Source organism: Levilactobacillus zymae, assembly GCF_032190635.1.
Classification (GTDB): domain Bacteria; phylum Bacillota; class Bacilli; order Lactobacillales; family Lactobacillaceae; genus Levilactobacillus; species Levilactobacillus zymae_A.
This window is the reverse complement of sequence record NZ_JAVLAS010000001.1, coordinates 576,715-634,385: the sequence shown is the minus strand read 5'-3', so window position 1 is coordinate 634,385 and position 57,671 is coordinate 576,715. Positions and strand designations below refer to the sequence as shown.

The following is a 57,671-nucleotide window of genomic DNA, read 5'->3' as shown; positions in this document are numbered from 1 at the left end:
GTCTGGTTACATTCGTAGAACGTAAGACCCGACTTCTATGGGCCATCAAAGCCCCTAATAGAACGGCTAAGGCTCTAAACACCGCCTTTGGCAAGTTTATGGGGGCCTTCGGTCCCCAAGTAAAATCCATTACTGTTGATCATGGTAAAGAGTTTGCCAATTATCAGGCCTTAGAACAGGATTATCAGATCAAAGTTTATTTTTGCCATCCATATTCACCATGGGAGCGAGGTTCCAATGAATATTTTAATAGACGGTTACGCTGGTTCTTCCCGAAAAAGACCAATTTTAGCCAAGTAACGACTGATGAGATCCTAGCAGCACTTGAACTAATTAATCAACGACCATTAAAAATACATCATCAACAGACTGCCATTGAAAGATTCCGGGCTTGTTCGGATTAAACTTGTAATTTGCCAGCTTAAAATATGAATTTCTTATTTTCGAAACCGGTTAACATGCTAAAATACGGTTAAACCCACTCATAGCGCTGGATTCATTCTTTAAGTGGGCCACTTATTTTCTCACCTTAACGGATAAAATTTCTAACTTACTGGTATTTGTTAAGCTCTCCGGGGTAAGCTTTACCTATTAAGGGGGGCGCCCGGTCCCCGTCACTATTCTCGTCACTAAAGGAGTTTTTTCCCTATGAAAAATACCATTTTATTAGTCGAAGATGAAGAAGGCCTCGCCAGTTACGTGGCCAAAGAATTAACGTTCGAAGATTTTCAGGTCTTAACCGCCGCTGACGGGGAAGCCGCCTGGGAAACCTATCAGCAGCACAAAGATGACCTTCTATTGGTGCTGCTCGACTGGATGTTGCCGAAGATGGACGGCATGGAGGTCCTGCGGCGCATCCGTAAACACGACGAACTGCCCGTCATCATGATGACCGCCCGCGATTATCTGGGCGACAAGGTCACCGGCCTGGACAACGGGGCCGACGACTACATCACCAAACCGTTTGAAATCGAAGAACTCCTGGCCCGCATTCGGGTCATCCAACGGCGTACCGCCCACCAAAGCGGCCTGGACCAGACCTACCACGTGGCCGACCTGACCCTGGTCACCAAGACCCGCCAGGTCACCCGGGGCACCGAGACCTTACAACTGACCCAACGGGAATACGACTTACTCCTCTTCTTGATGCGTCATCCCGGCCAAGTCTTCACCCGCGACGAACTGCTCGACAACGTCTGGGGGGTCGACTTCCTGGGACAACAAAACGTGGTCGATGTCTACATCGGCTACCTGCGTAACAAAATCGACGTGGCCGACCTGCCGCCGTTGTTCCACACAATTCGCGGTGTCGGCTACAGTTTAAAGGAAGCTGATGCCTGATGAAAAAAGTTGCTCAACCACCGCGTTCCTACGCGGATATCATCCGCCGGTCGTTTACCAGTCTCCTGTTGACCATCGGGCTAATCATCGTGTTGACCGTCTCCGTGACCCTGACGATCGACCAGCTGGTGCGGGCCCAGGAACAGGCCGCGCGGCTCAGTGCCAACCTGCAAGTCACCCAGGTCAGTAATTTTCAAGATTGGTTGACCGTCAACCGGGGCAGTGGGCTGAACTCCCACAACACCTTCATTTTAATCAAGAACACCAACGGCTCCACCACCTCGCTGCTCCCCAACGGGAAAAACCCGACGCTCACCGGCAGCTGGCAGGTCCCGTTCACCCACCTGATCTACATCAAGAAGATGGGCCTCTACTTCTCGGAAACCCTGACCGCGGGCAATAAAACCTACCTGCTCTACATCGGGATGCACGTTCTGTTGGGCAACCTGCACGTGTTGATTGCTGTGCTGATCATCGCCATCGGCCTGAGTCTCCTGATTGGCCTGCTCTTTGTTCGGCGGCTAGCCAACCGCATCAGTCAGCCGACCATCGAGCTGGCCCACGCGGCCCAACAGGCGGCGGCCAACCCCGAGGTCACTCAACCCAAGCTCCCGCAACCCACCGAACCCGTGGAAATCAACCAACTAGCCCAAGACTTCAACCAATTATTGGCCGCCCAAAACGACCGGCTGCGTCACGAGCGCCAGTTTATTTCCGACGCCTCGCACGAACTACGTACGCCCATCGCCACGATTCGGGGCAACATCAAGTTAATTGAACGCCACAGCGCCAAGCACCCCGAGGTCATCCCCGAGTCGTTGGGCTTCATCGACCAGGAGTCCCTGCGGATGCAACACCTGATTGAAAACCTGCTCCACCTCTCGCGCGCCGATCGGGCCACCGTCGACCTTCAAGCCCTCGACGTGGCGACCCTGGCGCAGGGCGTGGTCAACCACTACCAGCCATTAGTCTCGCAACCACTGACCTTTGACGGGCCGGACCACCCGGCCATGGCGCTGGGCGACACCGACATGTTGCACCAGATTCTGACCGCCCTATTAGACAACGCCCACAAGTATTCGCCGGACGACCAAGGCATCACGGTCACCGTAGCCCAGGCCGAAAACACCGTGACTCTGGCCGTGGCCGACCACGGGCGGGGTGTCAGTGACGCCGACCGCCAGCACATCTTCGAGCGGTTCTACCGGGTCGACGCCTCGCGCTCCAACCAGGTAGAAGGTAGCGGTCTTGGCCTCTCAATCGTCGCCCAACTGGTTCAGCTCAACCAGGGTCAGATTGCCGTGACAGCGAACCAGCCCCAAGGAACCGTCTTCACCGTTACATTACAGGCCGCCCCACAATCCTAAGAAATTCTCAGACAATCCTTAACGAAAAGCGATAACTTTCAGCCGATGTTTCCGCTATACTGAATTCATCAACTGAAAGGAAGCGTCTTAATATGCTGATTGATAACAACCCGCAAATCCACACCATTACCCCCGCCCAGATTACCAAGGTCTTCTACCCTTACGTGATTGCGAAGACGGAAGCTGGGCGTTACGTCAACATTAACCTGAGCGATAAGGAACGCCGGGACCCCCTGTTTTGGGAGTCCATTGCCAACATCGCCAAGACCAAGTTATGGGTCCCGGTGGGCGAACGGTTCCACCAACTCCTCTCGTATGACTGGATGCTGGTCTAAACTTTAAATTAAACCACTAACGCCGCTCGGCATCACCGGGCGGCGTTTTTTTCTGGCTATGATTAGCGTTTTCCTGGCTTAAAATAATTCAGCGTTTCCGAACCCGCGGTTACTTTACCCACTAACTAAATTTCAAAATGGACATTAACTTAATTGATCTTCTGTAGACTATCTAAGTCGATAACTTGATCACTAATTCCTTCGAAATAGTGATCGTGAGATACGATAACAACCGTCTTACCATCAGCCTTTAAGTTTAACAGGAGTTGAGCGATGATTTCGCGATTTTGTGGGTCTAAGGACCCCGTCGGTTCATCTGCCAAAATTAATTTAGACGGTTTTAACAGGATTCTCGCCACGGCAATTCGCTGTTGCTCACCACCAGACAACGTGTAAACTTTTGTATTCAGCCGACAGTCTAAGTGAACTGCCTGCAATGCGTTTAGTTTTAATTGCTTTTTTTCTTGACGATTAGCTTTTACGTAAGCCAATCCGACCTCAAGATTTTGACCAACCGTCTCGTCGTCAATCAAGCCAAAGTTCTGAAAAAGATAGCTGACTACTGAACGATGCAACGCTAAAGCCCCTTTAGAATTCTTAACCGGTATCGGCTGACCAAAGACTTTGATTGTCCCACTATCAAACGGTTCAAGCGCCCCTATCATGTTTAGTAACGTTGATTTTCCGGCACCACTCTTTCCGAAAATAGTGGTTAGCGTTTGGGCGCGAATAACGAGATTCAAGTTGGTAAAAACTTTCTGCTGACCATACTGCTTTACTACCGAATCCACCGTTACCGCAATTTCATTAGTTGTCATTCAGCAACTCCTTTGTCTTTTCTCGTTCTAGTCGATGAGCCATACTAAGCCATATCAAGAATTCTGCTAAAGTTACCAGCCCATTCAGTACCCAGTAATCACCGTTGAAGCCATGATTAACTATCGTTATTCCCGCCATAATAGCCATTTGTAAAAGTATCATTAGAACCAGTGGTCGATAAGTTTTCAACAAGCTATAACCATTAATTCGTTTGATAATTAGTTTTTCCTGATTTGTCCGAAAATAAATCAAAGTAATATATCCCGTTAAAAAGAAGGTCACCAACAAGCTAAGTGTTAGCTCTAATGCACTCTGTTTCAAGCTCCCAACATCAATTCTCAAATCTTCCATCGGGATATCTTTGGTATAAATTAATTGCGGATAATTATCACTGTAGTTATAACGCAACAAACTAGGTCTGTACGAGCGATATGTCTTTGCCAGTCCCCCCTTAACAGGGACGCGCAAATCGTCCTGCAATCCTTCACCATTCATAATGTTGCGGTCCACCGCCGATGTACTATCAGGAGTAGTGACCAATAGTGGCCAATCCGTAATTTTCGATGGGGTCATTAGGTCCGTAATCTTCTGGGTGTTTGAAAAATACACGACTTTTACGGGTGGCCGGTAGCCAAGGTTTTCCCGTTCACCATCTTGAATGCCCCGAATTAACTGGCGAACCTCTCCTTGCTTATTGGTTGGGACTAGTAGCCAAATTTTATTAGTTTTATTGGGTACACTAATTTTTTGTCGCGCTGTATCTAGGATTGGATAACGTTTTAAATAATTCGGGTTAACGATCAAGTATTTGTAATAATTCGCAATGTCCTGATGAATGTAACTATCATCCATCAGTAAGCTCCCCCGCCGATTCACAACGGGGTACATGGTTTCGTCAAGCTGATTAATAAAATCTTGAGTAATCCCATTGGTGCTGTTATTTCCATTCGCATAGGGGTAGAAAACACCGTAGTAATCGCCCGGTCGTTTTGTTCGATGCTGACTCGCTAACACGTCATACGACCCCGTTGCAACCTGTAGAACCGGAATAAAGCCAACAAACATATAAATAATAAAGAAAGCTTTAACTAGATATAAGCCTAAGAAAGTAAGGTGATTGTAATTCATGCGTTTCATTTGATGACTGCTTGACGAATACTTTAACAAGAGAATCGTCAACCAAGCCATTCCAAAGTCTGTGACCATCAACGCCAGCACCCCAATGAGGTCTTGGGGCACGACTGGCCACCCTAAGCCATGAATGATTAGCAAATCCATCACCACTAATGCCAGTGAGAACAACACAACTTTCCCATAAATATGATTAAATATTTTCTGCGTGGTATACCCATTCAATCGATAAATAGCAATACGCTGATTACTTCCGAGAATGAGAATAACCGTAAAAAGTAATAGAAAAATAACCGTTGTGGACTGATATGTAGACAAATCTGGCTCATCAAAGTTCACAGATGTTGTTCCGTACTCTTTCCCTGGATGAAAGTCACGCGCTTGATAATGCTTTCCCGTTGCCTGACTAAGATATTTGGCACCTAATGTCAGAAACTCTTCATACTTTCCCGGCTGACGACTGTTTAAATAGTAATCTCCCTCACGGTGCTGACCACGTAGGCTATCTTGAATTGGCATTACCCTCGATGTAAACCCTAAAGGCTTAATAGTTGCTATTAGCCCGCCTTTAGCCGGATTATAACCATCTATTTTCGAAAATCGTTTAATTTCTTTGGTGGAAGAGACCTGCAAATAAACTTTAGTTGTGGACTGATCATAACGGATTTGCTGATGCACCTGATTCCATCCATAATCAACTTGTCGCTTCAAATAGGTGGTCTGGGTGTGCTGAGCCGCTCGGTTTAAACTCGTTATAATTTGCTGATAACTCTTTTTAGACGTTGGTACCTTGGGAATGGAAAAGAGCCGATATTGCGATGATGGCAACGTTGTTAACGCCTCTGCCTGACGAATTTCCGCCACACTTTCCGTCTGCCGGATCCAAATAAACCCGCCAATCGCCAACAACACAGAAATCACCAGAAAAAGAAACTTGCGACTCAACTAACCACTCCATTTGCTTAAATATCGTAAAGCATAGCACTAACATCATGGTATCACTGCGAATTTTATGGTTCAATGTCGATATAGTATTGATAAGAAATATTTTAAAACCAAAATTTATAAGCTTTAAGCTGATTTAAATAAATAAGTACCGCCATTTCCTTTAGAAACGGTGGCACTTAACCTTCTTAATATTTAGTCATCACTATCCGGAATATCCTCGTTATTTTCCATCTCGTGAACCTGACCGTACTTGGCTGGATAATTCATAATGATTAACGTGGCCACTTCGTGATTCGGCAGAAACTCTACCGTGTAGCCAATCTTAACCGGCGTGAAGTAGTTGGCCGACGTGATGCCGTCGATGCCATAGGCGCCTTCATCGGGACCATTATGGTACTCCAAGTTCATGTACGACGACCACCCCTGATTCGTTTCCCGCGTATACATGACCTGATAGTGGTTCGGGCCGTACCCAAAGTGGACGATGCCGTGTTGGCGCAACAGCTTTTGCAGTAAAACGTTATCCGGGCGGTCACCCGGATCGTCATCTTCAGCCATCCAGGCCAAGACGGCATTGGGGTTCGCAAAGGGCGCGGGCAGCAGGACGTTTTTCATCAGGTATTGGGCGAAGGCCGTGTACTGCGGATCAAGCGTGGCCCCGTGACCCAACTCGGCGACCGCCTGTTGGGCGGGCGAATCGGTCAACGGCGTCTGGTGGGCAAAGTCGGCCAACGTGAGCCCCTGGGTGGCGCTAGACGGAGACGATTGTGCGGCACCGGTGGGACCTCCAGGAACCAGGTACCCCCGCCAAATCCAACCGGCCGTGGTCTCGTTTTGGTTGTGGACGTGATAGTAGATATCCTCGGTCTTGGTGTCACGGTTGTAGAGCTTTTCGTGGGCGTCCGTAATCCAGGTCACCCCGGTCGTCGCCTGGTTTAACCCGTACCGCACGCCTAGATGCTCGGAGTACCGCGCCCCGGTCGCTCGGTTGTGATAGACGTGCGCGCCCATTCGGGTCCGCCAAATCAAACGGACACTCGCGGACCGGGCCGCCGAATAATTCCGGCTGCTGGCCATGGCCGGAGCAGTCGCTCCCGCCCACAGGCCAACGCCCGCTAAACTCGCTAATCCTAATTGCATGATTTTATTCATACTAAGACTCCTTTCACTGAGCAGTGTAGTCAGTCTGCACCATCAAGGTCGCCTGAGGGACCTAGACTTACCAGGTTTGAACGGTTGGTCAATCATGCCGCTTATTGACTTAATGGGTGATGGATTTCTTGCCAATGTTATGGTCGCCACGCAAAAACGGGTCTTCAGCCCAAAAAATGGCAGAAAACCCGTTTTAAAATACTCAATTTTAGTGAACGCTTTCGGTCCATTACTGACCAAATTGGCACGAAAACCTTAGTATTCGTCCGGTGCCTTGTCCGCGGCGTTGAACGGCGATGGGTTCAACTTAAACTCATCATCAACCGGAATCGTCGAGTCGTTCAACTCGCCGTTGGACTTGTGCAGCGTGACCGTGCCGTAAGCCGGGACCGTCACGTTTTGCCAGTTGGCGCCGTCCCCGTTAACCGTGACCGCCGCCGTCAAGGGTTGGTCGGTCGGGTTGTACAGGTGCGCCGTGATGTCGCCGGTCGGGCTCAAGAAGGCTACGGAGCCCAAGCTACCGGTATAGCCGTCTCTGGTGTAGTTGGTCGAGCCAATCACCTTAGCGCCCACCGGGACGTCTTGACCGAAGTTGCGCAACATGAAGTATTCCAGGTTCCGTTGCACCTTCCCGGTGGTGTGGTCGATAGTCACGACTCCCTCACGGCCGGTCGAATCGGCGGCGTTTGGCAAGCCCCGTTCGTCCAAGGCCAGGTTCCACAGGGTAATCATGTTCAAGCCGTTGTGAACCAGCCAGTTACCGATGACCCCAAACATGATGTTGGCGGCCTTCTTGACGGAATCGGTCATCATGCAGCGCCGTTCGGTCATTACAACCTGCCAGCTAGGAAAGGCGCGACTGGCCTTATAGAAGTTGTCGTACGGCCCGGAATAGGTGTGTACGGCAATCCCATCGAAGGCGGCGGCTTGGGCCGGCGTCACTTCGTCGGTGATGGGCTTAGTGATGGCGTGGAGACTGTCATCTAACAAGTAGAGCTTGGTGTCCGGGTACGACCGGTTCAAAGCCGGCCGCAGGTAATCGTAGCCAAACTTAGCCAGTTCGGGGACCGTCCAGATCATGGCTGGCCAATGAGCGGCGTTAGACGGTTCGTTTTGGATCGTTAAGCCGTAAATCGGAATGCCCAACTGCTGGTAAGCGTCGATGTAGCGAACGAAGTATTGCGCGTAGATGTATTCGAACCGGTTTTCCTGGGTGTAGCCGTTACCGGTAAATTCACCGAAGCGTAACCGCCCGCCGTGGGTCAGGTGCTGGGTGTCCTTCATCCAGGCCGGGGCGGACCACGGTGAAGCGATGACCTTCACGGCCGGGTTGATTTTCAAGATGGCCTGCAGGACGGGGACGATGTGTTTCAGGTCTTTGGTAGCGTCCTTAGCCCCCGGTTGACCCTCCCCGATCGAGAACTTTTCCAAGGTCGCATCGTGTTCACCGGCTGGTACGTCGTCGTAGGTGTAGAAGTCTTGACTCTGGAAGTCACAGGACCCTAACGGCACCCGCACGCTGGAGAAGCCCCCCTGTTCGGGATCGAAGAGTTCGTGAAGCAGCTTGTCGCGTTGGGCCGCATCCAGCACGTCCCAAATCAGGTAGGCCGCCGAATCGGTGATGGCTGCCCCAACACCTAACCAGTCTTGATGCTGGTCGGTCGGATCGATGATGATCTTCTTCGCGTCCGCCGCGGCGTCCTGATAAGCCGGGGTGGCCAAGTGGTCCCGCCGTTGTGTCAGGTCCCCCGCCGTTGCTGTCCAAAATTCACGTTTAAATGATGACATCTTTATCGTCCTCCTCCGGTCCCACGTAACCAGAACCGACTCTTGTTGAGCGCCAGTGTGCGCTTTACACCCTCCATCGTAATGGCCCTTTCCGGACCCGTCTATCGTCTTGGCAACCCTAAATTTTTCCAAATGACCACTCGCCATTGTTCCGTGTGTCGAAACCTGCTAGGCTAAAATAAAGGAGGCGGTTGCATGGCTCAACAACCCCTATTTCCAACCATCGAGTCCGATATTTACCTCTACGGAGGCCACCTACAACGCAACCAAACACCTAGCTGGCACTACCCACGCGAAAAACACCAATTGTTTGAGCTCATCACCGTCTTTCAGGGCCAAGTGACCCAGTTCATGGGGACCCATAAACGACTCCTCCGCCCCGGAACGGCGATCATCATTACGCCGGAGACCTGGCACGAAAGTTTTAACTTTTGTGGCGCACAACTCCAGTTTTTCTGTGTGCACTTTAATATCGATGACCTGGCCCTCAAGGCTCAAATTATTCAAAAAGTCGGTAACACCGTGCTGTCTCCAGATACGGCTATCGCCCAAGCGGCTCAACGCTTTGCTCAAACTACGGTGGCCCTGGAAACGGTCCACCTCACGGCCACCGAGCAAAAACTACAAACGGAGATAGCGTTTTTGGACTTTATGCTCGTCTTAGCTCGCCATCAAGCGGTCTTGCCCAGTCAGTCCGATTACCCGGAGCATACCGTCGTTTTGGCTCAAAAGATGGCAAATTTACTGACCGCAGCAACTGGCGAACAACCCCCAACCTTCCTGCAGGTCTGCGCCCGACTCAACATCAGTTCCACCTACGGCCACCGCGTCTTCAAGCGGATCTATGGCATTACACCGCGTCACTATACCCAGACGCACCGCTTCAGCCAGGCTAAAACCCTACTCGCCATCGGGGCTAACTCGATTAACGACGTCGCTCGCCAAACTCACTTTAGTAGCCAGGCCAACTTCAGTAAGCAATTCAAACGATGGTCCGGCATGACGCCCAGTACCTTTCGCCGGACCATCCACCGCAATCAGTCCACGGCGGACTATTTACGACCCCATAGCAAAAGCGGCAACCGCTAACGATTGCCGCTTCTTCAAATCATTAGAGACAAGTCAAATTCGGTCCTCTACCGCTCGATGGGCTTACCCTGGATCTCCGCCTTACGAATCAAGTCACGGCGGGTCTGGTAAGGTAAGATTCTGGTCTTGTGGGCCACGCACCCATCAACGGTGCCACCCATGCCGGCCAAGAAGAAACTCATGGCATTCCAGATGGCTTGGGGCCAATCCGGATTAAAGTTCATCGCCAACAACACCAGTAAGGCGAAGAAGGCAAGGTCGATGAGTGCCAGTGCACCCTGGCGGTTTACCCGGTTAAAGTACGGATAGTTCCGCGTGAACAATCCGTCCACAACCAAGAGGGCCACGATGGTCCCCACAGCCATTCGTAAGGAATGACCCTGGTTAAAGTAGTAGGCCGTGCTAAACAAAATCATGAACGTTAGATAAAGCCAAAAGGCATGAAACGCATAACGCCAGTCAAATTTCATCGTGATCACCTCGCTTTATTCGGGAAAGACTCCCGCTAAATTAAGTGTAAGTTTATCACGTGAAATCCCTTCCTGAACACCACCGACTCTCCTATGGTTAAGACACCGGCAGTACTAACCTATTAGGCTGTAACGGGTTTCTTTGCGACTAGTATCCCAATGAAAACCATTACCAAATTTAACCTCAATGGCCAGATTATTTTTTCCTAAAGGTTCCCGTTTGGCCCAGCGACCAGACCATGGTGAGCCAAGCCACCGCACTGGTGACCACTAATACTGCCAACGCCGTTTGGGAACCACTCGCCGTTTTGAGGGCGGTCGTCGATCCGGCTACGGCTTGGCTGGCCGCGATGATGGCGGAAACCAGCGCCGTACCCACAGCACCGGAGAATTGTTGCAACGAATTCATCAATGCGTTCCCATCGGCCTTTAAATCGCCGGTGAGGTGTTGCAGGCCACTGGTCATCAGGTTCCCGAAGCCCAAGCCGATCCCCACCATGTAAATCACGTACAGACTGAGGATCAGCCAAGCGCTGAGGTGCTGAGCCAATAAAGTCATCCCCAGTAACGATAAGACGGCTAAAGCGAGCCCCAATAGAATAGGACGCTTAGCCCCGAAATGGTCCAAAATCTGACCACCGATGGGGGCAAAACAGGCGCCCACTGCGGAACCGGGTAAGACCATCAGCCCCGCGATAAAGGCGGTCTTCTGATCGACCAATTGAAGGTAGTTCGGCAGAATAAACGATAGCCCCAGCGACGCAATCTGAAGTAAGAAAAAGGCCAGCAAATGTCCACTAAAGGCCTTATTTTGTAAGGCTTGGAGGTGAATCAACGGCGTATCCAGATGCAAGGACCGGTGGCTGAAATAGGCCAGACCCACGAGCCCTAACACCAATGACCCCGTCACGGGCAAGCTCAACCAAGCGTGGCTGCTGACGGCACTAAATCCGTAAATCAGGCCGCCAAAGGTCACCATGATGCTCAACATACTCGGCCAATCAAAGGGCTCCGGTCGGGTTGGCGTGACCTGACGAATGGTCTTAACGCCCACGAAAAACGATGCGACCAGGAAGGGCACCAAGATCCAGAAGATATAGCGCCAATTCAGTGCGGTCACTAGGATACCGCCATAGGTCGGGCCGATTGCCGGACCAATTGCGGTCACCAGCGTCCCAATCCCAGTCATCAGCCCCAGGCGACTTAGCGGAACCTGCTCTAAGATGATGTTGAACATTAACGGCAGCGCAATCCCGGTACCGAACCCTTGAATGGCCCGACCGGTAAGCAGAAGGGGAAAATTCGGCGCTAATCCGTCAATGACGATACCGGCGATGAACAAGAGATTGGCCGTGATAAACAGCCGTTTCAGCGGGAAACGACGTTTGAGATAAGACGAAATGGGCACGATGCAAGCCACAATCAAAAGATAGAGTGTGGTCATCCACTGAACTGTGCCGGTGGTGATGTGAAATTGTTGCATCAGCGTGGGGAAGGTGATGTTCATCGCCGTTTCCACGATAACGCCGCTCAAGGACATGAGCCCGGTCGCGAGCACCGCGCCAATGACCCGCGGTTCGATGCGATCAGATTTTGTTCGACGAGTTGCCATGAAAGACGTCCTTTCTAAATTACCAATGTTTAATATTTTGCAGAGCCTGCCGAAATCCAGCCGCCGCCTCGCTTGAAAGACCGGCGACCATCTTGGCGTCCTGCTGCTGTAAGTGAGTCGTAATCACGGGGACCAGTTCGCGGCCCTTCGTGGTGAGTTCGAGTTGCCGCTTACGACTATCGCTGGCCGCGACCACCCGCGTAACCAGTTCACGGTCAACCATCCGCCGAACCAATAAGGACGCCGTCGACCGTTGAATCTCAAATTCACGTTCGACGTCGACCTGGTAAGTTGTGGTCGCCCCCCGCCGCGCTAGGTAATCAATCACCGACATCTGCATGCCGGTCAACCCGTACGGGCGAGCGAAGTTGTTCAGTTCCAGATTCATCTGATTGGTGGCGTCACGTAACAATCCGCCTAACCGTGGTGTCATGGTTTCATCTCCTTTTTGTTAGTCAGCTAACAATTATAACGCAATTTTCTGAAAATACAACGAGAATTATTGCCGCAGCCCATAAAAAAATTGCTGGTGAATTCACCAACAATTTTAAAGAAATTAAGGTATAGACCTGTATTTTTACCAGAAGTGCCGGTGGCGCAGGTACTGGGCAATTCCCACCATGAACCCCACGGTAATCGCGATGGTGAAGATCCACGAGATGGGGCTGTTGGCGATGGGCAGCTTCACGTTCATGCCGTAAAACCCGGTCACAATCGTGGGGATGGTTAGCACCAACGACCAAATCGTTAAGAACTTCATGGTGTCGTTTAGGTTATTGTTCAAAACATTGTTGAACGTACTGGAGATGCGATCCACAACGTCGGCCTCGGTAGCCGTCATTTCGGAGGTCTGCCGAGCTTCGATCACGGCATCCATCAGCAGTTCGCGGTTCTTATCCGAAAGCTGTTTGCCAAACGGCGTGTTGTCGAGATTAATCACCATCATGGTGTTGTTGCGTGTAGCGCTGACGAAGTAGGCCAGGCTTTGTTGCAGGTTGGATAGCGCGATTAAATCCTTGTTGTCGGGCGATTGATTCAATTGCCGGTCCAACCGATTCTGTTCCGCATTGATCCGGCGAATCGGATCGATGAACTGGTCAAAGAGGATAAAGAAGCTAATCAGCACGAACTGGTTGGTATCCATAATGGTCTCCCGTTGCAGCTTCTGCTCAAGGAGTTCATTGACCCACTGCGTTCGCTTGGTTGTAATGGTGAAGACCCGGTTCCCCTTTAGTAACAACGTAATCGGTCGGGTGATCGACCGCTGGGCCACTTCGTCAATCACCACGGGGACGTGGAGGACGAACAGCTGGGTGTTGAGGTACTCGTCGCGGTCATAGTGGGAGCGCTCATTTTCATCGGTGACGTAGGTCAAAATCTCGTCGGTCAACCCGTAAGCCTGCTGGAGCTGTTGCCGATCGGCATCCTGTTCCACCAACGTTTCGACCCAGACCAGGCTTTGGTCGTCCGTTCCCAATTTGCGTTCGACAATCATATGCGCGTCCTCCATCTTTGCTAAATATAAGTTTAGTGTACCACGCGTCCTGTAAAAAAGTGATGCCGGTCGCTAAACCCGCACCACTTTCCGTCAAACTTAATGAGTCTCGTGTGCCAATTGTCCCACGTAAGCCGTTTCCTGGGCCATGACGCGGTGACGTTCCTTCTCGTTGTACCACGGCGAAATCGTGAAGGCCAAGATGTCGTTAACCAGATAGATGGAACTATTGATGAACATCGCCAGCGTGGCCGACCCCTGCCGGAAGGAAATAAACCACAGAACCATCTGGGCCAACCCCGAGGCTAACCACCAGATATACTGGTTGTTGAACCGCAAGAAGCAAATCACCCCAGCGGTCAGGCTAATGGCAAAACTGATGGCATCGATCCAGGGCCGCGGGTCGTCGGTAAAGGTCCCGATTCCCCAACCGGAGACCAAGTAAATGACCACCGTCGACGTCAGGGCAATTACCCAGCTACGCCCGGTAAAGCGCCGAATCTTGGCGGCCATGTTGACGTTCCAGTTGGCACTGATCAACACGGGAATGTCCAACGTGGCCACGTAGGCCAGTTGTTCGAAGATGCTGAGATAGTTTTTCGCTGCGTAGCCGGTAATGATAAAGCAAATTGCTGACAGCACCCCCAGGACCCCGTTGACGGACTTAGCCGCGTTAATGGCCAAGACGCACAGGACACCCAAGGTGGTGCCGATAAAGGTCAGGATGGTGAGCGGCGTGATGGCTTGGCCGACCAGCGTCATGACCTGACAACCCAGGCTAAAGAAAAATAAGTAATAGTTCTGTTGGGGCCAACCCTTTAATTGGTGGGCCAAAAACTGAAAATAATGTTGCATGCGAAAAACGCTCCCTCATCGTTTAATTCGCCACATGTGGTGTTTTATCCGGATTGTTTTTTAAAATAAGCACAATATATTGTGTGTTGCTTTTTGGGCAACGATTACGATTATAGCATGAAAATCGTCGCTGACCAGACCGTTGGTTAAATTGTTTCATGCCTGATTGGGGATAAGAAAGCGATATCATCTGCCAGGTCACCGCTGTGAAACAGCCTGACGTTAATTTGGCTTTCCTCACACAATTGATAATGTGGGGTAATCTGCTGCTAAAAAAATAGCCTTCCATAAGGAAGACTAGTGATGGATATATAACATTTTACTTATCGAAAGCTATTCTTGTTTAGCGTCAGCCGTTCCCCTAGCCGTCACCGCAGCTAGCATTTGGGTCAATTCACCCATGGTCAACGGACTGCCACTATCATCCAACGCAACGGAACTCATCAGCTTGGTGGACGATTGCAACACCTTATAACAATCAATTTCCAATTGTTCGCCACTGGCCGTTAACGATAACGGGCGAACCCGCCGGTCGGTTGATTCATAACTTTGTACCACGTACCCGCGCCGAATCAATTGAGAGATCCCTCGCGAAACGGCCGCCCGGGAAATCCCCCGACTGTCCGCCACCGTGGCGGACGTCAGCTTACCCGGTTGCGCCAGAATTTGGTGTAGTATTGCGAATTGGTCCACCGAAATCCCCGTTATTCGTTGGAACCGCGTCGCCGACTTTTCTAGCTCACGCTTTAAAGCCATGTAAGCTTCAAAAAAACTTTCTGCATGTACAGTCTTACTCTCTGCCATTGTATCAGATCCTTATCTCCGCTTATCGGTCAGGGGTCCAAAGATGAACATGGCCGACTAATGATTAAATAATTCACAACCCCATAAAATTATCTATACAATTGATAATAAAGAACATTTAGGTAAAAAGCAAGGGCTATACTCTTAAATTCCGTATAAAAGTGATATCGTAAACCTTTTCAAGGCCACGAGATTTTAGTCAGATGTTAAGCTCGTCTTGCTTATCCCAGCTGGCGAAGGTGATACAGTCGGGCTTCCCAAGGTTGAATTTGTTGGGCATCCGAATCTGAATCAACTAACAAGTTGGTTAAAATAAGTTCACTGGTGGTCAAATCAAATTCCTGAGTCGTCGCAATTTGACTACTCATGTTGACCATGACCAACCAATTGTCACCATTGTATGTTCGCCGGTAAACATACAATTGATCATCGTACGTATCAATGAGTTCGTAACGCCCCGTTTGCAAGGCCGGTACGGACTTTTTCACTCGAATCAACTGTTGATAAAAGGTTAGCACCGAGAGCGGATCGTGGCTTTCGCGCGCCACGTTCCGGTGCGTGACGTCCGGGCCCATATCGATCCACGGCTTTACGGTGGAGAAGCCACCGTACGCTTTGCCGGTCCATGGCAGCGGCGTCCGGGCATTATCCCGACTCTTGGCTGCTAATTGTTGCAGCACCGTGGCTGCCGGCACTCCCGCAGCACGTTGCCGTTGGTAGTAATTGCAGCTATCCAGGTCGCGGTACTGGTCAATCTTGGTGAATTCGGCATTAGTCAGTCCGAGCTCTTGCCCCTGATAGATAAACGGCGTCCCCTTCATCAACTACCACATCCCCAAGGCCTGAGCCGAACGGCGGGGATAGTCGACCGCGTCCCCGTAATAGGACACGGCTCGCGGCAAGTCGTGATTTTCAATAAATAAGGCACTCCAACCGTGTCCCTCTAAGGCAACCTGCCACTTGGTCAGGTTGGCGCGTAATGCGGCGACCGGCAGCTTCGGTTCGGCCATCTCCCAAAAGTGAACGTGGTCAAATTCCAACAACAGATCGAAAAAACCGGTCTGGGGGTCCAACCATTGTTTAGCCGTTGTCATATCGACCCCACCGGCCTCCCCAATCGTGAGCAGCTGATTAGCGGTCAGTACCGGTCGGAGCGCCGCCAGATACGGGGTCACGCCCGCCAAGTCCTGGTAGTACCCCGTGCGTGGGTTCGCCACGTCGGCAAAATCGGCGCGCTTCTTGAGGTGGGTGACCCCGTCCAGCCGAAACCCGTCCACTTGGCGATCCGCCCACCACTGAATGATGGTTGCCATCTCGTGTTGCACCCGCGGATTTTCCCAATTCAAGTCCGGTTGGGCCGGAGCAAACGAGTGCAGGTAGGCCTCGTGCGTCGCCGGATTGGCCTGCCAAGCCGACTCACCGAACACGGACTGCCAATTGTTCGGCGGCGTCTGTCCGTCGCTGGGTTGCCAAATATAGTAATCGTGGTACGGATTAGTCCGGCTTTGTCGCGCTGCTTGAAACCACGGGTGTTGATCCGAGGTATGGTTCAACGCCAGATCGATGACCACCTTGATTCCGGCGGCGTGCAGGGCCGCCACTAAGGCATCAAAGTCAGCTAAGGTTCCGAACTGCGGGTCAATCCCACAGTAGTTGGTCACATCGTAGCCACTGTCCACGTGCCCGAACGGATAAAAGGATGCTAACCAGACGAAATCAACCCCCAAGGCCTGCAGATAGGCGATCTTAGCTTGAATTCCCGAGAGGTCCCCCATCCCGTCTTGATCACTATCCAAAAAGCTTTGTGGGTAAATCTGATATCCTACGGCTTGGCGCCACCATTGCTGCGCATCGGTCATGGCCATCTTCCTTTCGTGGACTGCTAGATTTGCAACCGGTTGTTTTTACAATATCGAATCGTTTGCATTCGCTTTCAATTGTAACTTTTATCGCCGCGTTTGTCCGCTGGATTATCGAATTTTATGGTCGCGCTTCGCTTGTTGATGATACGCCACCCCCCACCCCGTCGTCTAGGGGTTTTGCTTGATTTTATGAAATCTCGTTGTAATTAATATTATACTAATAGAATATTTCGTTATAACTTATCCAGCAAAAACGCCCGGTCCGCCGCAAAAGCCGGGAAACCGAGCGCTCATTCTAATCTCTGACGGAAAGTCACTAGCCAACCAGTTCTCGTCAGCCAGCGCTATACCCTTTCAACATAAATCGAGATGGGTTAATCAATTTTACGTTTGGGATTCAACAAATTCATCGGGTCAAACAAGGTCTTGATCTGGTGTTGCAGGTAGTCCACGTTGTCCCCCAATTCGGGATTGTTCCACTGGTTCTTCATCATCCCCACGGCGTGTTCGCCGGAGATGGTCCCGCCCAGTTCCAGGGTCTTCCGGAAAATGCGTCGCAGGGCCTCCAGCACGGCCGTCGGGACTTCGGGTTGGTCTTGCGGCCACACGAAACTGGGGTGCACGTTGCCGTCGCCCGCGTGCCCGGCGGTGTAGATTTTGAGACCGAGGTCTTGGCCCACTTGCTGGATGTAGTCCATCATCGGTGCCAACTGGGACAGTGGCATGGCCATGTCTTCCATCAAGTGATTCTGACCCGCAAAGACGGCCGGTAACATGTCGCGGCGCAGTTGTTCCAACTGCGCCTGTTCAGCGGCGTCGGCGGTCACCTGGACGTGTTGGCCGTGGTACTTGGCCAAGAGGTCTTCGAGAACCTGGACGTTGTCGTCGCTACTGCCGTCTAACCGGAAAATCAACATGGCCCCGCTATTGTCGGCGTAGTGGGTCTTCTCGTAGCGGTCCAACGCAATCACGGTGTTGCCGTCCAAGGCTTCCAACATGGTCGGGTAGACCCCGGACATCCGAATGGCGGTGACACCCTGAGCCAACGCGGCCATGTCCTCAAAGAAGGCCAGGCCCATGATCGACTTTCCCAGCGGAATCGGCATTAATTTGACCGTAATTTCGTAAACGATGCCCAGCGTGCCCTCGGAGCCCACGAATAACTGGGTCAAATCGTACCCAAAGGCCTGTTTCAGGGTCCGGCCCCCTAACGTGACGGTCCGCCCGTCCGCCAAAACGGCCTTCAACCCCAACACGTTATCCTTGGTGGCCCCGTAACGGACGGTGCTCATCCCACCGGCGTTGGTTGCGACGTTGCCCCCGATGGAGGAAAACAGCTTGGACCCAGGATCCGGCGCGTAGAACAGTCCCTGCTTCCGGGCTTCCTGGTCGAGGTCGCCGTTCACGACGCCGGGTTGCACCACGGCCACGGAATCTTCCTTACTGATTTCTAAGATCTGATTCAGCCGCCGGGTCGATAGGATAATGGCCCCGTCGATGCCGTCGGACCCCACCACGGTACTGGTCGCGGTCGTTTAGGGCACCACCGGAATGTGGTATTTCCGGGCCACGGCCAAAACGCCCTGGATGTCCGCCACACTTTGGACCTCGACGAACGCTCGGGCCAGGCCGCTTTCCCCACCGGACGCGTTGGGGTTAAAGGATTGTTTCTTCAAAATCGCCGGATCCGTGGTCACGGTCCCGTCCTGGACCCGCGCAGTTAAATCAGCAAGGATGTCATCATCCGAATACGCACTAAAAACTGTCATCAGCTTTACCTTCTTCGTTAGGATAGATTCAAACTTGCGATTATTATAGAACTAAATTTTAACCAAACCTAGCATTTTTATCTTTGGGTCAGACCAATTGAAAGCTTGCGGTTACAGGCTTTCTACCCATGAACCAGACCAAGACCAGCTGGGCAACTCAAAAGTGACCCTGATTCCAACTTCGGGAATCAGGGTCACTTTGACGTTAGCTTAGGCTAACTGCGTAAACTGTTTATTTTCCAAGCGGTATTGATGGTCACACTGCGCGGCCACGTCCGGTTCGTGGGTCACGATGATCACGCACTTTTGTTGGTCGTGGGCAATCTTCTGGAACTGGGCAATCACCGCATTGGTGTTGTCCTCGTCCAGGTTCCCGGTGGGTTCATCGGCCACCACCAACTTGGCATCGCACGCCATGGTGCGGGCAATCGCTACCCGTTGTTGCTGACCCCCGGAGAGGTGCTGGACGTTCCGGGTAATCAGGTCTTCGCCGATGCCCAAATCCCGCAGAATCTGACCGGCGTAGGCCTTGTCCCCCGCGTGTTCGGCATTCGTAATCGCCATGGCCGTCAGCAAGTTGTCTAACGGCGACATGTAGGTGAACAGGTTGTAGGCCTGAAAGACGATGGCCACATCATGGCGCCGATAATTGGTCAAACCAATCTTTTTTAGGGACCGGTCGCCCAAAAAGATTTCGCCGTCCTTGGGGCGGTCGAGACCGGCAATCAGTGACAGGAAGGTGGTCTTCCCGGTCCCACTGTGTCCGAGAATCGCGTAGGACTGGCCCACTTCAAATTCCAGGTTGACGTCTTTAAATAGGGGTTGGCTGGTATCTTGGTACCAGTAACTTAAATCCTTGGTTTTTAACATGGTCCGCCTCCTTAAGAAATCAGCACTTTACGGGGTTCGAGTCGCAGAATCCCGCCCGACGCAATCATGATCGACAGGAAGGTAATCGCTAGCCCAAAGCCGCCTAGTTCCGCCAGGTCCACCGCACTCACGGTGATGGCTAACTTGGTATCGGCCTTCGTCGTGCTATTGGATGACGATCCGGGACCACCCGTATGGCCGCTCTGGCCACCGGGCTGCCCGCCGCCTTGGTTACCGCCGCCCGGTTGACCGGACGTGGTACTCGTAGTTTTGGTGGTCGTGGCCGTCTGGGAGACCAGCTGGCTCCCCAGCTGGTTACCGACAAACTTGCCACCGGCCCCGGCAATCGCTAGGGCGACGACCAGCACCATGATCATCTCGGTGAAGAACTGCGCGACAATCTTCCAGCGCGCTTCACCCAGTGACAGCAGCACCCCGATTTCAAACCGGCGTTCGCGGATCATCAGGATGACGATCAACGCCAAGATAATGGTCCCGGCGATGGCGACCAGCCAAACGATCTTGTTGGCAAAGCTTTCGACACTGCTCATCGACGCCTTGACCGTCTGGTAACTGGCATCGTCGGTACTCAACGTGTACTTGCTGGTACTGATCAGTTGGTTACCGGCCTTATTCACGCTGCTGACCTTGCTAGGCGTCGTCACGTTAAAGGTCACGGAATCCGCCGTGCCCGCGTACTTGCTACCCTTGATGCTATTGGCCAGAGTGTAGGATGTGTAAACCGTGTTCGACGGGTCGGTACTCATCGGACCGGCCGTGCTGGAAGCACTCGAGCTGGCCTTGTAGATCCCGACAATCTTGACCTTGACCGTGGTCTTGCTCCCGGTCGTCTGCTTAAAGGTCATGGTGTCGCCAACGCTTAAGTTGTTCTGACTCGCCAGCTCCTTTTCGATCACCACGTGGTTGGTATTCTTGTCACTTGCGGTGATGCCGCGCCCTTTCACGATCTTACTTTGCTTATCGCTAAAGTCGCTGGTCAGACTCGTTGCCGTGACCCCATCGATCTGGGTGTCACCGGAACTGCTACTGCCGGACTTCATGCCACCGGGGCCGCCACCGCTACTCCCCATTCCGGTACTGGTCGACACCGTATCGTAGGACTTGGCGTTCGCCGAGGTGGTACTGGTGACGTTATAGCTGCCGACGTTGCTTAACTTGGCAATCTTGGTCGCGTCACTTAACTTCACCGGCGTCAGCGTCAGCTTAGGGCGGCTGCTGGTCGAACTCGACGAGCTGCTGCTTTTACGCATCTGCTTGAACGCCGCTTGCCGGTTCGCCGACAGGGTCACGGTGGCCCCCACATCGGCCTTCGCCTGATTGGTCGCCTTAATCGCCGCGCTTCGGATCAATAACCCGGCTAAGACGAACATTAGGATCGCCGCCGATACCAGAATCAACAGTATCGACCGGCCCTTCTTGGCCCAGACATTTAGCCAGGCCCGTTTACAAAAATTCACTTGGGTCGCCTCCATTCACTTTTTGACAGGGGTCGTCAAAAGCCATGTTACGGTTATAGCAAATGGGGCTTATCGTTAACTAAAAATGATTGTGGCCGTTAATAAACCGTTAAGCCTTGGGTGCCGGATGGTGCCAGTGCAGCCAGCCTGACCAGAGCGCACAGATCAGACTCAACCCTAAAAAGAACGCCGCCACGGAACCCGATAGCTGCTGCTTCTGCGCGGTCGTCACCACCCGAAAGAACGGTTGGTCGTTAAACCACCACAGGACCAGTGCGTCCAACAACCAGACGACCGTTAACCAATGGAGTGCTTGTCGCATGATGTGCCTCCTATTTCTTCGTTGTTCGCTTCAACCGACGCCGCAAATAGACCGAATACCCCAGCGCCCCGCAGCCCAAAACCAGGCAAAGCGTCGCCGTCGACCCGTCGATAAAAACTCCCCGCGGCCCCACGGAAAACGCCACGAACGCCGGCTTGACCAATACGCCTAAGATCCCGGAGGCCAATAACAACAGGCCACCTAACCACCGCCAAATCGTCACCATCTGTGCCATCATCATTTCCTCCCACAACTTTTTCTTCAGGATAGCATGGCGGACCGATTAACCGTGCAATTGTGAGACTAAGTGGTTCTTCGGCTCAATCGACTAGCCCTTAAACTAGGGTCTGTCTTAAAACTCAATCACCGATTTAAATGATCATCCATTACCCTTTACTGAAAAGAACCCAGTTTATTTATTGTTATAACTCGTATAAGCTGGAGGGCCAGTCAGAAATGGGCTCAGGGGGGAAATGGGCTAGTGTTGGCCGGTGTCCTTTGCCGGCTCGAAACTCAGACACAGGTCGGTCTTCAAGACCTGGGCTATGGGCTTGAAGCCGTGCCCACCCCGTTCCAGCCCGTTTCTGACTGGCCCGGAGGCGCTGAATACTCCAAATTAGTCTTTTAAGACAGACCCTAAACAAGTGTGCGCCAAAGGGTGGTTAGCTGGTGAACATTAACGTAAAAATGGTCATTATTCCTGAACTCGGAATAATGACCATTTTGGGGTTAAGCGAAACCAGCTGCCCTTTGGCGCACGTTTCAGCACCGCAATTGGCCAAACAGATTAAGGCTTAATCAAGAAAATTGCTCCTAATGATGTTAAAACCTAAACTCTCGAACCAGTTTACTTTTTAGGTGCCGGGGTCGGGGGTTCCGGCGCCTCCGCCGTTGGTGCGGTGGTCAACGCCTCGTCGTCCGGCAGTACGTCCGGGTACAACGCGGAGTATTCCTGGTACCAGTGGAAGGTGGTGATGACGAAGACCTTTAGCACGGCGAACCCGGGAACCCCTAAGATCACACCGGTCAGGCCAAACATCTTACCAGCTGCCAGCAAAACGAAAACGATGGTAATCGGGTGCATTTCGAGACTGTTACCCATAATTAGCGGTGACAGGACCTGTGTCTCCAAGACCCATTCGACCAGATAGACGATGACCACGCCCAGTAACATGGACGGGCTGGTAATCGCCCCGATGATCAGGGCGGGCAGCAGCGCGATGGCCGACCCGAAGTACGGAATCAGGTTCAACGGTCCGGCGATGACCCCCAGTAACAGCGCGTATTTCAGGCCGATAATCGAATAACCGGTGGTGAAGATGATCAGCACGCATAACGCCACGGTCAGTTGGCCCCGGATGTAGGAACTCACCTTGACGTTCATCTGGTCGAGCATCACGATGAAACGTTCGCGGTAGGCCGTGGGCACTACTCGGCTGATGAACCGGGGGAACCGGCTGCCGTCCTTTAACATGAAGAACAGAACCAGCGGCGCGGTGATCAGCGTGATCACCCAGTCGCTGACCGTGGTCACTACGTTGCCAATCGAACTCAGCGTCCCGGTCAACAGATTCCAACCCCGCTTCGAGAAGTAGGTTGTCACCCGCTGATTGATTTCGTTCAGGTTATCGTTGGTCAACCAGTGGTGTTGCTGATTAGCCCTATTGAGTTGATGCATGATATCGTTGGCGAATTGCGGTAGCGATCCAATCATGCTGGCGGTCTGACGGGTTAGAAACGGGATGAGACTCAGGAAGATTAAGACTAAAACCGCAATCGTCAGGACCATGGCGATCGCAATCGCCACTCCCTCTTTGATATGTAACCGCCGTTCCATTAAGTGGACGAACGGATCCAGCACGTAGAACAGGATGCCCGCCACGATAATTGCGGGGGCGGCGATGCCGATAAACCGCCAAACCGGGTTCAATAAACTCCCGTTTTGGACCACTTCGTGCACCACCAATAGGAAGAGAAAGAGGTTTAACAACAAAATTGTAATGTGATTATTCAAAAAACGTTGGTAGAACCAGGAAAAGCCTGATTCGGGTTGGCGCCACTTATTCAAAGGTCATTCCCCCTGCTAAAATTCAATACCCTTAGTGTACGGCCTGAACCTCGACCTTGACTAGTCTTAAACCTCCAAAACCCGAAAAAAGCCGCTTACCGCGACTGGAATACGCGGCAAGCAGCCTTCTGCTGATTCGGTTTGGTTACAAAAACTCATCCGAGCGGGTTCAGCCGATGAGCCGATCCTCACCAGCACACCCCCGTTCTAGTCTGCACTCTTCTGCGCAAGCTTGACCGTATCGGCCGCCGTGGTCCCGTTGACCGCGTAGAGTTGCTTGCCGGACTGCCACTTAACCGTGTTGGCCTGGGCGCTTTCCGTGCCACTGTACACCGTCACCGATCCCGACTTGGCGGTGTCTGGCAAACTAGCTTGTTTCAACTGTGAATTAACCTGCTTGGCAAATTGCGTGGGGGTCCCACTGGCATCGGCGTTATCCGTGACCGCCGTAACCGACCATTTGCCGGTATTCCAGTGAACGTAGGTATGTCCCATGGTTCCCTGGACCACCGCCGTCGTCTGCTTAGTTAACTTCACGTTAGCGCCGGCCGTCTGGCCCACGTAATCCACTTCAGCTGCGGCCGTATCGGTCGTACCCAACGTTTTTTTCTGGAAAGTTGCACTCTGCTTCCCCTGCTGATCCGTGTAGGTGACCTTGTAATTACTCTTCGTGCCGCTGGTACTGGTGGCCGTCAGCTTGGTACTATCCGCCGTTGCCGTCTTGGGTGCCGCCGTTTGGCTAACCGTACTAACGTCGTTGGCCGCGTGCATGGTCAGGTAGGTGCCTGACCCTAACGTTGCCAGAACGGCCAGACTGGTCGCCGCAGTCAGCATAACCTTCTTAGTCCGTAAGTTCATGTTGAATTCCCCCTTATTCCTGTACGTAGCTCTGGAGCGCCGTGACGTAATGCCCGTTGCTCAAGACGAAGTAACGCGAGCCCGTCGAGCGTTTCTTGACCGCCGTGACCGTCAGGGTCTTGCCCTTGGCGACCTTGGTGGCGCGCTGAGACTTCTTGAACCCGCTGCCGGTGTATTCGTACAACGCCTTCTTGGTGGTCAGTTGCTTGCTGGCATTGAGCGATTCGTAATAGGCATGATCGGAATACTGGGTGTTGCCCGAGATGTACCCCAGGTTGGTCTTGATGCGGTACGACTTTCCGCTCGGGGCCTTAACTACCTTCCCCGTCACCTTATCGCCGGAAACGTAATAACTCCCGGTCTTCTTGGTCAGCGACGAATCCGAATAGATGTAGAGCTTATGCTTTAAGTTAAACGACCCGTGTTGACCATACCAGTAACCGGTCCCGTCCTGCGAGAGGACCCACTTTCCTAATTCACTGATGTACAGGGCCTGCTTCGACTTGGATTGGGTCAAACTCTTGACCTTGCTGATCTTATAGAACTTCTGGCGCGCGGACGTTGGAATCGCCGTACCGTCAACATATTTGGTTGCATTATTATGTAAGTAAATATGTTGGCCTTTTTTATAACTGCTGTACGCGTAGGTCGTGGTGTGGCTCAGTGCCGTGGTGACCCCGTCCGTCCACCAGGAAATCGGGTGAACCGACGTGATGGCCTTACTATTATCCGTGTATTCGCTCAACGCGGAGAGGTAATTGTGGTCGGTGTACTGCCACAGGGCGAGCGAAATCGTGGGTTGCGACGAATAGTTGGCGATCCACTGGGCGTCAAAGTTCTGACGCGCGGTGTTGGCGTAGCTGGTTGCAAACGATTGGTACGAATAGAAGACCAATTTCTTGTTGGTCAGCGCACTCATTTCATCGTACCAGGCCTTGACCGCGGCGTTGGTGGTGCCCGACGTCACGTCATTTTCCTCAAAGTCCAGCACGTAGAACTTAGCGCTTTTGTTCGACCGATTATAGAAGTCCTTAGCTTCTTGCTTGGCGCTGGCGGCGCTGGTGAACCGTGCGTAGTCGTACTCGCCAAACGGGATGCCGTACTTCACGTACAGGGCCGTGTTATTGGTGGCATAGAGGTCCTGATACGAGGACCCGTACTGCCGCCGGTTGATGACAAAGGAAACCTGACTCTTCAAATTAGACACTTGACTGGCGGACAACTTGCCCTGCCATTCCGAAATATCCGGAATCGCTAAGGTACTGGCGTGTGCGACCGTCTGACTGCCCCACGCCAACCCGGTGATGGCACCGAATAAGGCCACCGCTTGGGTCAATCGCCGCATAAAGTGATGCTGTAAAATCATGTTGGCACTTCCCTACTAAGTATTGGTTACCTACTCCTAAGCTGCCGAACCCGGTGACTCCCCAGCTCGACTGATGCCTCCTGCCCCTGACGCTTCACCTCCTAACAACTCTTCTTCACTGTACCGAAATTAAGTGTGCAAGTGGTAACAAGGTAGTTGCAGTTCAGTTACCAAACGTTACAGTTTGATTGACCACCGGCCAGGGTCTTAACCGCCGAGTTGCCGGACAATTCGGCGGTTCAATCAGTCGTCATATCACCCAAAAAATCGCCATGGCGCCCGCCATGACGATTCATTAATTAATCACAAGTAAAAAACTTTCTAGCGACTCAGAGATGCCAGCGTCATCACCACTGAGACCCGATAGCCCTTGGCACTTATTGCGCACTCTTCTGGGCTAACTTAACCGCAGCGGCCGCCGACTGGCCACTCACCGTATAAAGCTGGTGACCACTCTGCCACTTGACCGTATCGGCTTGGGCACCGCTACCAGTCGTTTGGCTGTAAACCGTAACCGCCCCGGTCGTGGCGTCCGTCGGTAAATGCTGCTGTTGTAACTGATTATTGACCTGGTTGGCGAACTGGGTCGGCGTCCCGGATTGATCGGCATTACTGGTAACCGCCGTAACCGACCATTTGCCGGTGTTCCAGTGGACGTAGGTGTGGCCCATGGTGCCCTGCACCACGGCCTGGGTCCCGTGCGTTAATTTCACACCGGGTCCCGCCGTACTCCGGCTGAAGTAATCGACTTGATCAGCCGCCGTGGTCGCACTACCCAACGTCTTTTTCTGGAAGGTGGCCGCGGTCTGCCCCGCGGAGTCCCGATACTTGACCGTGTAGTTCTGTTGGGTCCCGCTAGTCTTAGCGGCCGTTAACTTAGTGCTGCTGGCCGTCGCCGCAGCGGGGGCCGCCGTTTGGCTCACCGCACTGACCCCGTTGGCTGCGTGCATGGTCAACAACGTGCCCGACCCCAAGGTGGCCAGAACCGCTAGGCCCGCCGCAGCCGTAACTAAAATTTTTTTAGAATGCGTTAACATGGTTGAACTCCTCTCGTCTAAACGAACACTAGGCTAGCGTGGAATCTTTCACGTTAGCCGTCAGGTAACCCAGCTTGGTCTTGATCCGGTAAGCCCGACCGTTCGGCGCCTTAACGAGCTTGCCCTTGACCGTATCACCGGCCACGTAGTAACTGCCCGTCCGGCGGGTTAGACTAGCACTGGTGTACAGGTTGAGCCGTCGCGTTAACTTAAACGCGCGGTGACTACCAGACCAATACCCGGTCACGTCGCTGGCTTTGACCCACTGGTTCAACCCCTTAAGGTAGACCGCCGTGCCATTCGCCTTAACTCGACTAATCGAATACAGCTTTTGCGTCTTTCGCTTGCTCAACGCCGCGCCGTTAAGGGTGACCGCGTCCCGGTGCAAGTAAGCCCGTTGACCCGCCTGGAAGCTCGTCGTGGAACTAGGCGCCGATACCGTTGGCGTGGTCGTTGACGGCGTAGCGCTAGTCGCGTTAGTTGCCGGCATTGCTGGGGCGTGCGTTAACGCCGCCGCAACGCTATCGTCCGCCCACCACGTAACGGGGTGTACCGCTGTGATGACCTTGCTGTTATCCGTGTATTCGTTCAACGCGGGTAGGTAATTGTGGTCGGTATATTGCCACAAGGCCATCGGAATCGTCGGCTGATACGAATAGTTAGCGATCCACTGGGCATCGAAGTTTTGCCGGGCGCTATTGGCGTAGGTTGTCGCAAAGCTCTGATAGGAATAGAAAATTAAGTGTTTAGACGTCAACGACCGCATCTCGTTGAGCCACGCCGCAACGGCAGCATTCGTACTCCCGGACGTGACGTCGTTTTCTTCAAAGTCCAACACGTAAAACTGAGCGTTTTTGTTGGACCGATTATAAAAAGTCTGGGCTTCGCGCTTGGCGCTGCTAGCGCTGGTAAACCGCGCGTAGTCGTATTCCCCGAACGGAATGCCGTACTTGACGTATAAATTAGTATTGTTGGTGGCGTCCACGTCTTGATAGCCTGCACCGTATTGCCGCCGGTTAATCACGAAGGATGCCTGATTCTTCAGGTTGGCGACTTGCCCGGACGACAACTTTCCCTGCCATTCGGAAATATCGGGTATCGCTAAGGAACTCGCGTGGGCGACGACCTGACCGCCACCGGCCAATCCCGCGGCTGCACCGACCAAAGCTACCAATTGAACGGCCCGTTTCTGCCAAGTCTGATGCCGAATTTTTCTCATCAAAAGGCCTCCTCGACTCCTCTTCATTCTCATTCATGAGTGCGTGCTGCCGAGCAAATGTCAGCGCACGCGCAGACGACACATTTCACCGTCTACTGTAGGCCCTCTAGTGTGTCTTTGGTAACAAAATGATTGCAGTTACGTTACGCTTAACCCCTGGTATGACACCGTTTAATGGCTTATTCGATTCCCCGATTCACCACGTCGTCGCTCCCCGTCCTAAGTTGCGGCATTTCCGGTAGTTACGGTAGTTTATCTCCGCAACCATCCCCCATTTGGGCGATTGCATTGGTGTCCTAAAGGCGGTCGGGCGCAATTAAGAGCCCACTCAACCACCCTTCGCGCTAAATGGTGTCAGTTATAAAGGTTAATTTCGCTAAGATACAGTAAAATTCAAGCCTAATCTCACCCCCTTTAGCGCTAATCAGCTTATGCTTTAGGCATATTCTTAGCTAGCGGGGAAACTAGCTAAGGTGTGTCGCTATTTTAGGGGAGGAATACCATGTCTGACAAAAAGTTACCACGGCTCACCTTAGTGGTGCCGTGCTTTAATGAAGAAGCCGTGTTACCCAGCAGCGCCCAAACCCTGGACGCCATTTTGACACAACTGATGACGGAACAACAGGTGACCACCGACAGTAAGATTCTGTTTGTTGACGACGGTAGTCATGACAAAACCTGGGACCTGATTCAACACCTACAAACAACTAACGGCCACTTTACCGGCCTTCAATTCAGCCGCAACTTCGGTCAGGAAGCCGCCTTGATGGCTGGTCTGCAGACCGCCGCACCCTATTCGGATCTGACCATCACAATTGACGCCGACCTACAAGATAATCCGTTCTTGATTCCGAACATGGTCCAACAAGCGGCCGACGGATTCGACATCGTCTACGGTGTCCGTAACGACCGGTCGAGTGATACCTGGTTCAAGCGCACCACTGCCGAACGTTTCTACTGGTTAATGAATAAGTTGGGCGTTCACCTGATTCCCAATCACGCCGATTTTCGCTTACTGAGTCGGCGCGCATTGGAGGCTCTACTGGAGTATCATGAAAATGATCCCTTCTTACGGGGAATCGTTCCGCAACTAGGGTTTGCAACTACCAAGCTGTACTACAAACGCCGACCGCGTCTTGCCGGCCAATCCAAATACTCGTTGAAAAAGATGTTGAAGCTCGCGCTTGACGGTATTTTTTCGTTTTCCATTGCCCCCATCCGAGCTGTTTTATGGGCTGGCGCCGCGATTTGCGTGGGGGCCGTGGCCATGTTCGCTTGGATCGTGATCCAACACCTCCGTGGCGCCGTCGTCACCGGCTGGTCATCCATCATGACCTCCCTGTGGTTCTTGGGTGGTTGTCAACTGATTGCGATTAGTATCATTGGGGAATACGTGGGTCGGACCTTCACCCAGACCAAGCGGCGTCCCCGGTTCATCATTCAAACCGACACCTATTCTCACGCCTTTGCGGCCGCGACGGCAACGTCCGCCAAGTCCTTACACCATACCCTGTCGGATTAAGGAGATTTGTCATGGAACGACGGCAACATTTAGCAAATGGACTCGGCTTACTGATCACCCTGATGCTGGGGGCCGTCTGGCTGCTCGCGTTACTGGCCCCCGTCGGCTACCGGAACGATCAGAACTGGTGGCCACCGTTACTGGTGGCCCTGCTGAGTCTACTCACCCTAGGCGTTGGGGGCTGGGTCTGGCGCCGGTGGCAGCGTCGCCGACGGGCCCCCTTCTTATGGGTCCTACTCATCGGCGTTCAACTCATCGTGGCGTTCAATTGGGTGGCCACGCCCCACGCCGATCTGTACTTCGTGCACCAACAGGCCCTTAATCTCCTGCACCATCAGACCACTTGGAACCCCTACTTCCAGACTTATCCCAATAACGTCAGCTTCACGCTTCTATTAGCTGGTCTCCTCCAAATCGGTCGGTGGCTCGGGGCCGACTCGGGAATCTGGCTTAACCTAGCCCAATTTGCCTGGTTGGACCTCGGTCTGGCCGTCATGGCCCACCATCTCCGCCAATCCAAGCCCGTGGCTGCCAACACCTTTTTGGGCCTCGCCATCACCTGCGTCCCGTTCTACGCTTACGGGCTTAATACCTACGGCGATATTCTGGTTCTGCCAGCCGGTCTGCTAGTCCTGGTCTTGGCGGCCCACTTACGCCGGGCCACCACACCAGTCCGTTGGTGGGGGACCGGGGTTTTGTTAGGCCTAGTCTTAACTCCGACCTACCTGTTCAAAGCCAATTTCATCGTCTTATTCATCGCGGTCGTCCTCAGCCTATGGCTCCTCCCGGTGGCCCGTACCCGAGCGGGGTGGGCCAAGCTGGGACTGACCGGGCTACTGGGACTCTGTCTGGTGGGCGGCATCGCTAGCAACCACGCCATTCAACGCGCGGCCGGCTTTACGGCCAATCCAGAAAAAACACTGCCCGCTATCAGCTGGATTGCCATGAGCTACAATCCCGAATTTCACGGCGACTACAACCGCTGGGACGCCGGTCCGGTGATTCAAGCCCCGACCGCCGCTGCTAAAAAGCAGCTCGCCACCACTCACCTGAAGACGTATCTGCACCAACTGGGGCCGGGGGGTGTCCTGGCACATCTGGGAAAAAAGGCCCAACTCTTTTTAGCGACCGGCACCTTTGACGCCTTTCAGGTGAATTCCAGCTTCACGAAAATGCCTACCTGGTATCGTCAACACCGCGCCACCAGCGAGTGGCTCCTGGCTAACTGGGCTCAAATCAGCTACTGTGCGTTACTGCTGATCAACTTCTTGTGGGGGTGGCGGCAATGGCGCCGCCGGGACTTCCACCCCGGTTTCTTATTAGGTGGGCTCTTCGCTCTGGGGCTGATGGCCTTCCATATCGTCTTTTGGGAAACCGAGGAACGCTACGCCCTGCCCCTCTTACCGTTACTATTGGCGGGCGCGGCCGTCAGCTTCCGGGTTCCCCAGCGCTTGACAGTCAGCCGTCCTGCCGTGGTGCAACGCCGCTTAACGGGGACCGTATTGGTCCTGCTGGTCGCCGCCCTAAGCACCGGTGCCTGGTCGTTGACGCGACCATTAGACAAGACCGTCCAGGCCGTGAGTCAAAATGAAGGCCGTTATTATCAAGATAGTCGGCTGGCCCTGCATCCTAATCAACACATCACCCAACCCTTCACCGCCCCGGTGGCCTTTAGTCACCTGATCGTTGATCCCAACGGGACGCGTATCGGGCAAGCTACCCTGCGGCGCCAGGGGCAGATTGTCTGGCAGTCGGCGCAGTTCGCTAATCTCAAGAGTTTATCGTTTCCGCGTCAACCCGCCGGTACCTATCACCTGACTATCACCAACCGTGCGACCCATCAGGTCTTACACGTGGTCGTCGCCCCGGCCAACTTTCCGCTAGTCGCCCACCCCGTAACCGGCGATCCGGGACACTACCTACGCTTCATGGTCACGCGGCCGTTAAGGGCACCCGGCCTCTCCTGGCGCCAATATGGCATCTTTGCCGGAAGCGTCACCCTGATCACCCTGGGAGTTATCGCCGACTACCGCCGTTTCTGGTGGGCCTAGCGCCGCTCATTACCGGTTTAACGTCCGCCCAGAACCACCCGTGTCTACCAAAAAATTTGCCTTCGAGCCACTCGAAGGGCTTAGAATGGACTTAATCCAGTCAAATAAAGGAGTCGAACCTAAATTGAAAGAACTTAACCAACAATCATTTACGGGGGAACGGGCCCTCTTTCAAGCCCACGACCTCCACATCACGAATAGCACGTTTCACGACGGTGAATCCCCATTAAAGCACGGTCACGACCTGGCCATCGACCACACCATTTTCAAGTGGAAATATCCCTTGTGGTACGCCAACCACGTCACGGTCGATCACACGACCTGGCAACCCGACGCCCACGCTGGTATCTGGTACAGTCAGAACCTGACCTTACAGAACACAGCGGTCCGGGCCACTAAGACCTTCCGCCACGCCCAGCACCTGAAGATCCAAAACGTCGACTTTGCGGACGCCGGGGAAACCCTCTGGTGGTGCGACGATGTCCAACTCGACCACGTCACAGCCAACGGCGATTACTTTGGGATGAACACCAACAACGTGGTCGCCCATGACCTCAAGGTGACCGGGAACTACGTCTTCGATGGCGGGAAGAACATCGAGGTGCACAACTCAACGTTCATCACCCACGACGCCTTTTGGAACTGCGAAAACGTCACCATCTACGATTCGACCATCATTGGTGAATACTTATCCTGGAACACCAAAAACATCACCTTCGTCAACTGTTGGTTGGAAAGTGATCAGGGGCTGTGCTACGTCGACGGCTTAACCTTACGGGATTGCTCACTGATCAACACCGACCTGTCCTTCGAATACTGCAAGGATATCGACGCCACCATCACGACCAAGATTGATAGCGTCAAGAACCCCGTCAACGGGAAGATTACGGCGCCAAGCATCGGCCAAGTCATCTTTGACGATCCGGCCATCGATCCCGCGCAAACCACGATTACCACGCAGGAGGCCGCCCATGACTAAGTTTGACTTTTCCGAAATGATCGACCGGCGGCACACCAACTCCGTGAAGTGGGACGTCCAGGACCACGAGCTGCCGATGTGGGTTGCCGACATGGACTTCCGCACGGCCCCCGGCATTGTCAAGGCGATTCAGGACAAGGCCGCCACGGGCATCTTCGGCTATGAAGAAGTCCCCGCCGCCTACTTCGAGGCCGTCCAACACTGGTACGCCACGGAACACAACTGGGCGCCCAACACCGCCTGGATGCGGTTCGTCACCGGTGTCGTGCCGGCCATCTCGTCGGCGGTTCGGCGCGTCAGCAACGTTGGGGACAATGTCCTGGTGCAAGCCCCCGTCTACAATATTTTCTATAATTCCATCGTCAATAATGGCCGCCACATCCTCTCCAGCGATCTGGTCGACCGCGACGGTGTCTACACCATCGATTGGGCCGACCTCACCGCCAAAATGGCCGACCCCCTCACCACCATGATGATCCTGTGTAATCCGCACAATCCGGTGGGCAAGGTCTGGACCACTACCGAACTGGCGAAGATCGGCGAACTCGCCGCGGCCAACCACGTCACGGTGCTGTCCGATGAAATCCACGGTGACATCACCGACGCCGACCACCCGTATACGCCATTTGCCTCGGTCAACGATGTCAACGCGCAAAACAGTATCACTTGTGTATCGACCAGTAAGACCTTTAACGTGGCCGCCCTGCACGCCGCCACGGTTATTATTCCTAACGAGGCCTTACGTCACTTGGTCGACCGGGGACTCAACACCGACGAATTGGCCGAGCCCAATTCGTTCGCGGTTCCCGGCGTCATCGCAGCCTACACGACTGGTGCTGCTTGGGTCCACGCCATGAACGCGCAGATTACCGCCAATAAGCAGGCGCTGACCCAGTACACCCAAAAGCACATCCCTGAACTCCGCGTGATTGAGGGCCATGCCACCTACCTGGTTTGGATTGATTGCCGGGCCGTCACTCACGATACTACCGCCCTGTGCCGGGTGATTCGCGCCAAGACCGGCCTATTCATCACGGCCGGTGCGGTCTACGGTGGCGATAGTCACGACTTCGTCCGCATTAACGTGGCTTGCCCTGCCAAACGGCTCCAGGACGGCCTGCACCGGCTGGCCCAGGGAGTCACCGATTTTCAAGCCCACGCCTAAGTATCTGTGGGTTTAATAGTCCAACTTTAAAACCCCCGGTCGATTTCCCGGGGGTTTTTGAGTACAGCTCGTCCGCCCGCTAACTAGATTGACCCACACCAACCACGCGGACCACTCATCAAGTCCGGACGGTTAATTTTCGTTGTAAAATAAATTTAATTATTGCGAGCGCATTCAACTAGCCATAAATCATTGATTTTTCAGCGCTATGGGCGTATTTTAGTAAAGATGTCTAATAGAATAAATGGTTTCAGGATGGGTCGTCACCCTCGGGGTGAGGCTCATTTTCAATCTAATCACAAGGAGTTGACGCACTTTGGATGAAGCTGAAAGGGAGCGCAGCCCATGGCAAAAAAACTTACACGTGCTGTGGTTCTGTACCTTTGTCGCCGGCATGGCGTTCAGCGAAATCATGCCCTTTTTATCGTTATATATTAGTAGCTTAGGCGATTACACCAAAGCCCAGGTGACCATGTACAGTGGCTTGGTCTATGCGGCAGACTTCTTCGTCTCCGCCATTGCGTCCCCACTTTGGGGGATCTTAGCCGACCGGAAGGGCCGGAAGATCATGCTCCTGCGCTCGTCGCTGGGGATGGGAATCTCGCTCGCCTTGATGGGCTTCGCCACCAGTGTCTGGCAGATGGTCGCGCTACGGGCCCTCCAAGGGGTTTTTGCCGGTTACATCTCCAATGCCCAGGCCCTGGTTGCCTCCCAGACGCCCCGCAAACACAGTGGCGCCGCGTTAAGTACCTTAATGACCGGACCCACCAGCGGGATGTTGCTAGGACCGGTCGTCGGGGGGGTCTTGGCGCAGGTCTTCACCATTCGGCTGACCTTCTTTATCACCGGCTTCTTACTCTTAATTACCTTCTTCATGAGTTGGGGCATGGTGCAAGAAAAGTTCAAGCCAGTGGCCCCCAAGCCCAAGGGCCAACGAAGTCTCAATCCGTTGGCGGCCTTTCCGAAACCCAAGTTGATTCTGGTACTGCTTTCCTCGACGTTGATCGTGCAGTTTGGGAACATTTCGATTTCGCCCATTATCAGTTTGTACGTCAAGGAATTGATGCATAACGTCGGCCCAATTACCGTGGTCGCCGGGATCATCGCGGCGCTACCCGGAATTTCCAACATCATCGCCTCGCCACGACTAGGCCGTTACGGTGACCAACACGGTTCTGGACGGGTGTTACTGTTCGGCTACATCTTCGCCACGCTGATGTACCTGCCCCAAGGGTTCGTCACCAGCGTCTGGATGCTAGGCCTGTTACGGTTCATGATTGGAATCTCCGACGGGGCACTCTACCCCGAGATTCAACCCCTCCTGACCAAGAACACCCCGGTTGAGCTGACCTCCACGGTTTTTAGTTGGAACCAGTCCTTCCAGGCCGTTGGTAACATGTTGGGGTCCCTGATTGGTGGCTGGATCGCCGGGGTCTTCAACTACAACGCCGTCTTCATCTCTACGGCCGCGCTGATGCTCATCAACCTGGCATTGGTCTGGTGGCTAGTCCCCGAGATCCGGCAACGGAAGACCCAGGCCGCTTAGCCCACCAGCTTTATGTTTAGCTGGTCAATCCACTAAATCACCATCAATTTTAAAAAAAATCCGTCTGACCGATTTAGCTTGGTCAGACGGATTTTGGATTGGTTGCCGTTAGTGGGACCGCCGTCGCCGTCGCCGTGAGGGCCAATACGGCACCCAGGCCATCGACAAAATCAAACGGCACCCGGGCCGTCATTAGCGCCTGGCGGGCAGCACGCAGTTGCCGGGGCATCTCCACCACGTCATCCGTCCGACTCACGATCAACCGGGGCTGGCCCGCAGCCCGTAACGCCGTGATCAACGTGGGCACCATCCGTGCTAACCGAATCGTCGGCACCAGGGCAATCACTTGGTCCTGCCCCAGCATTGCGGCGGTTAACCCGCCTTCGTCTAAGGGTTGTTGGGTCAAGGCCACCACGTCAGCGGGCAAGGTCACCCGGCTAGGCGAATACACGGTTAAGGTTACCGAGGGCAACTGGCGTAATTGCGTAATGAGGGTGCGGGCCGCCCGATCGAGGGGCCCCACCACTAGAACTCGTTGCATGTTCATCTTCCTTTCGTGGGACAACGTTCATTAGAGTATACCGGGTTCGAGTAACTCGAAGGCAACCCCCAATTTGTCTTTATTTCGGAGGCGGGTGTTCACTCGATGCTCACGACTTTATAAGCAGAAACTTATTAAAAGCTCATTTATATTTGTTATGGTTATAGTGTCTCATTTAAGTTTTTTTCGAGAAACCCTTTCATCGGCTTAGCCACGCGGTTGGCCAGTCGTTCAGTTGTAACAATTATCTACACCAGGAATTGTCTTTCCTTGGTAATCGTTCTTTCATCGTGTACAATGGACCCAGTTAAGTCTGTCAACAAACAATCAAATACGACCGGTCATCTTGACGGAAGCCGGTCCACCGATCGTTCTTTTTATACCCCCGGCCAATCTGCGGGGGAAACCCAATTCAGGAGGTTAATCAATGCTACTTTCAATGGAACATCTACGTAAGGAATATCCCAACGGTAAAATCGCCGTCGACGACTTCAACCTCGAAGTTGGTAAGGGGGAATTTATCTGCTTCATCGGTACTTCCGGTTCGGGAAAGACCACGACCATGCGGATGATTAACCGGATGCTCAACCAGACCTCCGGGCCCATTAAAATCAACGACCAGGATATCGCCAAAATGGATCCGGTCAAGCTCCGTCGCTCGATTGGTTACGTGATTCAAAACGTTGGGCTGATGCCCCACATGACCATCCAAGAAAACATCGAACTGGTGCCTAAGCTGTTAGGCTGGTCGAAAGAAAAACGCGCCACGCAGGCACACAAAATGATCGAACTGGCCCAGTTGCCCGACGAGATGCTGCAACGGTACCCCGGCGAACTCTCTGGTGGCCAACAACAACGGATCGGGGTCGTCCGGGCCTTAGCCGCCGATCAGGAAATCATCCTGATGGACGAACCGTTCGGGGCCCTGGATCCCATCACCCGTGAATCGTTACAGGACCTGGTCAAGCACCTCCAAGAAGACCTGGGGAAGACCTTTATCTTTGTGACGCACGACATGGATGAAGCCTTACACCTGGCAACCCGCGTGGTCATTATGAGTCAAGGTAAGCAGGTTCAAGTCGACACACCCGAAAACATTTTGCGGCACCCGGCCAACGAATTTGTGACCAACTTGATTGGGGAAGAGCGGCTGATCAGAGCGCAACCTAACATTTTGACCATCAACCAAATCATGCGTAAAAACCCCGTGGCCATTTCACCAGATAAGACCCTGTCCGACACCATTGACTTGATGCACGCCAAACGAGTCGATACCTTACTGGTTACCGACGAACAGGACAAGTTAATCGGCTACATCGACTTGGACGACGTTAGCCGCCATACCGACGCGGCGACCCCCGTTAGCCAGCTGATGAATCACAAGGTCTTTTACGTCCAAGATAAGGCCCTAATTGGGGATACCGTCCAACGGATCTTGAAACTTGGCGTGAAGAACGTGCCGGTCGTTGACGACGCTCACCGGTTAGTGGGTATCGTGACCCGGACCTCGCTGGTCGACATCGTCTACGATGCCTTGCGGGGAGCCCCGGCGACCGACGAACAACCGGCTTCACCGATCAACGCCGACATTCACGCGGCGGCCACTCGTGAGGGAGGTGACGCTTAGCCATGATGCACTTCTTAGCAACCTACGGGACCCAGCTGATTGCCAAGACCGGCCAACACCTTTATATTTCGGCGTTTGCCTTGGCCTTAGGCGTCATCGTGGCGGTGCCCTTAGGAATCTTACTGACGCGGATGAAACGGGGCGCCAACCTAGTGATTACACTGGCTGGGGTGCTGCAAACCATCCCCGCCATGGCGTTACTGGCCATGATGATTTCCATCTTCGGGATTGGTTCAACTCCCGCCATTGTGGCGCTCTTCATTTATTCGCTGTTGCCCATCTTACGGAACACCTACTTAGGCATGCAAGGGGTCTCCCCGACCGTTCGCGACGCCGCAAAGGGGATGGGGATGACCTGGTGGCAAGCAATGTTGCAGGCCGAGATTCCACTGGCCGCCCCGGTCATCATGTCCGGCATTCGTCTATCGGCGACCTACGTGATTGCTTGGGCCACCCTGGCCTCGTACATTGGTGCTGGAGGGCTAGGTGACTTTATCTTTAACGGGTTAAACCTGTATCGTTCCGACCTGATTTTGGGCGGCTCGATTCCGGTCATCTTGTTGGCCCTATTGGTCGACTACCTGTTAGGGAAAGTCGAATTCGCCGTTACGCCCAAGCAATATAAATAGGAGGCCTGTCTTTATGCAAAAACGTTTACGTCAATGGCTGGCCGGACTCCTGGTCGTCATTTTACTGCTGCCATTGGGCGGCTGTGCGCTGCCCGGCCTGGGTGGTTCTGGTAAGAACACGGTCCGCATCGCCTCGCAAAACACCACCGAACAGCAAATCATGGCCTACGTCATTCAAGGAATGATTGAACACTACACCAACTTAAACACATCCATTATCAACAACTTAGGCTCCGGAAATGTCAGCTTCAACGCCCTTAAGAACGGGAACGCCGACATCTCCTCAATTCGTTTCTACGGAACCGATCTGACCACCATCTTAAATGAAAAATTCGAGCGCGATCCCCAGAAGGTGATCACCACGGTAACCAAGGATTTTCAGAACCGTTACCAGATGACCTACTTTAAGTCTTACGGCTTCGCCGACACTTACGCGTGGATGGTCAAACCGGCCTACGCCAAAAAGTATCACTTGAAGACCGTGAGTGACCTCAAAAAGTTAGCGCCTAAGATGACGGTCGGGATCGACCAAATCTGGCAAAATCGTCAAGGAGACGGGTATCCCGCCTTCCAGAAGGATTACGGTTACAGTTTTGGAACGGTTAAACCCATGCAGACCGGCTTACTCTACGACGCATTAGCTGCCGATAAGATGGACGCCATTTTAGGTTATTCCACCGACGGCCGGGTGGCCAGCTACCATCTGAAGCTACTCAAGGACGACCGGAACTTCTTCCCGCCGTACAACGCCAGTGCCGTCACCACTAATCAGATTCTGAAGCAACACCCCGAATTGCGGGGTGTCTTGAACCGGTTGGTCGGCAAAATTTCGTTAAAGACCATGCAAACGTTGAATTACCAGGTCGATGACGAACTGGAAGAACCTCAAACCGTCGCCAAGCAATTTCTAAAGGATCACCACTACTTCGAAGGGGGGCAATAAGATGAAAGACATGGATCTTTGGGGACAACTAATTTACTACTTTTCCCACAACGGAATGTACGTCCTCAGCCAATTTAACCAAACCTTTCTGGTCTCCATCTACGGCGTGCTCTTCGGGGCCATCGTGGGGATTCCGATTGGAATCTGGATCTCGCAACACCGGCGGCTCTCTCCGGTCATTATCGGAATCGCCAACGTGATCCAGACCATCCCCTCGCTTGCGATGTTGTCCATCTTGATGCTCGGCTTGGGACTAGGTCAGAACACCGTCATTGCCACGGTCTTCCTCTACTCCCTGTTGCCAATCATCAAGAACACCTATACCGGGATGCTCAGTGTCGACGCCGACGTGCTCGACGCCGGTAAGGGCATGGGGATGACCCGCCTGCAAATCATGACCACGATTCGAATTCCGCTATCCCTATCCGTCATCATTGCCGGGATTCGTAACGCCCTGGTCTTAGGGATTGGGATCACCGTGATTGGGTCGTTCATCGGGTCCGGCGGTCTGGGCGACATCATCGTCCGGGGGACCAACGCGACGAACGGTGGGGCCATCATCTTAGCGGGGGCCCTGCCCACCGCCCTGATGGCCATCATCACCGACGTCGTCCTCTCCTTTATTGAAAAACGTTTAACGCCCAAGACTTCTTCGGAAGCCTAGGCATCGACACGTCGCTGGTTTTCCGGCGGCGTGTTTTTTATGCCGTAAAATTTATGAGGCCCCCGACTAGCTGTTACGGGGCCGAGATTGCTATACTTAACCTATACCTGAACTTGCCTAAAGGAGGCTGTGGCCGTGGAACGCCTCAAACAAGCGGGCATTGATTTTTCGGTGGGAACGCTGAACTTTTTAGCCAACACCGGTGTCATGTTGCCCTACATTCTACTTTTATTCCAGTACCAGAAAACCCAAAGTACGACCTATCTCGTCGCCCTGGTGACCGTCTATATCTCGCGGGCCGCCAGCATCTTCTACACCAAGCGGTTGAATCTGCGATCCAGCACTTACTTGATCATCACGTTGGTCTTCGGGGCCCTGGGAAGCCTTCCCTTCGCCCTAACCCAATCGTTGGGCTGGCTCATCTTCGGGAGTATCCTGTGGGGTTACAGTGCGGCCACCATCTGGCCGTACTTTCTGACTGTTAAGCTCCACCTGGCCCACACCACGTCGTTTAAGATGAAGCGGGTGTACTGGTTAGTCTTCCTGGGATTGATTGTGTTACTAGAGCTCGACTTCGTACTGAAACTCAGCTTTTCGTTAACTTTCGCCTTGCTGGCCATCCTCAATCTTGCCGCGTTACCCGGGGGACTGTTGCTAAACGAGTTCACCCACGACTTCTATCGCGGTCAACCCAATCAGCGCCACGGGCTTAAGCAATTCTGGCGTTGGTGGTTGTCGGTGGTTTTCTTCGCCGCCATTGCGGTCCTGACCACGTTACGCAAAGCCAACCTCGCCCTCCCGGCCTGGCTGACGCTAGTGATTATCCTGGTGGCCTTGGTCATCGCCTTGATTGAGCTGTACGCCGATCGACGTAAGCTACGCGAATTTAAATTGCGCTTACTGAACCGGGGCTTTCTCCTCAGCTTCGTGTTATTGTTTAGTAGCTTCATGGCCTACTTCTACTGGGGAAAGCTAGGAATGTACCTCATCTTCGTGGCTTACCTGATCGGCTTTGAAGGGGGGGCCGGCATCATCGCCGCTTTAGCGCATCACGATGCCGCTCGTCAGCACCACCTAAGTGGCACCCTCCTAATTCTGGGGCACCTCCTAGTCTTAATTCCCTGGAAGTTTCCGTACTTGTTGGGCTTACTCTTGATGGCCCTCTACATTGGGTACGATAACCCCACCATTAATCACGATATGTACGAATCCCAGGTGGTCGATAACGACACGGCGATGATTGATAAATACCGCTTCTCAACCGCCGGCGGGTTGCTCTGCCAGTTGTGCTTATTCGGCTTACTGGCTTTGATTGGTTGGCTAGGACAAGTTCCCATCTTAGGGTTCTTTAAGCCCGCGAACGCTACCAGTTGGTGGTTATACACTTGGGCGGTTAACTGGCCGCTAACCTTAACGTCACTGGCCTTATCCGTTGCCAATCTCCGTTCCAAACGCAGTTAACCCACCAGCGTGAATCCCAAGTAGTTAGTAATCCTTACCGTCAAAAATGGCCATTTTTGAATTTAAACGGAACTAACTACCCGTTGCTACGGGGTTCGTGGTGGTTAGCCGCGAACTAATTCCAAACTGTGGGCGTGGTACTTAACGTGCCAGCCTTGTGGTAAGCCCTTGACGTGGGCAAACTTCCCCTTCAGGCTCCCAAATCTTAAGAGCACCTGGTGGGACTTGAGATCTTTAGCATTAGTGATGGTTAACGTTCCGGCTAACTGGGCCTTGCCCCGAATTTTCATGGCCGTGGCTTTGGTCACCGTTAATGCCAACGTCCCGTGCTTGCTTTGGTGGTAGCTCTTTTGTAATTTCGCTGCCGTGTTAGTGGTTAACGTCCCACTCTGCACGGTCACGTTGCCTTGTCCCGCCGCGTTTTTCGCGTTTAGATCTAATTGGCCAGCGGTCACCTGAATCCCACCTTTAAAGGTGTTATTCCCCGTCAAGGAGAGATCCCCGGAGCCCTGCTTAATCAACTGGCCGGCCCCGCTAATGTCGTTACGCCAAGTATCATGCGCGTTAAAACTTCCCTTAGCGGCGTCCATGTTAACCTTAGTCGTCGCTAACAGTTGGCCGTACCCGTTGGCGGCAGAGAAGAGGTCTAAGCGGCCCCAACCTTCGGCATCATCCAACAGGTGGTACCCGGAAGGTAGGCCAGTCGTTGCCAATACGGCCCGGCGTTGACGGGCATCTAGGTAAGGCAGCCGGGTGGCTAACAAGACTTCAGCACCCTTGGGTACCCGCATCGCTTGATTCTTGTCACCGTCTTGCGGTAACCCGTAAGTCATCCGGTAACGGTAGTTTCGTTGATTCTCTTGGTAATTACTGTAGTCGTCTTGCGCATTAACCAATGGACTACTCTGCAGTAAATCGGTGTGGGCTTCAGCATAGGCCCGCTTCATAACTTCCTGGTTAGCGGGATCGTTCAGGACACTAGCCGTCACCGCGGTCCCAAACATCCGACCACCCATCACTGCTAGTGGGGAGTGCCGCCCGGCCAAGACACGATCGTATCCCATTTCTGAGGAACGCGTTACCAATTGTTGAAAGCGTTCTGGGAAAGCATAAGCTAACATTTCTCCGGTCTCAAATCCGGCTGTGGTATGGCCACTCGGGAAGTCAAAGTCCCCGTCTTTGGGTGAAGCGGCCATCACGTTGACCAGATAAGGATTGGGTAAAACTTCTTTACTCAATTTGTATGGCCGCTTGTATTTAAAGGTATTCTTTGGCACCCCGGTACTCCCATAGGATCCCCGGGTTAATTCAACCAACTTGACCATGTCACCTAACTTAGAATTGGGGTCCGCCCACTTCACCTTGGAATAAGGGGTAGTCGCTGGTTGCGGCTCGGTCGGAATGGCGTTGTAGTCGGTTTTAGCGTTGGCATTCTGAATGAAGGCGGCCGCGTACGGTCCCAAGCCCGAAATTAAGCTGTATGACAGGGAGCGACGATCCGTCAAGAAGGACCGGTTAACTTCCGCGTTGGTTCGGTTCTGGGTAATCTTCGCGGCAATTGCCGTGTTTTCGTTCAGAAAAGTTGGGTCCAGTTGCCCCTTTGTGGGTGACCAGTACTTCGAAAAGTTGTTCAACAGTCCATAAGCGGGATTCGTGCTTGGGGTCTTGTTTTGCTTCGTGTTGGCTCGATAGCTGTCCACGTAAAACCCATAACTGGCCTCGTGTGGAGCGATCAACTGATCAACCGGGTTGACGGCCTTCGCTTGGGCCACCGGGGTCATCATCGGTAGCAACACCAGTACCGTTGCCAGTGCCGCACCGAGTCGTTGTTTCTGACGCATCATCATATCAAATTCCTCCCTACTCCGTTTGGTTATCGCGCTAACCTGAACCTAGTGTACCCGTATCCAGCCCTTATTTGGGGCGCTTTACGGAGTCTGTACATTCCCCCCATCAAACCTTTACGTTCATAAAAAAATATCTATGCAACGATTAACCATTGCATAGATATTTTTATTTTTAGCCGCGAACAGCTTCTAAATGATGCGCATGGTAGACCACGTGCCAGCCTTTAGGTAACCCTTGAACTCGACTAAACTTCCCGCGGTGCTGTCCGAAGACCACAATCTTTTGGTGGTTCTTCAGGTGCTTCGTGGTCAACTTCAACGTTCCGGCCAATTGCGCTTTACCCCGAATCTTCAAGGCCGTGGCCTTGGTCACCGTCAGCGCGAGGGTGCCCCGCTTGGCTTGTTGATAACCCTTTTGGATAGTCAGCGGCGCTTTAGCCGTTAACGTCCCGCGTTGAACCTTCAATGGCCCCCGACCGGCGGCATCCCGGGTGGTCAAAATCACTCGCCCACCGTTAACCTGAACGCCCCCCGTAAAGGTATTGTGTCCCGCCAACGTTAACGTCCCGGTACCCTGCTTAATCAAGCCACCGCGACCAGCAATGTCGTTACGCCAAGTGTCGCGGGCACTAAAGCTTCCCTTAGCGGCGTTCATCGTCACCTTCGTCGTATCCAAGAACTTACCGAACCCGTTGGCCGCCGAGAAGAGGTCCAACCGGCCCCAGCCTTCAGCATCGTCCAAGACGGGATAGCCGGAAGGCAACCCGGTCGTGGCGAGGACGGCTCGCCGTTGCGCGGCACTCAGGTAAGGCAGCCGCGTTTCTAAGAGCACCTCGGCCCCCTTAGGCACCCGCATAGCCCGCGTCGTATCCCCAATTTGTGGTAAGCCGTAGGTCATCCGGTAGCGGAAATCTTTCCGGTTCTGGGCGTAGTTGCCAAACTCATCGTGACGATCAACTAAGGGACTCTTTTGCAAGGCGTCCGAGTGAGCGTTTTGATAGGCCTGCTTCTTCAACGCCGCATTGGCCGGGTCATTCAAAACACTGGCAGCTACCGCGGTCCCAATCATCCGGCTCCCCATCACGGCTAACGGCGTGTGTCGCCCTGCCAGCAACCGGTCGTACCCCATCTCAGAGGAACGGGTCAACAACTGTTGGAACCGTTCTGGAAAGGCGTAGGCCATGGTTTCGCCCACTTCAAAGGCCGCCGTACCGTGGCCACTAGGGAAATCATAGTCGTTGGCCGGAGCCGTGGCCATGACGTTGACTAGGTAAAGGTTTTGTTTGACCGTTTCCGGGCTCTGTCGGTATGGTCGAACGTACTTGAAAATCTGCTTGACGACCCCGGTATCACAGTACGGGGACTGACGAGCCTGATTCACCAGCTTGACCATGGGTCCCAGCTTTGAGTTGGGATCAGCCCACCGTGCCGTACTCCAGGGCGTATCTCCTGGAATGGGCTTATCTGGCATCTTCGGGTACCAAGTTTCGGTGTTACCGTTCTCCTTAAAGGCATTCTCGTAGGGACCTAAGCCAGATAGCATCCCGTATTGGAGCGTCCGTTGGTCCGTAAAGAAGGACCGTTCCACCTCGGCTTGAGTCCGGGTCTGCGTGGCCTTGGCCACGATGGCCATGCTTTGATCTAAGATGGCTGGGTTTAACTTTCCCTTCGTAGGTGACCAAAGTTGATAGAAATTTGACAGCAAGCCCAGTCCCGGATTGGTGCTGGTCGTCTGATTTTCCTTCACATTATGCTTATATTGATCAACATAAAATCCGTATTCCCCCGGATGTGGCGCAATGGCTGTTTGCGTGTCCGTAGTTTTGGCGTGGGCTGCGGGGGCCATCAATGGTAATAAGACTAGCGCCGTGGCGAGCGTGACGCCCAGTTGCCGTCGCTTACGTTTCAACATGCTATCATCAATTCCTCTCGACTCGTTTATGGAGCTAACCAGCCACCTAGGCTTTGCAAGCTGAGTTAACCTGGCATTTAGTTTACGGGAAAGGGCCCGCAAAATGGGGGAATTTACATTTCTTGTACCATTATCAAACTGAACCTTTACTTTCCCATAAATCCCTAAATATGAGAACACTTTCAGCGAGCGCATTCATAACTTTAATCGTAAGCAGCGGGCGCCCCCAGGTGGTTAACTGGTGTGCCTGAAACCCAAAAGTGACCATTATTTCCAAACTGGGAATAATGATCACGCTAACGTTATACTTCATTTTCTGGTGAATCGGTTAATAAGTTTTGCAATAATTGCTGGGTGGCCGCCTGCCGCCCCTGTCGTTGATCCCGTTGCTGTAGATAATACTGTTCCAGTGCCGACAACGTGACCGCTTCGGCCGCCGGCGGCAAAGCGTACAATCGTTGATAGCGCGCCTGCACCGTCGCCCAATCCGTCGTCGCTTGCCCCAGATGGCGTAACTGCTGCGGGGTCACGTGATTCTTCTTAGCTGGGACCCAACCGTCCACCGGTTGGGCCACCAATCGCGTCTGAAAGGCCTGCCGCAACGGCTCGGGCCAACTAGTTGGGAGTTGAACCGGTCGCGTCACGTGTGCCCTAAACGCGGCCAGTTCTGCATAAATGGTCGCCGGCAACTGACGCCCCTCCCAGGTTTGGCGTAGCATCGCCAACTGGGCACGCCGTTGTGCCGGTGTTAATGCCAGCCCCAACGTCGCGTTGAACACATCATCGTTCCAATCACGTTGTCGTTGTTGGGCCAACGACCGTGCCCGGTCGTCCAGATCCGCTACCAAATACCGGGGAACAATCTGTAGCCGCTGAGCCTTAATTTTCCCCTGGTGCGTAAATTCGGTGGCCATCACGCCCAATTGATAAGCGTTGACCAAGTGCTGAACTGCCGCGGGAACCTCAATGTGGGTTAGTTGGGCTTTAAATTCAACCAGCGGCAATCGCTCCACCAGCACCGTGGCGACCCGGTTCAACCACCGCTGGTAGTCCGCCGACTGACGTAACCGTTCCTGAGCCGTATCCTGAGCCCGATCAGCCTGTTGCCAGGCCCGTTGTTGTGCCTGTTCGGCAACTTGGCGGTCCCGCGCATCTCGGGTGTGTCGTTGCGCCACCGCACGTTGGTGGGCCTGGTGATCCAGTGCCTGTAATTGGGTATAGCCGCGTAAGTCAGGGGCCAATTGTGAGTCCGGTAAGACCGTCGTGCGGTGCTTCAGATACCCCGTCACCGTGGTCTGCGTCCCCCGTCGAACCCGTGTCTGTTGCGCACGATGACGTTTGGGCAAATCTGGCAACGCGTCGGGTGCCCAGAGAATCTCGGGCACCTGAGGATAGCGATCCGTCAACTGATCATACTGGGCCACCGCGTGAAAATTATCTTCGGTGGTAATGGTCATCAAGTACTGCAGCTCGTCGCTCATAAACTTTTTAACGCATTCGGAACCCACCACAATCTCGCGACCGTTTAGGCGCAACACGACGTGGTATTCGTAGCGCACCGGCAAATGACACAGCGCACAATGGCGCCAGTCTCGCCGCTGCTCACTACCGTTCACCTTATAGGGTAAGCGTGCCAACAGCTTCCATGCGGCACTTCCGGCGACCAACCAATCGACCCGGTTAGCCGCCAAATCGGCCTTCGCGCTCCGTGTCAAAAAATCACTGGTGGTCTTAACCGTCGGGTGGTCTCGCAGCTGAGGCATCAACCGTGTCAGTGCCGGAATGGACAACGCGGGATAGCTCAATTGTAGGAACCGGTTTTCGGCCGGCGTTAAAATCGTGGCGGTCATCCGGTCACGTCCTCTCATTGCAGAATGTTCTAAGCATAGCATAATTTCGCCGGCAAAAGAACGTACGTTTTGTATCATTTTTAAGTAATGGTTATACAAAGTTATTGCATTCACCCAAACGGACTCGTAAACTATAAAATGTTTAATAGTCAGAATCATCGAGGAGGAGACTTAAACATGGAATTTGCTAAAGTTTTACAACGGCGACGGGCAATTCGCCACTTTAATACCGATCCACTTAGTATCAACACCTTGCACTCAATCGTGGCGGCGGCCCAGCAGGCCCCGTCCTGGGGAGATTCGCAGCCATGGCGGGTGACCATTGCCACCGGGGACACCTTGGCACGAATCAAAGCGGCGCACCGGCAACAGGCCTTAGCTGGCGTTAAGGGGCACGCCGAATTAACGGCCGTCACCCCCATCTGGCCAGTAGTCTCACGTGAGAACACCCAGACCTGGTTGACCGGTATTCACGCCTTTTTAGGGGATCAGGCCTCCCGGCTAGACACCATTCAGGCTGAGTTATTTGACGCACCCGTCTTGGTCTATTTGACCATTCCGCAAGGTTCACCCGTTTGGTCGGTGTACGATCTAGGGGCCTTCGGGCAGACACTCATGCTGGCTGCCGCCGACTACGGTGTTGATTCAATGCCGGCTTACGAGATTATTAAGTACCCAGACATCGTTCGTCAGTTCACCGAACTCCCGGCCGACCAACTTTTGGTCATGGGCATTGCTTTAGGTCACCAGCAAGTTGACCGTCTAAACAATTACCCCACCGGTCGTACCGACACCCACCAAATTCTAACTATCAAAGACTAAAAACGTGAGACCCGCATCCCCTAAGGGAAGGTGGTCTCACGTTTTTAATTATTCTGCAATCCACTGTTTCAAGGCGACGCCAGTCCGCGAGGTTGGCACGTCAATCGCCCCGCGTGGAACGCCGCTATACTGGATCTGACCGCCGTACCGGCCGGCGTCCGGACCCACATCGATCAGCCAGTCGGCCTGGCTAATCACCGCTAAGTTATGTTCGATAATGATCAGTGAGTTGCCCGCCGCGACTAACTCGTTAAAGAGCTGGAGTAAGCGTTCGGTATCCTGCAAATGTAGACCCGCCGTGGGTTCATCCAACAGATAAACCGTTCCCTGCTTGCCCAGTTCGACCGCCAACTTCAAACGCTGGAGTTCCCCGCCAGACAAGGTAGTCAGCGGTTGAATCAGCGTCAAGTAGCCTAAACCGACCCGGTCCAGGTTAGCCAACTTGGTCGCAACTTTGGGCGTCTCGGCAAAGAACTCGCTAGCCGCCGTGACCGACAGTTGTAAGACCTCGGCAATCGTTTTGCCGTGGTAGGTGTACTGTAGGGCGTCTTGGCTGTATCGTTGGCCGTGGCAGAGTTCACAAACCTGCACGACCGGGTCCATGAAGGCCATGTTGGTAATGGTCACGCCTTTGCCCTTACACCGGGGACAGGCGCCCTTGCCGTTATAGCTGAACCACCCGGCCGCCACACCATTGGCCTTGCCGAACAGTTGCCGAATGTCGTCTAAAATCCCCAGATAGGTGGCCGGCGTCGAGCGAATGTTAATCCCCACCGGCGTCTGGGCCAGGTCGATGTAATCGGTCTTCAGCTGCCGCTTAATCGCGGTGACCAGTGAACTCTTCCCGGACCCGGCAACCCCTGAGATCACGCTCATCACCCCTAGCGGAATGTCGACGGACACGTCTTTTAAATTATTCTCCGTCACGTGGTGCAGACTAAGCTGGCCCTTGGCCGACCGTTCCGGTCCCCATGTGTGCGGCCGCCGCAACCACTTGCCGGTCAACGTATCCGAGGCGAGCAGCTCGGAATAGGTCCCGGTAAAGGTCACCTGACCGCCGCGGTGACCGGCTTTTGGCCCCATTTCCACCACGTAGTCGGCGATGGAGAACATGGCCGGGTTATGCTCGACCACTAGAATCGTGTTCCCCTTTTCCTTCAGCCGGGTCAACGCCTGCTTGATCAGCTGGATGTCGTGGGGATGCAGGCCCACACTGGGTTCATCCAGGATATAGACCATGTCGACCAACGCGCTGGTCAGGTACTTGGCAATCTTGATCCGTTGGGCTTCCCCACCGGACAACGAACTGGTCCCCCGGTCGAGGGTCAGATACCCCAAGCCGATGTCGACCAGCGACTGAATCTTGGTGGTCAGTTCCCGCACCACGTCGGTCGCTAACGGTACGGTGATGGCCCGCAAGAAGGTCAGCACGTGATTTAAGTCCATGGCCGAGACCTCCGCGATATTCTTGCCATTAATGTGATTGGTCAGCACTTCGGGGCGTAACCGGGTCCCGTGGCAGGCGGGACAGGGTTTGCGGGTCACAATGGCCGCGATGGCTTCGCGGTGGTGCGCCGCTTCCTTCTTGCCGATGATCGACCGCCGAATTCGGGGCACCAGACCTTCGTAAAGCGCCGTACGCGGAAAGCCTTCGCCCGGGTGCGCCAATTTCTGTTGCGGTGCGTGCATCAGCAACTCGTATTCGTCAGCAGTGTAGTCCTTAATGGGCTTATCGTCGTCGAAGAGGCCGCTGGTCGCGTACCGCCGCCAACGCCAGGTGTTCGGCGCAAAGCTGACGAAGGTAATGGCGCCCTGATTCAAGGACTTCTCCGGGTCGATTAGTTGGCTTTCGTCAATGTCGTCGACGTAACCCAATCCCTGACAAGCCGGGCACATCCCCTGGGGTAAATTAAACGAAAAGGTGTCGGAATAACCAATAAACGGTTTCCCGATCCGCGAGAACAGCAACCGTAACAACGAATAAATTCCGGTATACGTGGCTAACGTTGACCGGGCATTTTTCCCCAAACGCTGCTGAGCAATCACGATGGCCACGGGTAGGTGGTCGATGTTGCCGACGTGCGGTTGACCGTACTTAGGTAAATATTGTTGGGTAAAACTAGGAAACGTTTCGTTGAGTTCGCGCCGTGAAGCCGCCGCAATCGTATCGAAGACTAACGACGACTTTCCCGAACCGGATAGCCCCACGAATACCGTGGTGCGATACTTGGGTAAGCGTAAGCTAACGTGCTGCAGGTTATTTTGCGTCGCATCCTGAACGTCAATGAACCCGCGATCAAATACTTGAGTTGCCATGGCAATCTCCTCTCCGTGTCTCCGAAAAAACATCACCATTTTAGTGTAGCACGCCGACAACTAGATGACCGGGCTAACGGCTTAACGGGCCTGAGGATTGTTACTCAGCGCCCGACTCACGTAGATTAACCCGTAACGTTGAACCCGATAATGGGCCACAAATTCCGGTCGCCGCGCGTTGTACAAGTCATTAGAACGATAGGTATACTTGGCCGTCAAAATTCCGGGACGGGTGACGGCCTGGCGCCAGATTTTGGCCCGGACGGCCGTTTGTACCGGATGGCTGCCACGTAACCGGTATAGCAGCGTTAAGCGGATACTGCCCTCCGGCGTACACAGAACGTAGGCCACAAAAATGGCCAGGAGTATCAGTCCCAGCCGGGTTCCCCACTTCTTCATATGGATCATCCTCCTCAATGTCTTTCAGTTTAGCATGTTCTAACCGGCAATAATTAATAATTTAATAAAGGACGGGGGATTCCCACCGAATTCCACCAATGTATAATTGTATATCTTCAGCTCAATACTCCTCAGTCGCCGCCGAACAAGCAAAATTTAGCAACTCTACCGTTAAAACGCTTATACTCAAACTAGTTCGATTGAAGGGAGTTTTTGTCAATGTCCATCTTTACCCATCATCCATTAAATCTATCCGCCGCCATTCTCGCAGGAGGAGCCGCGGGGCTGATTTCCGGCCTAGTTAAGCTGGGTTGGGAGAACGTCTTGCCCCCACGAACCGCGGCCCGCGACGCTACTAATCCACCCCAGACGCTACTCCAGCAGTTGGGCGTCCCCGAGAAGATCACCCACGCCACCTACCACTATTCCGGTCACGCCCTACCCTGGGTCAGCTACGTGATTCACTTCGGCTTCTCGACCACCTTTGCCGTGCTCTACCAGATTGTCGGTGAAAAATTACCGTTCATTAAAAAGGATGCTGGTACCTGGGTTGGCCTAACGATCTGGATTGCCTTTCACCTGGGGATCATGCCGGCCATGGGGACCGTCCCTTCCGCTAAAGATCAACCCACCAGTGAGCACGTCTCCGAAGCCCTCGGTCACGTGGTCTGGATGGTGACTAACGACCTGGTTGGCGCCGAAGTCTATCGGCGGTTGGTTGCCCAAAGTCGCAAGTAACCCCTAAGGAGGTCTGACCACATGCAAGCACCTTGGCAAACCAAGTGGCCGGAACGGATCAGCTACGGGATGAGCGATGCCGCGGATAACCTGGTTTTTCAGATGATGACCACTTATCTGCTCTTTTTCTATACCGACGTCTACGGTCTTTCCGCCAGTAGCGCCGCCATCCTCTTCATCGTCGCGCGGTTGGCCGACGTGGTCGAAAGTCTCATCATCGGCATCATGATTGATCATACCCACTCACGCTGGGGGAAAAGCCGCCCCTTCTTTCTGTGGTACGCACTGCCCTACGTGACCTTTGCCGTGCTGACCTTCGTGACGCCACCGTTTGGTCCCACCGGTAAATTGATCTGGGCCTACGTCACCTACCTGGGGCTCGGTTTCTTCTACACGGCCGTTAACCTCCCCATTACCTCGATTCTGCCCACCCTGAGCCACAACGAACAAGAATTAACCTTGTTGGGGGTCATCCGGCAGTTCGGCGGGAGCGCCGTCCAAATTATCGTTGCCGTCTTCACCCTACCTCTAGTGGCCTACTTTGGTCGCGGCAACCAGCAACGGGGCTTCCTGCTAACCATTGCCGTTTTCGGGGGCATCTCGTTAATCCTCATCTGGAACACCTTTTTTCAGGTCCGGGAACGGTTCACGACGCCCGCCCACACGCGTCAATCCTGGCGATCCGTCGGGGCCATGTTGCGCCAAAATCAGCCTTGGTTGGTGATTTCGGGCGTGATTCTATTATATTGGCTGACCACGGCCATTAAAAACCAAACCACCATCTACTATTTTAAGTATTTGCAGCACAACGAAGATTTGGTGCCCATTGCCAACGGCTTCACCTTCGCGGCCCTCATCGGGGTCGTCTTAATCATTCACGCTGCCGGCCACTGGGGCAAGAAACGCACCATGTTGGGCGGAATTGTCCTCGCCCTAGGCGGCCAGGCCATCCTTTCCATTGGGGTGACCGTTAACCAACTTGGGTTGATTTTCACCGGTACCTTTATCAACGCCATCGGTAACGGCCTGATTATCGGCTTGGTGTCCATCATGATTGCCGATACCATTCGCTACGGCGCTACCTTGGGGATTCAGGCCGAAGGAATTCTGGCCTCAACCGATGACTTTGGCGTCAACGTGGGCCTGGGACTAGGTGGCCTGGTAACCGCCGGACTGTTCCACCTTTCCGGCTACGTCGCTAACCGGCCACAAAACCTGGCCACCCAGCATATGATTATCTTGAACTACGCCTGGCTGCCCTTGGTGCTCTACTTGGTCATGCTGGTCGTCCTCTTATTCTACGATGAACACCGAATTCAAACGGCCTTACAGCCCTGATACCAGTTGGTTGGCTGGCACCAGGGCTAAAAAGGGCTTATTCATGCAAACTGCTACGACGAGTCTGGGATAAAAATCCCAGGCTCTTTTTGTCTCCGGACATCTGGTGTCGAAACGTGCGCCAACTGGCGATTCAATCAGTTTGTTTGTTCACCTAACCATCCCTACATCCAATGGCGCACATTAACGCAAAAAAGGAGCCTGGGACAGAAGCCCCGAGCTCTTCAGTGTCTCCGAATATTTAGTGTCGAAACGTGCGCCAAAAGGCAGCTGGTTCCGCTTAACCCCGTAAGCCAAGCAATCCAAGTTCAGGATTGTCCGTCTTACGACGTTAATGCTCACCAGCTAACCGCCTTCTGTCCCACTCTCTCATGCTTCAATTAACAATTAAAGGTTGCCTAAGCGACCATGGTTTTCACTGTGCCGGTTAGAATTACGCCGCTTATCATGGAGACTATCAAACCCGACAAAGCCAGCGGCAATCGCCCGTTCGTTAGCCTTGTGCAACACATCAATGAAGTGTTCCGCTTCATCGCGACCAAAGAAACCTAACCACCGATGGAAGCGTTCCGCCGTGGCTTGGGCGAGATTGCGTTGTACCCGACTCCCCGCCGCCGTCAACGTGATGTACTTCACCCGGCGATCGTTAGGATCCACCTTTTGCATCACGTAGTTTTCCTTTAACAGGACGTTGACCTGACGCGCAATGGCACTCTTTGATACGCCTTCTAGCTTAGCCAATTCCACCAAGGTTTGACCATTCTTGCTGCGGGCCACGTTTTCCATCACCATGTAGGCTTCAAACGTCAAATTGTACTTTTGCGTTGGAATGGAGACAAAATCGCCAATATACTTAAAAATATGCATGTATAGGTCATCAAATTCTTGCTTCAGTTGTTCTTCAGTTAGTGCCTCGTTCGTCGTTTCAGTCATTATTTTTCCATTACTCCTTTTAATAGCTTCTACTCGTCGCCGTTACTGGTCCCGCGCGCCACCACGGTGGTGTCAAGGATTGCTGTTGTTACATCACGTCGGTGATCCATGGTGCTAAGTATGTCATCTGGCGGACAGTTAATTGTTGAATTAGCTTATCCCCTAAGATTCAAAATAAATGGTTTCCTGTCCAGAACATATGTTCTATAATAGATATCAATCTTGTAACCAAGGACGTGACGAATCCAATGCAACTTTATCAGCAAATGCGAGCATTACTCCAAACGGCATACCAAAATAACCAAGTAACCTCACTTATATTTAATGGCACAATGTACACGGGAACTGTCGACTTTCTCACCCCGCAGACCGTTTATCTCGGCCTGCGGGCAGGACGTTCCTGTCAGTTACCCCTCACACAGATTAGCCAGGTTCAATTACACCAATTACAACCCTGGTGGTATCTTTACGATTGATCGACAATATCCCCCTCATAGTATCTCCTCTCAGTCATAAAAAATAAACCCTTTTTTTAATATTGTCGGAACTTTCTTTACCTCGATTTAAAATTGAAGTGCAACACCTGCTCTACTAGACCAGTTCTTTATTCAGACTAGTCAAAAAGGCCATGAAGACCTATTCTTAATTCACCACAAACAAGAAAGAGGTATCTTCATGACCCGAATTAAGAATATCATATCTAATCAGTATCACCAACTCAATTTAGCTGAACGTGGTCGAATTGAAGCCCTAAGGGGCTTAGATTGGTCCATCCGCCGGATTGCCAAGGCTCTTCATCGTAATCCCAGTACGATTTCGCGTGAATTAAGACGGGGGACAACAACACAGATTAACGCTAATACTCGTATCTTCGAACAGTCATATCTGGCGGAAACTGGCGAAGCAGTTTATCGTAAGCACCGGCTAAACAGCTGTTATCGTGGACTCTTTGATCACTGTCAAACCTTCTGTAATGCTTTGGTTACAGCTTTAAAAGCTCGCCCCAGAATGCATAGTGTGGATACTTTTGTTCACCAATTCAAGACTAATTACCCAGGAGTTGTCTGTCCCTCAACACCGACGGTGTATCGATACATTGATGACCAGCGTTTAACTATCCGTAATTCAGACCTACCAGCTAAACTCCGTCGCCGAGTCAAACGTCCCGGAACAAAGCATCACCGAATCAATAAGAAGAATCTGGGCCATTCAATCGAAGAGCGTCCCACTGTGGTTCAAGCACGTCAAGAGCTTGGACACTGGGAAGGTGACTTGGTCAAAGGTAAACGAGTTGAATCTGAGCCAGCATTAATGACTTTGACTGAACGTGTTAGTCGTTTAGAAATCATCGTTAAACTTCCCAATTATCATGCCGACACTTGCTTGAAAGCCCTCCAGAACACCTTATATGACTATGGAACTGAGTACTTTAAAACCATTACTTTTGATAACGGTGCCGAGTTCTCAAGCTTGAGCCAAGTGGCGGGAACGGACATCTACTTTGCCCATCCTTATTCACCATGGGAACGCGGAACCAATGAGAACACTAACGGCCTTTTGCGCGAGTTCTTCCCGAAGGGTAGATCCTTGGTTTTGGCCTCACTCATTGATATTCAGCTGGCTCAGGATACCTTAAACAACCGGCTGCGGCGTTCATTAAACTATCGTTGCCCAGCCGATCTAATGCCTGAACTAGCTTAGCAACTAGACCACTTCTAAGAATAGATTCTTAGTGTTGCACTTGATTTGACAATTGAGGGGAACTTTCTTTACAATTTACGCTGTAAAAACATTCTGCAGCACATTGTTTCCCCAACCAAGGTTTGAAGCGAACCGCAATTTAATTGGTCCATTTTACCCAGTAACCTAGGTTCCATTATAACGCCACCCCCTTGTGAAAGGTGACCCCACTTTGCTCCATATGGTAACAATCCAAACCTTGTACAGGATGACTAGTTCTTGCCCACTAACTTTCGGCATTTAAAATTTCTGATTTAGCCCAGCTTTGGTTTAGACCAATGGCCGTTTTTAAGGACTAGTTCTCCCAAAAACGCCTATGATTTAGAGTTGTTGCTCCGGTTTGGTCATCTGATGACCAATTTAGGGTTAATCCAGCCAATATCGTTCCCCCGCTTAACTGTAAGCATCGAAATTACGCCAAACTGGTCTAACCGTTACCTCCCGTTAGGGTCCCCGGAACCTGTAATTCTAGACGACCTTCACAACTCAGATTGGTACATCGCCAAAGCCCACCACGACTGTCGCTACTTCTCCCCCGTTGGTCCCCACGCATTTCCGGCGCTGCTCAATGATCGGTGGTCGGTGGCGTAACGTTCCAGGAAACTTATGCAAGGTACGGGTAACTTCACAACCAAAGTTCCCCGCAAAAAAAGCCTAGGCGCAGGCCTAGACTTCAGTCGTGTCGTATGTAACTACTCCAAATCCACAAATGCGCCCGGTAAGACGCCAGCCACCGTGGTTTCCACGAAAGCCCCCTTCTGATTAGTCAAGTAGACCGGGGCGTCTTGATCGAAGAATTCAGCAATGACTTGCCGACAAATCCCACAAGGAGCAATCGGCCCATCCGTATTCCCGGTAATCAGAATAGCCTTGAAGTGCGTTTCCCCCGCCGCGATGCCAGAGAAGATGGCCGTCCGCTCCGCGCAGTTAGTCGCCCCGTACGATGCGTTTTCAATGTTACACCCACCATAAACTTTGCCGCTGTCGCCGACGACCGCCGCCCCAACGTGAAAGTGTGAATATGGGGTGCCCGATCGAGCATTGCCGTTGCAACTTTCAGAAGTTCCGTTTGATCTGCCATGGTATTTCCTCCTTAGGTTAAAACCGATTAACACCCTCATTGTGTCATAATTTCATTGAAATGGTAGATTGTAAAATTAATCCGAACGCTGTTCGGACAAAAAAGATCAGCTTCCTTTAAAATGGTGTTTACCACAAACCCATCTTTTAGGAGCTGATCTTTTGTCTAGTATAACCTATTCCGAACGAATTAAAATCGAAACCTTTTGTGAACTAGGGCTGTCCAATATCCAAATGGGCGTTCGGCTGAACCGATCACCGTCAACAATTTCTTATGAATTATCTCGATGTCAACCTTATCAGGCTGAATTAGCACAAACAGATGCCGAATACAAGCGATCACGATGTGGTCGGAAAACTAAGCTGAGCGATGAGTTAAAGCAAAAAATTCTCAACCATTTACGTCTAAGCTGGTCACCAGGAATGATTGCTCACGAATTTAAACTAGCTACTAAATCTATTTATAATTGGCTAAATCAGGGGAGAATTGATTTCTCCTTGAATGATCTACCTGAACATGGCGTACGCCAACGGCGTAACGTTGACCAACGATCCAAATATAATCAATCTTTGGGGCGATCAATTGAACAGCGTCCCATGATGATTAATCAACGTAATCGCATCGGCGATTTTGAACTAGATACAGTCGTTGGTCCTCGTGGGCATAGTAAGGCAGTTTTATTAACTTTAATCGATCGAAAATCACGGTTCCTTTGGGCATACCGGTTAAAAGATCGAACGACAGCGAGTGTTAATGAAGCACTGACTAAGTTCCTAACAACTTTTAATGGACCGGTGCACAGTTTTACTGTGGACCGTGGTACTGAGTTTAGTGGGCTAGTATCATTTGAATCACAATATGGTATTAAGACCTATTACTGTCATGCTTATACGCCAGCTGAACGTGGTAGTAATGAACGCTTTAATCGGAATTTACGTTATTTTTATCCTAAGGGGACTCGTTTTGAGCACATTAGTGCTCAAGATTTAACGACGACGTTACTCCAAATTAACCAGCGACCGCTTAAAATACTCGACTGGCAAACACCGTATCAGGTTATGCTGACCAATTTGTCCAAAAATTCGGATTAAATTTGCAATCTACCAAATCGCTACCATTTGAACAAAATTTCTCATCCGTTCTGCCATTTTTTTCAAGAACTCCCGCCTGGCACCTAGAAAAGCCTTAAGATTTCCCGACAATCAGCGGATCAGTGGCGGCCTATGCTACAATAATGACATCTTTTGTGAATGGGAGTCTTGAGGAATCATGAAATTATTGCGAAGTATCCTGAGCTGGGTGGTACCAATCGTCATCGCCGTAATCCTGGTAGTGGGCATCCGAACCTATCTTTTTGAGGTGGTACGAGTCTCGGGGGACTCCATGACCCCCAACCTGGCCGATAAGGAGCGCATGATTGTGGTCAAGCCCCTGACCATCAAACGACTTAGCGTCATCGTCTTCGATGCTTACGGCGAGGACCCCAACGCCACGCCCGGCACCAACTACGTC

48 protein-coding genes and 2 pseudogenes (2 of these 50 only partly in view) are annotated in these 57,671 nt (G+C 52.7%); 21 read left to right on the top strand and 29 right to left on the bottom strand.

The genetic code is table 11. The features are described 5' to 3' along the window. The 4 genes from RI501_RS02810 to RI501_RS02795 form a co-directional block, all read left to right on the top strand. Positions 1-404, top strand: the 3' end of a protein-coding gene (locus RI501_RS02810; RefSeq protein WP_011373852.1) for an IS30-like element ISLsa1 family transposase. The gene continues 517 nt to the left of window position 1, outside the view; 404 of the gene's 921 nt are visible here — the last part of the coding sequence; the start codon falls outside the window, past its left edge; it ends in the stop codon at positions 402-404. A 244-nt stretch (positions 405-648) separates the two neighbouring features. Next, the gene (locus RI501_RS02805) at positions 649-1,341 is read left to right on the top strand and encodes a response regulator transcription factor (protein ID WP_057731493.1); all 693 of its coding nucleotides are present in this window, start codon (positions 649-651) and stop codon (positions 1,339-1,341) included. Continuing rightward, positions 1,341-2,708, top strand: coding sequence for a sensor histidine kinase (locus RI501_RS02800; protein ID WP_313820263.1), 1,368 nt, complete (start codon positions 1,341-1,343; stop codon positions 2,706-2,708). Before RI501_RS02805 ends, RI501_RS02800 begins: the two co-directional genes overlap by 1 nt. Before the next feature lie 92 nt (positions 2,709-2,800). Next, positions 2,801-3,043 carry a hypothetical protein gene (locus RI501_RS02795; RefSeq protein ID WP_313820262.1) on the top strand — a complete coding sequence of 81 codons (243 nt, stop codon included), beginning with the start codon at positions 2,801-2,803 and terminating at the stop codon, positions 3,041-3,043. 149 nt (positions 3,044-3,192) lie between these two features. On the opposite strand, the gene RI501_RS02790 is transcribed toward RI501_RS02795, so the two are convergent. The 4 genes from RI501_RS02790 to RI501_RS02775 all read right to left on the bottom strand — a co-directional run bounded on the left by RI501_RS02790 (position 3,193) and on the right by RI501_RS02775 (position 8,881). After that, positions 3,193-3,861, bottom strand: coding sequence for an ATP-binding cassette domain-containing protein (locus tag RI501_RS02790; protein WP_313820261.1), 669 nt, complete (start codon positions 3,859-3,861; stop codon positions 3,193-3,195). Then, entirely contained in the window at positions 3,851-5,938 is a 2,088-nt protein-coding gene (locus tag RI501_RS02785) for a DUF1430 domain-containing protein (RefSeq protein WP_313820260.1), read from the bottom strand. The genes RI501_RS02790 and RI501_RS02785 overlap by 11 nt, the downstream gene beginning before the upstream one ends. 195 nt (positions 5,939-6,133) lie before the next feature. Further along, on the bottom strand, positions 6,134-7,093 hold the full coding sequence (locus RI501_RS02780; RefSeq protein WP_313820259.1) for a hypothetical protein: 960 nt from the start codon (positions 7,091-7,093) through the stop codon (positions 6,134-6,136). A gap of 255 nt (positions 7,094-7,348) precedes the next feature. Then, entirely contained in the window at positions 7,349-8,881 is a 1,533-nt protein-coding gene (locus RI501_RS02775; protein WP_313820258.1) for a glycoside hydrolase family 30 protein, read from the bottom strand. A 195-nt stretch (positions 8,882-9,076) separates the two neighbouring features. Here RI501_RS02775 and RI501_RS02770 point away from each other — a divergent pair, with 195 nt between their 5' ends. Then, positions 9,077-9,970: an AraC family transcriptional regulator gene (locus tag RI501_RS02770; RefSeq protein WP_313820257.1), complete on the top strand. Its 894-nt coding sequence runs from the start codon at positions 9,077-9,079 to the stop codon at positions 9,968-9,970. Between the two features lie 47 nt (positions 9,971-10,017). On the opposite strand, the gene RI501_RS02765 is transcribed toward RI501_RS02770, so the two are convergent. From RI501_RS02765 to RI501_RS02680, 17 genes and pseudogenes are all read right to left on the bottom strand, one after another. Next, the gene (locus RI501_RS02765) at positions 10,018-10,440 is read right to left on the bottom strand and encodes a hypothetical protein (protein WP_313820256.1); all 423 of its coding nucleotides are present in this window, start codon (positions 10,438-10,440) and stop codon (positions 10,018-10,020) included. Between the two features lie 196 nt (positions 10,441-10,636). Continuing rightward, on the bottom strand, positions 10,637-12,052 hold the full coding sequence (locus RI501_RS02760; RefSeq protein ID WP_313820255.1) for a DHA2 family efflux MFS transporter permease subunit: 1,416 nt from the start codon (positions 12,050-12,052) through the stop codon (positions 10,637-10,639). A gap of 19 nt (positions 12,053-12,071) precedes the next feature. Then, positions 12,072-12,485, bottom strand: a complete 414-nt coding sequence (locus RI501_RS02755) for a MarR family winged helix-turn-helix transcriptional regulator (protein WP_313820254.1) — start codon at positions 12,483-12,485, stop codon at positions 12,072-12,074. Between the two features lie 144 nt (positions 12,486-12,629). Then, the gene (locus RI501_RS02750) at positions 12,630-13,547 is read right to left on the bottom strand and encodes a magnesium transporter CorA family protein (protein WP_313820253.1); all 918 of its coding nucleotides are present in this window, start codon (positions 13,545-13,547) and stop codon (positions 12,630-12,632) included. 99 nt (positions 13,548-13,646) lie between these two features. After that, entirely contained in the window at positions 13,647-14,402 is a 756-nt protein-coding gene (pnuC, locus tag RI501_RS02745) for a nicotinamide riboside transporter PnuC (RefSeq protein WP_313820252.1), read from the bottom strand. Positions 14,403-14,735: 333 nt separating this feature from the next. Next, positions 14,736-15,206, bottom strand: coding sequence for a MarR family winged helix-turn-helix transcriptional regulator (locus tag RI501_RS02740; protein ID WP_313820251.1), 471 nt, complete (start codon positions 15,204-15,206; stop codon positions 14,736-14,738). A 221-nt stretch (positions 15,207-15,427) separates the two neighbouring features. Beyond that, positions 15,428-17,065, bottom strand: a pseudogene (locus tag RI501_RS13800) (alpha-glucosidase). Positions 17,066-17,442: 377 nt separating this feature from the next. Next, a pseudogene (locus tag RI501_RS02725) lies at positions 17,443-18,837 on the bottom strand (FAD-binding oxidoreductase). A 210-nt stretch (positions 18,838-19,047) separates the two neighbouring features. After that, entirely contained in the window at positions 19,048-19,707 is a 660-nt protein-coding gene (locus RI501_RS02720; RefSeq protein WP_313820249.1) for an ABC transporter ATP-binding protein, read from the bottom strand. Positions 19,708-19,718: 11 nt separating this feature from the next. Then, complete coding sequence (locus tag RI501_RS02715) at positions 19,719-21,185, bottom strand: ABC transporter permease (protein WP_313820248.1); 1,467 nt, start codon at positions 21,183-21,185, stop codon at positions 19,719-19,721. 109 nt (positions 21,186-21,294) lie between these two features. Next, positions 21,295-21,507, bottom strand: coding sequence for a hypothetical protein (locus tag RI501_RS02710; protein WP_313820247.1), 213 nt, complete (start codon positions 21,505-21,507; stop codon positions 21,295-21,297). A 10-nt stretch (positions 21,508-21,517) separates the two neighbouring features. After that, positions 21,518-21,742: a hypothetical protein gene (locus RI501_RS02705; protein WP_313820246.1), complete on the bottom strand. Its 225-nt coding sequence runs from the start codon at positions 21,740-21,742 to the stop codon at positions 21,518-21,520. 612 nt (positions 21,743-22,354) lie between these two features. Continuing rightward, positions 22,355-23,575 carry an AI-2E family transporter gene (locus tag RI501_RS02700; RefSeq protein WP_313820245.1) on the bottom strand — a complete coding sequence of 407 codons (1,221 nt, stop codon included), beginning with the start codon at positions 23,573-23,575 and terminating at the stop codon, positions 22,355-22,357. Between the two features lie 207 nt (positions 23,576-23,782). After that, the gene (locus RI501_RS02695) at positions 23,783-24,433 is read right to left on the bottom strand and encodes a hypothetical protein (RefSeq protein ID WP_313820244.1); all 651 of its coding nucleotides are present in this window, start codon (positions 24,431-24,433) and stop codon (positions 23,783-23,785) included. 13 nt (positions 24,434-24,446) lie between these two features. Further along, entirely contained in the window at positions 24,447-25,799 is a 1,353-nt protein-coding gene (locus RI501_RS02690) for a GH25 family lysozyme (protein ID WP_313820243.1), read from the bottom strand. A gap of 377 nt (positions 25,800-26,176) precedes the next feature. Next, a complete protein-coding gene (locus RI501_RS02685; RefSeq protein WP_313820242.1) occupies positions 26,177-26,836 on the bottom strand; it encodes a hypothetical protein in 660 nt (219 codons plus the stop codon). Between the two features lie 28 nt (positions 26,837-26,864). Next, positions 26,865-28,055, bottom strand: coding sequence for a GH25 family lysozyme (locus RI501_RS02680; RefSeq protein WP_313820241.1), 1,191 nt, complete (start codon positions 28,053-28,055; stop codon positions 26,865-26,867). Positions 28,056-28,557: 502 nt separating this feature from the next. On the opposite strand from RI501_RS02680, the gene RI501_RS02675 reads away from it, so the two are divergent. The 5 genes from RI501_RS02675 to RI501_RS02655 all read left to right on the top strand — a co-directional run bounded on the left by RI501_RS02675 (position 28,558) and on the right by RI501_RS02655 (position 35,318). After that, positions 28,558-29,577 (top strand): glycosyltransferase family 2 protein, encoded by a 1,020-nt coding sequence (locus RI501_RS02675; RefSeq protein WP_313820240.1) that lies wholly within the window; start codon positions 28,558-28,560, stop codon positions 29,575-29,577. 11 nt (positions 29,578-29,588) lie between these two features. Then, complete coding sequence (locus RI501_RS02670; protein ID WP_313820239.1) at positions 29,589-31,628, top strand: hypothetical protein; 2,040 nt, start codon at positions 29,589-29,591, stop codon at positions 31,626-31,628. A gap of 124 nt (positions 31,629-31,752) precedes the next feature. Further along, on the top strand, positions 31,753-32,607 hold the full coding sequence (locus tag RI501_RS02665) for a DUF3737 family protein (RefSeq protein WP_313820238.1): 855 nt from the start codon (positions 31,753-31,755) through the stop codon (positions 32,605-32,607). Next, the gene (locus RI501_RS02660; protein ID WP_313820237.1) at positions 32,600-33,772 is read left to right on the top strand and encodes a MalY/PatB family protein; all 1,173 of its coding nucleotides are present in this window, start codon (positions 32,600-32,602) and stop codon (positions 33,770-33,772) included. The genes RI501_RS02665 and RI501_RS02660 overlap by 8 nt, the downstream gene beginning before the upstream one ends. A 316-nt stretch (positions 33,773-34,088) precedes the next feature. Next, positions 34,089-35,318 carry an MFS transporter gene (locus tag RI501_RS02655; protein ID WP_313820236.1) on the top strand — a complete coding sequence of 410 codons (1,230 nt, stop codon included), beginning with the start codon at positions 34,089-34,091 and terminating at the stop codon, positions 35,316-35,318. A gap of 82 nt (positions 35,319-35,400) precedes the next feature. Here the strand turns inward: RI501_RS02655 and RI501_RS02650 are convergent, their stop codons facing one another. After that, positions 35,401-35,859, bottom strand: a complete 459-nt coding sequence (locus RI501_RS02650; RefSeq protein WP_313820235.1) for a Rossmann-fold NAD(P)-binding domain-containing protein — start codon at positions 35,857-35,859, stop codon at positions 35,401-35,403. A gap of 427 nt (positions 35,860-36,286) precedes the next feature. Here RI501_RS02650 and RI501_RS02645 point away from each other — a divergent pair, with 427 nt between their 5' ends. From RI501_RS02645 to RI501_RS02625, 5 genes are all read left to right on the top strand, one after another. Further along, positions 36,287-37,486, top strand: coding sequence for a betaine/proline/choline family ABC transporter ATP-binding protein (locus RI501_RS02645; protein ID WP_313820234.1), 1,200 nt, complete (start codon positions 36,287-36,289; stop codon positions 37,484-37,486). Between the two features lie 2 nt (positions 37,487-37,488). Further along, a complete protein-coding gene (locus tag RI501_RS02640; RefSeq protein WP_313820233.1) occupies positions 37,489-38,115 on the top strand; it encodes an ABC transporter permease in 627 nt (208 codons plus the stop codon). A 13-nt stretch (positions 38,116-38,128) separates the two neighbouring features. Continuing rightward, positions 38,129-39,058: an osmoprotectant ABC transporter substrate-binding protein gene (locus tag RI501_RS02635; protein WP_313820232.1), complete on the top strand. Its 930-nt coding sequence runs from the start codon at positions 38,129-38,131 to the stop codon at positions 39,056-39,058. 1 nt (position 39,059) lies between these two features. Next, on the top strand, positions 39,060-39,722 hold the full coding sequence (locus RI501_RS02630) for an ABC transporter permease (protein ID WP_313820231.1): 663 nt from the start codon (positions 39,060-39,062) through the stop codon (positions 39,720-39,722). A 135-nt stretch (positions 39,723-39,857) separates the two neighbouring features. Then, positions 39,858-41,183 carry a hypothetical protein gene (locus RI501_RS02625; protein ID WP_313820230.1) on the top strand — a complete coding sequence of 442 codons (1,326 nt, stop codon included), beginning with the start codon at positions 39,858-39,860 and terminating at the stop codon, positions 41,181-41,183. 104 nt (positions 41,184-41,287) lie between these two features. On the opposite strand, the gene RI501_RS02620 is transcribed toward RI501_RS02625, so the two are convergent. The 3 genes from RI501_RS02620 to RI501_RS02610 form a co-directional block, all read right to left on the bottom strand. Further along, the gene (locus tag RI501_RS02620; protein WP_313820229.1) at positions 41,288-43,030 is read right to left on the bottom strand and encodes a phosphatase PAP2 family protein; all 1,743 of its coding nucleotides are present in this window, start codon (positions 43,028-43,030) and stop codon (positions 41,288-41,290) included. A 172-nt stretch (positions 43,031-43,202) separates the two neighbouring features. Beyond that, positions 43,203-44,942: a phosphatase PAP2 family protein gene (locus tag RI501_RS02615; RefSeq protein ID WP_313820228.1), complete on the bottom strand. Its 1,740-nt coding sequence runs from the start codon at positions 44,940-44,942 to the stop codon at positions 43,203-43,205. 302 nt (positions 44,943-45,244) lie between these two features. After that, on the bottom strand, positions 45,245-46,792 hold the full coding sequence (locus RI501_RS02610) for a hypothetical protein (protein WP_313820227.1): 1,548 nt from the start codon (positions 46,790-46,792) through the stop codon (positions 45,245-45,247). A gap of 177 nt (positions 46,793-46,969) precedes the next feature. On the opposite strand from RI501_RS02610, the gene RI501_RS02605 reads away from it, so the two are divergent. Further along, a complete protein-coding gene (locus RI501_RS02605; protein ID WP_313820226.1) occupies positions 46,970-47,614 on the top strand; it encodes a nitroreductase in 645 nt (214 codons plus the stop codon). 48 nt (positions 47,615-47,662) lie between these two features. Here the strand turns inward: RI501_RS02605 and RI501_RS02600 are convergent, their stop codons facing one another. Further along, positions 47,663-49,930 (bottom strand): excinuclease ABC subunit UvrA, encoded by a 2,268-nt coding sequence (locus RI501_RS02600; protein WP_313820225.1) that lies wholly within the window; start codon positions 49,928-49,930, stop codon positions 47,663-47,665. Between the two features lie 81 nt (positions 49,931-50,011). After that, a complete protein-coding gene (locus tag RI501_RS02595) occupies positions 50,012-50,329 on the bottom strand; it encodes a hypothetical protein (protein ID WP_313820224.1) in 318 nt (105 codons plus the stop codon). A gap of 219 nt (positions 50,330-50,548) precedes the next feature. On the opposite strand from RI501_RS02595, the gene RI501_RS02590 reads away from it, so the two are divergent. Both RI501_RS02590 and RI501_RS02585 read left to right on the top strand, forming a co-directional pair. Continuing rightward, the gene (locus RI501_RS02590) at positions 50,549-51,067 is read left to right on the top strand and encodes a DUF1440 domain-containing protein (protein ID WP_313820223.1); all 519 of its coding nucleotides are present in this window, start codon (positions 50,549-50,551) and stop codon (positions 51,065-51,067) included. Positions 51,068-51,088: 21 nt separating this feature from the next. Then, positions 51,089-52,405 (top strand): MFS transporter, encoded by a 1,317-nt coding sequence (locus RI501_RS02585; protein ID WP_313820222.1) that lies wholly within the window; start codon positions 51,089-51,091, stop codon positions 52,403-52,405. A 387-nt stretch (positions 52,406-52,792) separates the two neighbouring features. Here RI501_RS02585 and RI501_RS02580 read toward each other — a convergent pair whose 3' ends face one another. Continuing rightward, positions 52,793-53,338, bottom strand: coding sequence for a MarR family winged helix-turn-helix transcriptional regulator (locus RI501_RS02580; RefSeq protein ID WP_313820221.1), 546 nt, complete (start codon positions 53,336-53,338; stop codon positions 52,793-52,795). Positions 53,339-54,013: 675 nt separating this feature from the next. Here RI501_RS02580 and RI501_RS02575 point away from each other — a divergent pair. Further along, positions 54,014-55,039 carry an IS30 family transposase gene (locus tag RI501_RS02575; protein ID WP_043023465.1) on the top strand — a complete coding sequence of 342 codons (1,026 nt, stop codon included), beginning with the start codon at positions 54,014-54,016 and terminating at the stop codon, positions 55,037-55,039. Positions 55,040-55,770: 731 nt separating this feature from the next. Here RI501_RS02575 and RI501_RS02570 read toward each other — a convergent pair. Further along, positions 55,771-56,193 (bottom strand): cytidine deaminase, encoded by a 423-nt coding sequence (locus RI501_RS02570; protein WP_313820220.1) that lies wholly within the window; start codon positions 56,191-56,193, stop codon positions 55,771-55,773. Positions 56,194-56,320: 127 nt separating this feature from the next. Between RI501_RS02570 and RI501_RS02565 the strand changes: the two genes are divergently transcribed. Both RI501_RS02565 and lepB read left to right on the top strand, forming a co-directional pair. Then, positions 56,321-57,250, top strand: coding sequence for an IS30-like element ISLpl1 family transposase (locus RI501_RS02565; protein ID WP_313819825.1), 930 nt, complete (start codon positions 56,321-56,323; stop codon positions 57,248-57,250). A gap of 178 nt (positions 57,251-57,428) precedes the next feature. Next, positions 57,429-57,671, top strand: partial view of a signal peptidase I gene (gene lepB, locus RI501_RS02560; protein ID WP_313820219.1) — the 5' portion only. Its footprint extends 342 nt past the window's final position; only the first 243 of its 585 coding nucleotides appear in the window; it begins with the start codon at positions 57,429-57,431; its stop codon lies off the right edge, out of view.

Coding starts and splice junctions, on each gene's coding strand:
- RI501_RS02805 (WP_057731493.1), top strand. CDS start 649: ATGAAAAATACCATTTTATTAGTCGAAGATGAAGAAGGCCTCGCCAGT.
- RI501_RS02800 (WP_313820263.1), top strand. CDS start 1,341: ATGAAAAAAGTTGCTCAACCACCGCGTTCCTACGCGGATATCATCCGC.
- RI501_RS02795 (WP_313820262.1), top strand. CDS start 2,801: ATGCTGATTGATAACAACCCGCAAATCCACACCATTACCCCCGCCCAG.
- RI501_RS02790 (WP_313820261.1), bottom strand. CDS start 3,861: ATGACAACTAATGAAATTGCGGTAACGGTGGATTCGGTAGTAAAGCAG.
- RI501_RS02780 (WP_313820259.1), bottom strand. CDS start 7,093: ATGAATAAAATCATGCAATTAGGATTAGCGAGTTTAGCGGGCGTTGGC.
- RI501_RS02775 (WP_313820258.1), bottom strand. CDS start 8,881: ATGTCATCATTTAAACGTGAATTTTGGACAGCAACGGCGGGGGACCTG.
- RI501_RS02770 (WP_313820257.1), top strand. CDS start 9,077: ATGGCTCAACAACCCCTATTTCCAACCATCGAGTCCGATATTTACCTC.
- RI501_RS02765 (WP_313820256.1), bottom strand. CDS start 10,440: ATGAAATTTGACTGGCGTTATGCGTTTCATGCCTTTTGGCTTTATCTA.
- RI501_RS02760 (WP_313820255.1), bottom strand. CDS start 12,052: ATGGCAACTCGTCGAACAAAATCTGATCGCATCGAACCGCGGGTCATT.
- RI501_RS02755 (WP_313820254.1), bottom strand. CDS start 12,485: ATGACACCACGGTTAGGCGGATTGTTACGTGACGCCACCAATCAGATG.
- RI501_RS02750 (WP_313820253.1), bottom strand. CDS start 13,547: ATGATTGTCGAACGCAAATTGGGAACGGACGACCAAAGCCTGGTCTGG.
- pnuC (WP_313820252.1), bottom strand. CDS start 14,402: ATGCAACATTATTTTCAGTTTTTGGCCCACCAATTAAAGGGTTGGCCC.
- RI501_RS02740 (WP_313820251.1), bottom strand. CDS start 15,206: ATGGCAGAGAGTAAGACTGTACATGCAGAAAGTTTTTTTGAAGCTTAC.
- RI501_RS02720 (WP_313820249.1), bottom strand. CDS start 19,707: ATGTTAAAAACCAAGGATTTAAGTTACTGGTACCAAGATACCAGCCAA.
- RI501_RS02710 (WP_313820247.1), bottom strand. CDS start 21,507: ATGCGACAAGCACTCCATTGGTTAACGGTCGTCTGGTTGTTGGACGCA.
- RI501_RS02705 (WP_313820246.1), bottom strand. CDS start 21,742: ATGGCACAGATGGTGACGATTTGGCGGTGGTTAGGTGGCCTGTTGTTA.
- RI501_RS02695 (WP_313820244.1), bottom strand. CDS start 24,433: ATGAACTTACGGACTAAGAAGGTTATGCTGACTGCGGCGACCAGTCTG.
- RI501_RS02690 (WP_313820243.1), bottom strand. CDS start 25,799: ATGATTTTACAGCATCACTTTATGCGGCGATTGACCCAAGCGGTGGCC.
- RI501_RS02685 (WP_313820242.1), bottom strand. CDS start 26,836: ATGTTAACGCATTCTAAAAAAATTTTAGTTACGGCTGCGGCGGGCCTA.
- RI501_RS02680 (WP_313820241.1), bottom strand. CDS start 28,055: ATGAGAAAAATTCGGCATCAGACTTGGCAGAAACGGGCCGTTCAATTG.
- RI501_RS02675 (WP_313820240.1), top strand. CDS start 28,558: ATGTCTGACAAAAAGTTACCACGGCTCACCTTAGTGGTGCCGTGCTTT.
- RI501_RS02670 (WP_313820239.1), top strand. CDS start 29,589: ATGGAACGACGGCAACATTTAGCAAATGGACTCGGCTTACTGATCACC.
- RI501_RS02660 (WP_313820237.1), top strand. CDS start 32,600: ATGACTAAGTTTGACTTTTCCGAAATGATCGACCGGCGGCACACCAAC.
- RI501_RS02650 (WP_313820235.1), bottom strand. CDS start 35,859: ATGCAACGAGTTCTAGTGGTGGGGCCCCTCGATCGGGCGGCCCGCACC.
- RI501_RS02645 (WP_313820234.1), top strand. CDS start 36,287: ATGCTACTTTCAATGGAACATCTACGTAAGGAATATCCCAACGGTAAA.
- RI501_RS02640 (WP_313820233.1), top strand. CDS start 37,489: ATGATGCACTTCTTAGCAACCTACGGGACCCAGCTGATTGCCAAGACC.
- RI501_RS02635 (WP_313820232.1), top strand. CDS start 38,129: ATGCAAAAACGTTTACGTCAATGGCTGGCCGGACTCCTGGTCGTCATT.
- RI501_RS02630 (WP_313820231.1), top strand. CDS start 39,060: ATGAAAGACATGGATCTTTGGGGACAACTAATTTACTACTTTTCCCAC.
- RI501_RS02620 (WP_313820229.1), bottom strand. CDS start 43,030: ATGATGATGCGTCAGAAACAACGACTCGGTGCGGCACTGGCAACGGTA.
- RI501_RS02615 (WP_313820228.1), bottom strand. CDS start 44,942: ATGTTGAAACGTAAGCGACGGCAACTGGGCGTCACGCTCGCCACGGCG.
- RI501_RS02610 (WP_313820227.1), bottom strand. CDS start 46,792: ATGACCGCCACGATTTTAACGCCGGCCGAAAACCGGTTCCTACAATTG.
- RI501_RS02605 (WP_313820226.1), top strand. CDS start 46,970: ATGGAATTTGCTAAAGTTTTACAACGGCGACGGGCAATTCGCCACTTT.
- RI501_RS02600 (WP_313820225.1), bottom strand. CDS start 49,930: ATGGCAACTCAAGTATTTGATCGCGGGTTCATTGACGTTCAGGATGCG.
- RI501_RS02595 (WP_313820224.1), bottom strand. CDS start 50,329: ATGAAGAAGTGGGGAACCCGGCTGGGACTGATACTCCTGGCCATTTTT.
- RI501_RS02590 (WP_313820223.1), top strand. CDS start 50,549: ATGTCCATCTTTACCCATCATCCATTAAATCTATCCGCCGCCATTCTC.
- RI501_RS02585 (WP_313820222.1), top strand. CDS start 51,089: ATGCAAGCACCTTGGCAAACCAAGTGGCCGGAACGGATCAGCTACGGG.
- RI501_RS02580 (WP_313820221.1), bottom strand. CDS start 53,338: ATGACTGAAACGACGAACGAGGCACTAACTGAAGAACAACTGAAGCAA.
- RI501_RS02575 (WP_043023465.1), top strand. CDS start 54,014: ATGACCCGAATTAAGAATATCATATCTAATCAGTATCACCAACTCAAT.